The sequence below is a fragment of the Methanosarcina sp. UBA289 genome (genome assembly GCA_002496565.1).
Lineage (GTDB): Archaea > Halobacteriota > Methanosarcinia > Methanosarcinales > Methanosarcinaceae > Methanosarcina.
The window spans coordinates 115,343-168,327 of record DAKJ01000016.1; the positions used below are offsets into that span (position 1 = coordinate 115,343).

46 protein-coding genes (1 of these 46 cut by a window edge) are annotated in these 52,985 nt (G+C 39.8%); 30 read left to right on the forward strand and 16 right to left on the reverse strand.

Annotated elements, in window-relative coordinates:
* A protein-coding gene (locus tag BP549_RS06050) for a hypothetical protein (protein WP_292379040.1) crosses the window boundary here: on the forward strand, positions 1-1,361 show its 3' portion. Its footprint begins 859 nt before the window's first position; the window shows 1,361 of its 2,220 coding nt (coding positions 860-2,220); its start codon lies off the left edge, out of view; its stop codon occupies positions 1,359-1,361.
* 357 nt (positions 1,362-1,718) lie between these two features.
* Here the strand turns inward: BP549_RS06050 and BP549_RS06055 are convergent, their stop codons facing one another.
* The 3 genes from BP549_RS06055 to BP549_RS06065 form a co-directional block, all read right to left on the reverse strand.
* The gene (locus BP549_RS06055; protein WP_292372658.1) at positions 1,719-2,264 is read right to left on the reverse strand and encodes a pyruvoyl-dependent arginine decarboxylase; all 546 of its coding nucleotides are present in this window, start codon (positions 2,262-2,264) and stop codon (positions 1,719-1,721) included.
* A gap of 242 nt (positions 2,265-2,506) precedes the next feature.
* Entirely contained in the window at positions 2,507-4,486 is a 1,980-nt protein-coding gene (locus tag BP549_RS06060; RefSeq protein WP_292379124.1) for a hydantoinase/oxoprolinase family protein, read from the reverse strand.
* Positions 4,487-4,870: 384 nt separating this feature from the next.
* Complete coding sequence (locus BP549_RS06065) at positions 4,871-6,793, reverse strand: hydantoinase/oxoprolinase family protein (RefSeq protein ID WP_292379042.1); 1,923 nt, start codon at positions 6,791-6,793, stop codon at positions 4,871-4,873.
* A gap of 406 nt (positions 6,794-7,199) precedes the next feature.
* On the opposite strand from BP549_RS06065, the gene BP549_RS06070 reads away from it, so the two are divergent.
* The 7 genes from BP549_RS06070 (at position 7,200) to BP549_RS06100 (ending at position 11,648) form a co-directional block, all read left to right on the forward strand.
* Complete coding sequence (locus tag BP549_RS06070; protein ID WP_292379045.1) at positions 7,200-7,388, forward strand: hypothetical protein; 189 nt, start codon at positions 7,200-7,202, stop codon at positions 7,386-7,388.
* Positions 7,385-7,666, forward strand: a complete 282-nt coding sequence (locus BP549_RS06075) for a type II toxin-antitoxin system RelE family toxin (RefSeq protein WP_292372648.1) — start codon at positions 7,385-7,387, stop codon at positions 7,664-7,666. The genes BP549_RS06070 and BP549_RS06075 overlap by 4 nt, the downstream gene beginning before the upstream one ends.
* Positions 7,667-7,765: 99 nt before the next feature.
* On the forward strand, positions 7,766-8,722 hold the full coding sequence (locus BP549_RS06080; RefSeq protein ID WP_292372647.1) for an ATP-binding cassette domain-containing protein: 957 nt from the start codon (positions 7,766-7,768) through the stop codon (positions 8,720-8,722).
* A gap of 67 nt (positions 8,723-8,789) precedes the next feature.
* Positions 8,790-9,476, forward strand: coding sequence for an ABC transporter permease (locus tag BP549_RS06085; RefSeq protein WP_292379047.1), 687 nt, complete (start codon positions 8,790-8,792; stop codon positions 9,474-9,476).
* 90 nt (positions 9,477-9,566) lie between these two features.
* Entirely contained in the window at positions 9,567-10,304 is a 738-nt protein-coding gene (locus BP549_RS06090) for a M48 family metallopeptidase (protein ID WP_292379049.1), read from the forward strand.
* Between the two features lie 400 nt (positions 10,305-10,704).
* Positions 10,705-10,998, forward strand: a complete 294-nt coding sequence (locus BP549_RS06095; protein WP_292379052.1) for a hypothetical protein — start codon at positions 10,705-10,707, stop codon at positions 10,996-10,998.
* 308 nt (positions 10,999-11,306) lie between these two features.
* On the forward strand, positions 11,307-11,648 hold the full coding sequence (locus tag BP549_RS06100) for a DUF86 domain-containing protein (RefSeq protein ID WP_292379055.1): 342 nt from the start codon (positions 11,307-11,309) through the stop codon (positions 11,646-11,648).
* Between the two features lie 1,532 nt (positions 11,649-13,180).
* Here the strand turns inward: BP549_RS06100 and BP549_RS06105 are convergent.
* Positions 13,181-13,549 carry a hypothetical protein gene (locus BP549_RS06105; RefSeq protein WP_292379057.1) on the reverse strand — a complete coding sequence of 123 codons (369 nt, stop codon included), beginning with the start codon at positions 13,547-13,549 and terminating at the stop codon, positions 13,181-13,183.
* Between the two features lie 77 nt (positions 13,550-13,626).
* Here BP549_RS06105 and BP549_RS06110 point away from each other — a divergent pair, with 77 nt between their 5' ends.
* Complete coding sequence (locus BP549_RS06110) at positions 13,627-14,004, forward strand: hypothetical protein (RefSeq protein ID WP_292379059.1); 378 nt, start codon at positions 13,627-13,629, stop codon at positions 14,002-14,004.
* Positions 14,005-14,251: 247 nt separating this feature from the next.
* Here BP549_RS06110 and BP549_RS06115 read toward each other — a convergent pair whose 3' ends face one another.
* From BP549_RS06115 to BP549_RS06130, 4 genes are all read right to left on the reverse strand, one after another.
* Complete coding sequence (locus BP549_RS06115) at positions 14,252-15,223, reverse strand: helix-turn-helix transcriptional regulator (RefSeq protein WP_292372633.1); 972 nt, start codon at positions 15,221-15,223, stop codon at positions 14,252-14,254.
* Between the two features lie 679 nt (positions 15,224-15,902).
* Positions 15,903-16,238, reverse strand: coding sequence for a hypothetical protein (locus BP549_RS06120; protein ID WP_292372631.1), 336 nt, complete (start codon positions 16,236-16,238; stop codon positions 15,903-15,905).
* 562 nt (positions 16,239-16,800) lie between these two features.
* Entirely contained in the window at positions 16,801-17,817 is a 1,017-nt protein-coding gene (locus BP549_RS06125) for a DUF5996 family protein (protein ID WP_292372629.1), read from the reverse strand.
* A gap of 213 nt (positions 17,818-18,030) precedes the next feature.
* Entirely contained in the window at positions 18,031-18,246 is a 216-nt protein-coding gene (locus tag BP549_RS06130) for a hypothetical protein (RefSeq protein WP_292379060.1), read from the reverse strand.
* Between the two features lie 120 nt (positions 18,247-18,366).
* Between BP549_RS06130 and BP549_RS06135 the strand changes: the two genes are divergently transcribed.
* Both BP549_RS06135 and BP549_RS06140 read left to right on the forward strand, forming a co-directional pair.
* Positions 18,367-19,965: a tetratricopeptide repeat protein gene (locus tag BP549_RS06135; RefSeq protein WP_292379063.1), complete on the forward strand. Its 1,599-nt coding sequence runs from the start codon at positions 18,367-18,369 to the stop codon at positions 19,963-19,965.
* A 74-nt stretch (positions 19,966-20,039) separates the two neighbouring features.
* A complete protein-coding gene (locus tag BP549_RS06140; protein ID WP_292379065.1) occupies positions 20,040-20,177 on the forward strand; it encodes a hypothetical protein in 138 nt (45 codons plus the stop codon).
* Between the two features lie 108 nt (positions 20,178-20,285).
* Here the strand turns inward: BP549_RS06140 and BP549_RS06145 are convergent, their stop codons facing one another.
* Positions 20,286-21,521, reverse strand: coding sequence for a DUF4062 domain-containing protein (locus tag BP549_RS06145; protein WP_292379067.1), 1,236 nt, complete (start codon positions 21,519-21,521; stop codon positions 20,286-20,288).
* 296 nt (positions 21,522-21,817) lie between these two features.
* On the opposite strand from BP549_RS06145, the gene BP549_RS06150 reads away from it, so the two are divergent.
* From BP549_RS06150 to BP549_RS06200, 11 genes are all read left to right on the forward strand, one after another.
* Positions 21,818-23,038, forward strand: coding sequence for an ATP-grasp domain-containing protein (locus tag BP549_RS06150; RefSeq protein WP_292379070.1), 1,221 nt, complete (start codon positions 21,818-21,820; stop codon positions 23,036-23,038).
* A gap of 201 nt (positions 23,039-23,239) precedes the next feature.
* Positions 23,240-24,169, forward strand: coding sequence for an ATP-binding cassette domain-containing protein (locus BP549_RS06155; RefSeq protein ID WP_394339067.1), 930 nt, complete (start codon positions 23,240-23,242; stop codon positions 24,167-24,169).
* A gap of 3 nt (positions 24,170-24,172) precedes the next feature.
* Positions 24,173-25,009 (forward strand): ABC transporter permease, encoded by an 837-nt coding sequence (locus BP549_RS06160; RefSeq protein WP_292379072.1) that lies wholly within the window; start codon positions 24,173-24,175, stop codon positions 25,007-25,009.
* Positions 25,010-25,067: 58 nt separating this feature from the next.
* The gene (locus tag BP549_RS06165; protein ID WP_292376286.1) at positions 25,068-25,328 is read left to right on the forward strand and encodes a UBP-type zinc finger domain-containing protein; all 261 of its coding nucleotides are present in this window, start codon (positions 25,068-25,070) and stop codon (positions 25,326-25,328) included.
* A 274-nt stretch (positions 25,329-25,602) separates the two neighbouring features.
* Positions 25,603-26,313: an SDR family NAD(P)-dependent oxidoreductase gene (locus BP549_RS06170; protein WP_292379075.1), complete on the forward strand. Its 711-nt coding sequence runs from the start codon at positions 25,603-25,605 to the stop codon at positions 26,311-26,313.
* Between the two features lie 210 nt (positions 26,314-26,523).
* On the forward strand, positions 26,524-27,234 hold the full coding sequence (locus BP549_RS06175) for an SDR family NAD(P)-dependent oxidoreductase (protein WP_292379077.1): 711 nt from the start codon (positions 26,524-26,526) through the stop codon (positions 27,232-27,234).
* Positions 27,235-27,282: 48 nt separating this feature from the next.
* Positions 27,283-27,951 carry a phosphoribosyltransferase gene (locus tag BP549_RS06180; protein ID WP_292379078.1) on the forward strand — a complete coding sequence of 223 codons (669 nt, stop codon included), beginning with the start codon at positions 27,283-27,285 and terminating at the stop codon, positions 27,949-27,951.
* A 753-nt stretch (positions 27,952-28,704) separates the two neighbouring features.
* Entirely contained in the window at positions 28,705-29,733 is a 1,029-nt protein-coding gene (locus BP549_RS06185; protein ID WP_292376280.1) for an inorganic phosphate transporter, read from the forward strand.
* Complete coding sequence (locus BP549_RS06190; RefSeq protein ID WP_292376278.1) at positions 29,730-30,419, forward strand: TIGR00153 family protein; 690 nt, start codon at positions 29,730-29,732, stop codon at positions 30,417-30,419. Before BP549_RS06185 ends, BP549_RS06190 begins: the two co-directional genes overlap by 4 nt.
* 409 nt (positions 30,420-30,828) lie before the next feature.
* The gene (locus BP549_RS06195) at positions 30,829-32,328 is read left to right on the forward strand and encodes an alpha/beta hydrolase family protein (protein ID WP_292379080.1); all 1,500 of its coding nucleotides are present in this window, start codon (positions 30,829-30,831) and stop codon (positions 32,326-32,328) included.
* A gap of 804 nt (positions 32,329-33,132) precedes the next feature.
* The gene (locus tag BP549_RS06200) at positions 33,133-33,855 is read left to right on the forward strand and encodes a hypothetical protein (RefSeq protein WP_292379082.1); all 723 of its coding nucleotides are present in this window, start codon (positions 33,133-33,135) and stop codon (positions 33,853-33,855) included.
* Between the two features lie 143 nt (positions 33,856-33,998).
* Here BP549_RS06200 and BP549_RS06205 read toward each other — a convergent pair whose 3' ends face one another.
* Positions 33,999-35,300: a hemolysin family protein gene (locus BP549_RS06205; RefSeq protein WP_292379084.1), complete on the reverse strand. Its 1,302-nt coding sequence runs from the start codon at positions 35,298-35,300 to the stop codon at positions 33,999-34,001.
* A 174-nt stretch (positions 35,301-35,474) separates the two neighbouring features.
* Positions 35,475-36,278 carry a M48 family metallopeptidase gene (locus tag BP549_RS06210; protein WP_292379086.1) on the reverse strand — a complete coding sequence of 268 codons (804 nt, stop codon included), beginning with the start codon at positions 36,276-36,278 and terminating at the stop codon, positions 35,475-35,477.
* A gap of 690 nt (positions 36,279-36,968) precedes the next feature.
* On the opposite strand from BP549_RS06210, the gene BP549_RS06215 reads away from it, so the two are divergent.
* Positions 36,969-38,081 carry a hypothetical protein gene (locus BP549_RS06215; RefSeq protein ID WP_292379089.1) on the forward strand — a complete coding sequence of 371 codons (1,113 nt, stop codon included), beginning with the start codon at positions 36,969-36,971 and terminating at the stop codon, positions 38,079-38,081.
* A 314-nt stretch (positions 38,082-38,395) separates the two neighbouring features.
* Here BP549_RS06215 and BP549_RS06220 read toward each other — a convergent pair whose 3' ends face one another.
* A complete protein-coding gene (locus BP549_RS06220; RefSeq protein ID WP_292379091.1) occupies positions 38,396-39,397 on the reverse strand; it encodes an NOG1 family protein in 1,002 nt (333 codons plus the stop codon).
* Between the two features lie 359 nt (positions 39,398-39,756).
* On the opposite strand from BP549_RS06220, the gene BP549_RS06225 reads away from it, so the two are divergent.
* On the forward strand, positions 39,757-40,632 hold the full coding sequence (locus BP549_RS06225; protein WP_292379095.1) for a CBS domain-containing protein: 876 nt from the start codon (positions 39,757-39,759) through the stop codon (positions 40,630-40,632).
* 141 nt (positions 40,633-40,773) lie between these two features.
* Here BP549_RS06225 and hisE read toward each other — a convergent pair whose 3' ends face one another.
* The 3 genes from hisE to BP549_RS06240 all read right to left on the reverse strand — a co-directional run bounded on the left by hisE (position 40,774) and on the right by BP549_RS06240 (position 43,503).
* A complete protein-coding gene (gene hisE, locus BP549_RS06230; protein WP_292379097.1) occupies positions 40,774-41,088 on the reverse strand; it encodes a phosphoribosyl-ATP diphosphatase in 315 nt (104 codons plus the stop codon).
* Between the two features lie 85 nt (positions 41,089-41,173).
* Positions 41,174-42,460 carry a 3-isopropylmalate dehydratase large subunit gene (locus BP549_RS06235; RefSeq protein ID WP_292376303.1) on the reverse strand — a complete coding sequence of 429 codons (1,287 nt, stop codon included), beginning with the start codon at positions 42,458-42,460 and terminating at the stop codon, positions 41,174-41,176.
* A 179-nt stretch (positions 42,461-42,639) separates the two neighbouring features.
* A complete protein-coding gene (locus tag BP549_RS06240) occupies positions 42,640-43,503 on the reverse strand; it encodes a YkgJ family cysteine cluster protein (RefSeq protein ID WP_292379099.1) in 864 nt (287 codons plus the stop codon).
* 100 nt (positions 43,504-43,603) lie between these two features.
* On the opposite strand from BP549_RS06240, the gene BP549_RS06245 reads away from it, so the two are divergent.
* Entirely contained in the window at positions 43,604-44,107 is a 504-nt protein-coding gene (locus tag BP549_RS06245; protein WP_292379101.1) for an amino acid-binding protein, read from the forward strand.
* Between the two features lie 176 nt (positions 44,108-44,283).
* Here BP549_RS06245 and BP549_RS06250 read toward each other — a convergent pair whose 3' ends face one another.
* A complete protein-coding gene (locus tag BP549_RS06250; protein ID WP_292379103.1) occupies positions 44,284-45,792 on the reverse strand; it encodes a PKD domain-containing protein in 1,509 nt (502 codons plus the stop codon).
* A 610-nt stretch (positions 45,793-46,402) separates the two neighbouring features.
* Between BP549_RS06250 and BP549_RS06255 the strand changes: the two genes are divergently transcribed.
* The 5 genes from BP549_RS06255 (at position 46,403) to BP549_RS06275 (ending at position 52,234) form a co-directional block, all read left to right on the forward strand.
* Positions 46,403-46,957 carry a helix-turn-helix domain-containing protein gene (locus BP549_RS06255; RefSeq protein ID WP_292379105.1) on the forward strand — a complete coding sequence of 185 codons (555 nt, stop codon included), beginning with the start codon at positions 46,403-46,405 and terminating at the stop codon, positions 46,955-46,957.
* A gap of 397 nt (positions 46,958-47,354) precedes the next feature.
* Positions 47,355-49,025 (forward strand): AMP-binding protein, encoded by a 1,671-nt coding sequence (locus tag BP549_RS06260; RefSeq protein ID WP_292379107.1) that lies wholly within the window; start codon positions 47,355-47,357, stop codon positions 49,023-49,025.
* Between the two features lie 437 nt (positions 49,026-49,462).
* Entirely contained in the window at positions 49,463-49,711 is a 249-nt protein-coding gene (locus BP549_RS06265; RefSeq protein ID WP_292376251.1) for a 4Fe-4S dicluster domain-containing protein, read from the forward strand.
* A gap of 19 nt (positions 49,712-49,730) precedes the next feature.
* Positions 49,731-50,786, forward strand: coding sequence for a 3-methyl-2-oxobutanoate dehydrogenase subunit VorB (locus BP549_RS06270; RefSeq protein WP_292379110.1), 1,056 nt, complete (start codon positions 49,731-49,733; stop codon positions 50,784-50,786).
* Positions 50,787-50,788: 2 nt separating this feature from the next.
* Complete coding sequence (locus BP549_RS06275) at positions 50,789-52,234, forward strand: 2-oxoacid:acceptor oxidoreductase family protein (RefSeq protein ID WP_292379112.1); 1,446 nt, start codon at positions 50,789-50,791, stop codon at positions 52,232-52,234.
* Positions 52,235-52,985: the final 751 nt, after the last annotated feature.

Sequence of the window (52,985 nt, forward strand, 5' to 3'; positions counted from 1 at the left end):
TTCCCAAATTATCAAACGATTTGATGAGCTTTTTCCTGCCGTCTCATTTACATCCGTTATTTGGTCAGTTTACATCAGACTTATATTCGAATATACCGAGCTGGCCTGCTGAAAGAGTGAACTTTATAGGATATACTGTTCTGGGGCTTTCAGCCCTTGCATTCCTTAAATCAAAGAGAAAGCCTGACATAAAGTTCTGGTTAATATCTGCATTTTTCTTTACAATAATTAGCTTAGGACCCATATTACACTTTAATGGCGCATTTTCTTTCACGAACTTCAATCTAGAAATCCCACTTCCATATGAGATACTATACAATACGGTTCCCTTCCTGAAAAACTGCAGGACAGTTGGCAGGTTTTTTGTTATTGCAACCCTTGGATACTCTGTTCTCGCAGGATACGGTTTTTCGGAATTACTTAAGTATAAGCCCGATAGAAAAAAGCTTATCTTTGCAATAGTTGGTTTCCTGCTAATTTTTGAATACTTAGCTATTCCATATCCGACCGCACAGGTAAATGTTCCTGATTTTTACTATGAAATTAGTAATGATACTGATAACTATGCAATGCTCGAAATTCCGCAAGATTCTAACGCAGGATATATGGATTTTCAGTATTTGTACTATCAGACCGTCCATAACAAATCCCTTGTCGGCGGATATGCAGCAAGGTATCCGCCCAATATAAATAAGTTTCAGAGCGAAACCCCTCTTATTAAAGAACTGAAATATTATTCCCTACAAACTGAAGATATTTTACAGCAAGACGTTACTGATATAGGCACGTCAGTCTTGAACACCTATAATATAAGGTATGTTATCATCCATAAAAATCAGTTATCCAGTGAGCAGCTAGAGTTTGTAAACGATTTACTGGAAGAGACCCTTAAAACTGAACCAAAATTGTATGCTGAAGATGGGCTTATTGTTTACCGTGTACCAGATGAAACCATTCATCCCTTTATGCTTTTAGGTGACGGATGGAATCATAAGGAGAACTGGGACGGCACATCAACCCGCTTGATCTCAAACAATGCTACATTATCGGTCTATTCAGGCGATACTGAAGATGCGATATTAAAATTCCAGGCATGCAGCTTACATTCCCCAAAAACACTTGAGGTTTATAACGGCAAAACTCTCCAGAGTAAACAAAATATCAGCACTAATTTAAGCACAGTAAATATCCCAGTCACCTTAAAAAAGGGAAAGAATGTCATTCTTTTAAATATACCTGAAGGCACTGAAAGCCCATGTGACTTTCCGGAACTAAAGAATAAAAATACGAGGGAGTTAAGTATAGCAATTCAAGAGATTGAGTTAATTGATTCGCCTGCAAAGTTATTATTAAAAGGGTAATTATCGGACAGGCTCCCAAGTGGTAGAAAAAATCAAAAATTGTAGGGAGATTGGGGACAATATATTCCAGCACTAGATTTCATGAGATTGGGGAAGTCGGGATTTCTTCCCCTCAACTCAATTAAAAATAGTTATCTAAAAATTCAGTCTTTAAAAATCTGGCTTATAATAGTCTGGTTATAATAGTCTAGTTTATAACAGTCTGTTCATAATAATCTGTTTATAATAGCTGGTTTGTAAAAGTTAGGTTTCTAAAAATTTAGTTTCTAAAAACTTAATTTCCGAAAACCCAGTTTCTAAAAACCTAACTTCTTAAAGTTTTTAATTTACCTTCCTCAATTCATTTTATTTTGCGACTTATTTTGTGACGAAAACCATTGCAGCTACAACTGTAGTCCATTTTCCGTCTTTGTCGCCATTTGCGGTCTGGCACATATGGAAAGTGTCAAAAATATGTCCACTTGCCTTGTAGACCTGCTCTCTCTCATGCCAGGCCATTTCTGCGTCAAATTCTATGCCAAGGGTAGTTGCAAGCATTGTTGCTGCCAGGTCTTCAGCATATTCTCCTGCAGTAATTTCTTCTTCTCCAAAAGAGTGATGTTCTGAAATATACCCATAATTTTCTTCATTTACAGGAACTGCAGTTCCTATAGCCGAGGCCATTAAACGATGAGGCTCGTTAGTATCATTCCTTGCAAGTACACAATGGACAATAGCACCAGGTTTTAACTCTAAAAGTCCTTCTTCTCTGGGTACGAGTTTGCAATTGGGAGGCAGAATACTTGAAACACTTACAAGATTGTATTTCTCTATTTTTGCAGCCCTTAGTGCAAGTTCAAAGGATGCTAAGCGGTCTTTGTGTACCCCGGTACCCTTTGTCAAAAATGCTTTTCTTGGGATCATGTTAACTCCTTAAGGGATTTATGCGTCTTCTGTGCGGTTTCCATTGTATGAACAATCAATACACACATAGATAATTTAAAATTTTTCTATAGTAGTAAGCTGAACTATTGGGCTGATAGTCCTATCTTTCATCTCTGAAACGTACACCAGAGTTATGAACTTTATCCTTTTCATTCCCAATTTTCAGAGACAGAGGTTTCTCTGTAAGAATTACGATCAAGGGAATGAACCTGCTCGGATAGTTAGGAAAAGCCTTCAGCTTTTTTGCTCTGCCCAGAAAGAGCTTTTTCATACACATCGGAATTTGCAATCCCCTCAAAGAGAAATCTGGTTTCTATAGGAATTTCACCTGCATGGACTTTTAGATCCTTTTTTTGTACACTAACTGTCACCTGGTCAGGGAGAAGCCCTGATTCGGCCATGTAATCAAGAATCAGCTTTCTCCCGAAAGCTTCAGCATATTCCAGGGCTTCGCTTCGGATTACAAAGTGCCTCCTTCCTACAGGGGTGTATACAAAAATACCCTTTGTCTTAAGGTCATACTTGGACTCGCTGTAAAGTGTGCGCACCGTAATCTCAATGCGTTTTGTCCCTTTTCCTGCAAGAGCTCCAACGGCATTCCCAACATCTGAATATTCCGGAGCAAGAATATCTGCATCTATCAGCTTCTTCAGTTCATCCACATACGCCCGTACAGGACCTCCAAGCAGGATAACAGGGATATCCACTTTAAATCGAGCGAAGAAATTGCCATCAAGCATTTTTGTAATTTCGGTTCTATCTACTCCTTCCATCAGAAAAGCAATGAGGTCTCTTGCCATGTTCTTGGCAAAGAGCCGCTTCACATTTAAACAGAACTCATGCCTGTCGATTCCTATGAAGTTTGCAAGAAGAGTTGCTCCGATTTCCGAGGCTTCGGCATTCCACTCAGTATATTCACCAAGCACATGCAGGGCATCCGTTGGAGTAAAACCGATTACCTGGACAAGCCGCTTCTGGATTAGAGAATCCATTACTCTTTTTGAAGGGAGAATATTTTTGTCCCAGTAAACGTCTTTGAGAGAGCGCGGTTCATCTCGTATAAGGGCAAGGAGCTCTTTTTCTTCCCGGCTCAAATTAACAGGTTTCTGCTCTGTCCGGATAAAGAATTTTGTTGCCTGGATATGTTCGTCCAGTTTGAGCCGGTCTGGAATCCAGCGTTTTTTCAGAGTGCTCATGAAATCAGGATACAGGACTGCTGCCCTGCAGAGCGGAATAACCCTTCTGGGGCCTATGTTTATATTTCCACTCTGGACCCAGACATGGCTGTCTCCCCCCATAGCCGAAGTCTCCATACGTAGCGCCCTGACTTTTGTTTGCCAGCCGCCCACAACTGCTCCTGTCTCGCTGAGGTGAGGAAGCCCTTTGTGGATTAGAGAAACATCCGTGCTTGTCCCTCCAACGTCAATTACTGCGCAGGTCTCATGCCTGGATAGGTAAGAAGCTCCAAGAAGACTTGCTGCTGGACCTGAAAAGACTGATTCTATGGGTTTTTTCATGGCTTCATGCATGTTTACTACTGATCCGTCGCAACGGAGCATGGCAATCTTAGGGTTGAGACCTCTGCTTTCAATCTCGCTTACTACCGTCTTTAAGAAGCCCTCTGCTACAGGTAGGAGTTGGGCATTGAGGTAGGCGGTAACTCCCCTTTCATAGGCTCCTAGAGACTGGGCCAGTTCGTGCCCGCAGACAACAGGCAACCCTGCAAGCTCCTGAATCAGGGTTTTTACGCGCAGTTCATGTTCAGGATTTCGCACACTGAAATAAGAAGAAACTGCGAAAGCCGAGACCCTGTCTTTTATTTCAAGTACGAATTTTTCTACGGCTAAGAGGTCAAGGGCTGCGGCTTCCTCGCCATTACTGTCGTGCCCTCCCTGTACCATTATCCAGTTTTTAATTTCCGAATCGTCAGGGATATCATAATTTCCGATAAGGATCAGCCCAACAGGATATCCTGTGTTTTCAAGGATAGTATTGGTGGCAAGAGTAGTAGAAACTGAAACAACCGATACGAGTTTTAGCTTTTCCGGATCAAGTCCGTCAATTGATTTCTTTATTCCCCCAAGAGGATCAGGATAGGTTGTAAGGGCCTTGTTTGAGCATATAACTTTTCCATCTGATTTCCGAATTAAAACCGAATCAGTATAAGTTCCACCTGCATCAACGCCCAGATCATATGCCATTTTTGAATTACAGTCCATTTTTAGATCTCCACTTTTATTTTTTCCAATGTTTTTTGCATTACCCTTTCTTGCCATTTGTAATGCTGCCACTTTTATGCAATTTTAATTACGTGCTGATGTTCTAACCAAAGAATCTGGATAATAAATTATATTCAGGTTGGGTAGTTCGATTCAGCTTGATCAGTTCAATTCAGTCTGGTAAGTCTCGTTCAGCTCATCTGGAATCCTTTTTTCAGAATCAGAAGTTTATTTCAGATATTATTCTGGAAACAAACAGCTGTTTGGGAATAGGTAAGAGATTCAAGAACAAATGTTGAATTCAGCAATGAAATTATTTGCACTATTGAGGATAAATATATAAATATTCTGGGGGCTCTCCGGTACTCAGATTTTTGGCATCCCGACTCCAACAAAAACAAGCTTTGTCTCCACGGGAATTGCTCCTGCTTCACTCAGAGATACATCTTTTTTACTTACCTCGATTTGAACCTGTCCCTTATCAAGGCCGGCTTCGGTCATGTATTCCATGACGAGTTTTCTTCCCAGGGTTTCTGCATGTTCGAAAGCTTCAGGATAGCTTCCAAAGGTTTCCCTGCCCTGAGGCGAAAATAAAAGAACAAGCCTTTTCTTATCTTTTGAGTAGGTACTTTTGATCAGGATTTCAATCCTTTTTATGCCCTTGCCCACAACAGCTCCGACGGCATTTCCTACCTCGGCGTACTCTGGAATTCTGATGTCGGCGTCGAGAATTTGCTTCAACTCTCTGGCATATGCGACTACAGGGCCTCCTATCAGCACTACAGGGATTTTCATCCTGAACTGCGTAAACCTGTCGGACAGGAGGATTTTTTCGATCTCCGAAGAAAGCACATCTTTCTGGATGAAAGATACCAGATTTAAGGCCATATTCCTTGCAACATCCTGTTTTATTTGTTTGCAGAGCTCGATATGGTCGGTCTGAGTATATCGCTCAAGAAGTTTTGCTCCCACAATTGAAGCTTCCCCATCCCAGGCTGTATATTCCCCGAGCACGTGAAGCGCATCGGTTGGAGTAAAACCGATTGCCTGGATCAGGCGTTTTCTGATAAGCGAATCAAGCAAGCCCGGAGAAAGCGTTTTCTTGGTCTCCCAGAAGATATCGTTAAGAGAGGCAGGAAAATTTCCGATTTTCTCAAAGAGTTCCGTTTCAAACTTTCCTAGGTCTGAGGGTTCAACACCCGTCTTTACAAAAAACTTGGTAGGCTGCACATTTTCGTCAAGACGCATAGCTCCGGGAATTCTCCCTTTTCTCAGGACTTCGAGGAAACCCGGATATTTGACCGCTGCAACGCAGAGTGGGATAACCCGCCTTGGGCCGATATTTATTTTCATGTTCCTGACCCAGACATGGCTGTCTCCTCCCATTGCCGAGGTTTCCATGCGGATAGCCTTTACCTTTGTCTGCCAGCCTCCGACTACAGCCCCGTCGGCACAGAGTTCTGGAAGCCCGTTTTCGAGCATGGAAACGTCCGTACTTGTCCCGCCTACATCAATAACTGCACAGGTCTCAAGCCCTGAAAGGTGAGATGCTCCTACAAGGCTTGCTGCTGGGCCCGAAAAAATAGATTCAATCGGTTTTTCCAAGGCTTCGTTAATGCCCACGACCGAACCGTCGCATTTGAGCATCAACAGCCTTGAATTCATTCCCCGCCTTGAGATTTCCTCCTGGATTGAGCGGATGAACTGGCTTGCAATAGGAATTAGCTGGGCATTTAAATAGGCTGTAGTCCCTCGTTCGTAGGCTCCAAGGTCAAGGGATAGTTCGTGCCCGCAAACCACAGGCATTCCAGTAAGCTCTTGGATACGAGTTTTGACCGCCAGTTCATGAGCAGGGTTTCGGATACTGAAATAAGAAGAGACTGCAAAAGCCGAAACCCTATCCTTAACCTTACTGACAAAAGCTTCCACAGCTTCCATATCAAGGGAAACAAGTTCGGCTCCGTGGTGGTCATGCCCTCCTTTGACGACGGTATGGAACTCAACATGCATTTTTTCAGGAATTTCATAGTCTCCTACAAGAATCAAACCTACAGGATAGCCATTTTTTTCAAGGATTGTGTTTGTGGCAAGCGTTGTTGAGACTGAAACCATTTTTATGTCTTTTAAATATTTTTGATTTAGACCGTTTATTGAATTCCTTATTCCTTCAAGCAAGTCGGGATAAGTAGTAAGTGCTTTGTTCGAATCCATCACTTTGCCATCGGAGTCACGAATGATAATCGAATCTGTATAGGTGCCTCCGGCATCAATGCCCATGCTGTACTGCATCTAAATGTCTCCTGTTCATTTTTGAAATAGGGGTTCATGAAATTAGCTTATGAGACTTAAATTGCCAGAAATATATTCTATTTAAAAATATATAACAGTTGGTGAGTGATTGGTGTACTGTCAAAGAAAAGAGAAAAAATGTCAGAATGGAAAAAGATAGTTGAGTTTCTGTCCGAAAAACGAGGTCCAGAATGGCTTCCGAATCTTTCATTCCTGATTTTTGAATTTTAACTCTTTATTAATGCCCGAAATTTATATAAGCAATTAAATAAAATTCCCTTTAAATACGAATTTCAAAGTACCATATTAAATTCTGGCATTTAAGACAGCTTGGCATTTAAAACTTGAGATGAGCCTTTTAAATTTGAAATCAGCAGGTTGATTTGTAAATTGAGTGAGTTGGTGTATGACATTTACAGAAATATTCAACCAGCTAAGAGAGCTTGAGAAAAAGTTTAATGAGATTAAGTATCCGCCTGAAGCGACCTTTCAGTCGTCCTTCGCTTCTAAAATCCGGAAAGCGGAACAGGATAGTTTAGTCCACTGCCTGCCTGCGTTTGAGATTGATGAACTCTTCGAGAAGGTAGAGGGATGACATATAAAGTAGCCCTTCACCCCTCAATCCGCAAAAACCTTCAAAATTTATATCGGCTTGACAGGCCAGGTTACGATTACTTGAAACATCGTCTCCGCCTTCTGGCTTACAGGCCGGAAATTGGCGTTCCCCTTGAAGCCGAGTTTGAAGATAAATGGAGAATTCATATCGGGCCTTTTGTGCTGGTCTATACTTTTGACCGTGACTCAAATATCCTTACCCTGCTAGTTTTTGAACACTACACGCGGGCATATGATATGAATACGGCTTATGTGTGAATTCATGTATATGCCAGTTATATTGTTTTTTTGGTCAAGCTTTTTTTTCGAAAAAAAGGTTGTGAGAATGATTTAAGGATTAATGTAGTATCAGAATATATGCAAGCAATTGAGGTATCTCATCTAATCAAGAAATTTGGTTCTCTTACTGCACTAAATGATATTAGTTTCTCAGTTAGCGAGGGAGAAACATTTGGTTTTTTGGGTCCCAATGGGGCTGGCAAGACCACTACTATTCGTATTTTGACAGGCGTTTCGAGACCTACATCTGGAACGGCAAGCATTTTTGGCCATGATATTGAGCACGACACTATTGCCGCACGGCAGTCAATGGGCATTGTGTCCGAGAATTCCAATGTTTATGACGACCTAACTGCATGGCAGAATATGATGTTTTCCGCCGAACTCTACCATGTGGGACGAAAAGAAAGAGAAAAAAAGGCAAACGAACTGCTCAAGAAGTTTGAATTATACGAACGGCGCAATGATAAAGCGCATGATTTTTCAAAAGGGATGAAGCGGCGTCTAACGCTCGCAATGGGACTTGTCAATAGCCCACGTTTGCTGTTTCTTGACGAACCAACCTCGGGGCTCGATGTGCAAAGCAATCTCATAATTAGGGAAGTAGTTTCCGATCTTGTCCTAGAGGGTGTCACGGTTTTTTTAACGACACATAATATTGAGGAGGCAAATATCATGTGTGACAGGGTAGCGATTATCAATAAAGGGCGTATCGTTGCAATTGATGCACCCGAATCCTTGAAAAAAACTATTCAGAGCGTGCAGTCGATAGAAGTCTCTTTTGATCATAATTCGGCAGATCAGCTTGACAAACTCAGCCGTTTATCCATGGTAAATGAGGCACAAAAAGCAGGTGATAAGTTTAAGCTCTATACTGAAGATCCCTCTGAAGTTATCAATGCAGTAATGGGCTATGCCCACACGCATAACCTTAAAGTTGTCAGTATCACGACTCTTGGTCCAAGTCTTGAGGATGTGTTCATACGGTTGACAGGTCTGCAGCGGACAGGTGAAAAAATCCATGCCATCGACTGAAAATAGAGGATTAGCAGAGCGCCTTTCCTGTGAACTCTCAGCAGCATGGGCGATTGCCAAAAAGGACATGCGGATTTACTACTTCAAGCCCAATATCATAGTTTCCGGCTTATTCTTCCCAGTTTTCATGTTCCTTGCCTTTGCCATTGGAAAAAACACCCAGCCTGGCACGCTCATTCCCGGGCTGATTTCAATTACTCTCCTATTTTCGGCTTCATCAATAGAACCGGTCTCAATACCTATCGAAAGAAGAGTAAAAACCTTTGAACGTCTTCTTTCGGCACCGATGTCCTTATACTCACTGGTAACTGGCGAGAGCCTGAGCGGTTTTTTGTATAGTCTCGGCATTGCATGTTTACCGCTTGCTATTGGTGTTATTGTATTCGGTACGCCTATCCTGAACATACCAATCCTTATTACTTCCATGGCACTTACAGCGTTCTGTTTTGCGACCCTCGGGACATTATTTGCCGCATATCCCACCGAGAATGTGGGAGAGGTTATGTCGATACTCAACACGGTAAGACTACCGCTTATTTTCATTTCCGGAGTTTTTATTCCTATATCGACTATGCCCAGAATCGGCCAGCAGATCGCACTGGTGTCCCCCCTTACTTACGGAAATGATATGATTGAGTATGCATATACCGGTAAATCGTTATTTCCACCGCTTCTGGATATTCTGGCGCTGATAGTATTCATCCTGGTATTTCAGGTAACGGCAAACTACCTTTACAAGAAGTTCAATGAATGAGAAAGATAAACAAAGTCTAGATTAAAGAAAGTAAAAAAGAGCAATAAAAACGATTAAATTAGAAACTCGTTAGAAACTGAGGAAACCAGGATGCGGAAAAACGACAGGATCATTGCTTGTGGCAGGACTATAAATTACGAGATCGTATATAGTAAAAAGAGAAAGAGAGCGGCTATCTTAGTCCGTCCTGATATGCGAGTTGAGTTTCGGGCGCCTCAGGGACTGAGCAATGATACCATTCGGGAAATGGTTAAAGGAAAAGCTCTGTGGATGTTTAAAAAGCTTGAATGGTTCGAGACTAACAGGCTGCCGGATCAAAAAAAGCAGTATTGTGAAGGGGAAGTTTATCTTTATCTGGGCAGAGAATATCCTCTGAGAATCACATTCATAGACAGCGTTAAAAAACCCCTGGCTTTTTTCAAGGATTCCAAACTCACAGTTGAGGTTCCTGAGAATACTTCTGAAGATCAGATTCCTTTTCTGGTGAAAGAAGCTGTCTGGAACTTTTATAGCGAACGTGCCGAGGAGGAAGTTGAGAAAATTCTAGAAAATTATTCTAAAAAATTTGGGGCAGCTCCTCCGGTTTTTAAGGTAAAGCACCAGAAAAGGCGCTGGGGAAGCTGCTCTGAGGAAAATGTCCTGAGGATAAATTTCCAGCTTATAATGGCTCCGCCAAGACAGCTTGAGTATGTGGTGGTGCACGAACTCTGCCACGTAAAAGAGAAAAATCATTCTGCACGGTTCTGGAAGCTGGTCCGAGAACTCATGCCTGATTATGAAGGGCACAGGAGTAGCCTGAAAAAAGACGGCTGGAAATATGTGCTTTAAAGCCAGTAAAAAAATACATTTGCCTATGAATTCTATTCGTTCTCTAACCCTTTTTATTTCTAATCTTTTCATTCTCTATAAGAATTATAACATAAGAATTATAACATAAGAATTATAACATCCAGTTTCGAAAAAAATAAATACTGTTACATTTATCATGTATTAGGAATTTATGAAGAATCAGAGCAAGGACACAAAAAAGTATGCAATGTTCTTTTTTATTGGGATTTTTACTTTTTACTTGAGTGGATATATACTCAGAGGAATACATCCCCCTCGATCAATTTATCTGATGCTTTTGATTTATTTGACCCTTTTTGCGACCGAAATACTAGTTTTAAGGAATTATTCTCCAGCTTTTGTTCTTAAGGGGTTTGCTATATCTTTTGGAGCTCTATTTTTGATCTCTGCGGGCTTTTTTGTTCTTGGGGCCTATAACCATATAAACTCAGCTGAGTACTGGATCGAAGCCGAAAGACTGGAAACAGTACCCGAGAAATATGCTGTTGTTACTGAAAGTGAAATCGGAGAGTATCCGGCTTTAAGGAGAGCACTCAAGACTGCAGGAGAGGGATTTACAGTTGATTCTGCTGAATGGAAACAGGTAGAAGATTTTCTTCTTTTAAAAGGATCGAACGTAATTAAAGTGGGTAACGATTACTATCAGGTACACATATCGATGTCTGTTGCTTGAGTAACTGAATTGCATTCCCGGCTTTGTTGACTTTTTAGGCTACTGCTTTTCTTTAGAGTCAGCTAACATATATCAAATCTTAAAAGAGTTCATTCTCCAGCTCCTTCTATGAGACGATATTAATCCGAATAAAGTATCGTCGAGAACTTTTTCTCTCAAGACTTTTTGAAAAGGCTTGTGAAAAATCAATCATAAGAATAGTTTTGTCGTACTCTGGTTTTCTCATAAAGATCGATATCAGAAAATAACAAATAGATAAGAAACATATTCCGTAATTGAGATACGATTTCTTAAAGAGGTATGGCTTTATGCAAGCCGAAGAAAGAGAACCAGAGGATTTCTTGATTGATATTCTTGATTCAGTCGAGAAAATAGAGAGTTTTATTGAAGGATTTGAATTTGAGGACTTTTCCACAGACGATAAAACCATATATGCTGTAATCCTGGCTCTTGAGATTATTGGGGAAGCCACAAAAAATTTACCGGATTCTTTAAAAATGAAGCATCCAGAGATTCCATGGAGAGAAATGTCTGGATTGCGCGACAAAATGGTTCATGGCGAGTTAGGTCTTGATCTTGAAGCCATCTGGAATATAGCAGTAGAGGATGTTTCATCCTTAAAACCATTGATTGTTAAAATTTTAAGCTAAAAACGATATATTTCTGGCTTTTAAATTCATATTTATATCAACTTCTGGAAATAATAGTTTCTGGAAGTACCAATTTATTTTTTACATAGTTTGACTATGCTTAGCCAATGTAAGATTAAATCTTTAAGTTTATATATAATGAAGTAATGTAGGATATTGGGCATCTGGGAAGGTCAAAAGAGACCTTTTAACTCTTTTTAATAACCCCCCATACCCCCCAACTCCCCAATATCCGGATGCCCAATCCCCATTAATGCTAGCTGATAGTACTATTTTCAGTATCTTTTCTTCTAACAGTACACTATTAGTACACTATTTTCAGTATCTTTTTTGTCCAGCATTTAATTTGCTTTTAATGGATGAGAATTTCTTCGTTTTCTTTGTCTATGATTCCACATAGATATTGGGACTTACTTTGAACGGCCTGTACAGGAACATTGAGATATTGGCCTTGAGTCACCGGGGTCAGGAGAATTTATAGCTGGAGCAGAGAAAAGGCACTGCAATGAATACAGCAACCTTGTTCCTAAGGAGCTGAAGAACAAAAGCGCTGGCCATATTAAGAAGTTTAACCTAGCTGAGGTTTTGGAGCCCTGCCGCCCCCAGCGAATCACCAGAGATGAAAGAGAGTTCTAACCCTCATTCTACTGCTTTATCAGTTAAGCTTCATACTGGGTAAGTCCTGTGCCTTCAATAATCTTAAGGTAATTTTATCCTTATTTTTGAGAAACCTAAAAACAAGCAAATATATCACTTTTTACTAAAAAATATTATTTTTGAAAGGTTATCATGATGTTTAAAGCTATATTTCTAACTATAAACTAAATTTAAAGTTTAGAAATACTTATTTTCTGTAATTATACTACTTAAACTCTGTTTGACCAATAAAGATCATATTTCAGGTAAGAAAATTCCTTACCTAATGGCCAGTAGAGATACTTAAATGATACAATCATTATGGCAAATTATCGATTAATTTGGGAAATAAACACAGCTCTATGTTTCAGGAAATGTAAATAGATTTATACACCTGAGACTCGAGTGACTTGCCTTGAAAGCCCGAAGTTTAAGATGGTTTATAAGTAATAAATAAGGCTATATATAAATAAAAATAACTTTAAAATTTTAAAAACCCTTATTTTACTAGATAAACCATTTAAAATGATTTTTTCTTTAATTAAACCTTTTTAATCTCTTATTTATCACAAGTATATTTATATTTAATCTAGCGAATTTTAGAATTGTCAAGCCGCAGATAGTCGGCAAGACAACAAGAATAGTTAAGTGGCTTTTAAGTAGCCGGCAGATAAGTGGAAAAACACTCAAAATTGACAATGTAAAGAACAAAACCGATGGTTTTCAAAAACAAATCTGGAGATTTATCGGCGTTATTATAGTGTCAAATCGTATTGAATAGTAAAAAGATGGTAAGATGGTTTGAATAAATATTTGGAGTGGATGGTATGTTGAAAATGAAAAAGATACTGGGAATTTTCCTGGCAGTCTGTTTTGTGCTGTCACTGACAGTTGCATCAGTAAGTGCAGCACCTTGGGACAATGACAGGCACAAATGGGATGACAACAGGAACAAATTTGATGACCACGACCGGATTAAGTGGGACAAAGACCGGATTAAGTGGGATAACGACAAGAGAAAGTGGGATAACGACAAGAGAAAATGGGACAACGACAGGAGAAAGTGGGACAATAAGAAACATGGCAAAGAGTACACCAAATGGTATAGAATGTATATAATTTGGTTTGTCAGCTATGAAAAGTTCTGCGGTTATTACAGCAAATTCTACAGCTACTACTACGAGTACTACGAATCCTACAGCCACTATGGAAGCAGATGGTAAGAACTGGCTGTAAAATGAGACTACAATTATTTCGTCATACACCCCTTGGATTAAACAAGCAGCAATCTTAATTAAAAGAATAATTTCGATTAAACTTGGGAGTGGGTTATGTGTTGAAAATGAGAAAGATATTGGGAATTTTCCTGGCAGTCTGTTTTGTACTGTCAGTGACAGTTGCATCAGTAAGTGCAGCACCCTGGGACAACGATAGGAACAAACGGGATGACAATAGGAACAAATTTGATAACCACGACAGGAATAAGTGGGACAACGACAAGAAAAAGTGGGATAATGATAAGAGAAAGTGGGACAACGACAAGAAAAAGTGGGATAATGATAAGAGAAAGTGGGACAACGACAGGAAAAAGTGGAACAATAAGAGACATGGGAACGACTACAATAGATGGCACACATCTTATATGAACTGGTACAAAATGTATATGAAATGGTTAATGAGTTATAACAAATTTTACGGCAATTATCACAGATACTACTGAAACAGTTCGTGATAACTGGCGAAAAACAAGCCTGTAGTTCTATAGTACACCCCTTGGACAAAATAAATTTAGAGCAGTAAGGTTCTTACTACTCCGAAAATGAGGAGGATCACGAATATCCAAAGCCCATGAGGAGATTAAGTGACCCTTCTCCAGATTCTCTTTTACTATTCCATTATTGTTAAGTCATGTTAATTTTAACGTTTCTCGTATGCGTTCTTCGTCATTATATCCGTTCTTCATTATATTACATCCGTTCTTCGTCTATTAAAATTACGATATTCTCACGCCCATGCTTGAACTTCTTAATCAGTCCTCTCTTTTCCAGTTCTGAAAGCAGAAGGCTGACTTTTACTTCTGAATAATCCAGCCTGCTACGCAGCTCTTTTTGCGTGATCCTGCCCCTGTGGCCCCGAATTACGTCCAGGATTTCGCGCAGCTCAGTAGAAAGGGGAGACTTTTTAAGATCAGCAGACTCAATTTTGGAATTATCTGTAGTTTCTATTATTGGGTCTATTACCGGCTCTGTTATGGAAACTGTCTCCCCTAAATTTCCTGACCCCGGCCTCACTCCAGAACCACTGCTTTTACTGAGGACTTTTGCCAGTAATCCAGATGTACCGAACTTCCCTTCCTGACGCATATTCATTTTCATTTTTTTGTGCCTTCTGGAAAGTTTATAACCTCCACCGAGCAGAAGAAGAAACATAAGGATTACTGATACGTAACTGTAACTTATAGTAGAAGAATTAGTCTTAGTCGAAAAGTCGGTCTCAGTAAAAGAGTCAGTCCTGGTTTTTTCGGCTGGGCTGACATTATTGACATTACTTGTTTTATCCTCGATTGTTTCCGTTACTGGATTTACAGAAGCTGGGTAAAGCAGGAGATCGAAGACATAGTTTCCTTCAGTTTCAATCCTCAAAGTTGTTTGTTTTGAATAAATTATGGTGTTGTTCAGGTAATAATTGGCTGTAATAACATAGTCTCCAGGTCCAAGTTCAAAAGAATAGGTGCCATTTTTTGCTACTATTGATTGAGAAGGATTGGAATTGATATTAATCACAGTATCGTTGAGGGGTTCAAGGGTATCCCATGCATATGTTGCCCCATGGATTGTTGCAGTGATCTTGCTGTCTGCTATGAAAGGTAGCCCTGAAGTGAGAGATACCCCTAAAGTGAGTAAAGCAGTAATGAGCAGGACGTAGAACCTCAAATTCATCTCTACCAGTAAATCCAGTATTGTAAGTTGAGGCTATGGGGTCAGTTACTAAAATTTGTAAACATAAATCTTATCAAAATTTTTCCAAACGTAGAATGTACATTTATTTTTCCGGATTTTTCCAATGAATCGCCCCCATGACCCATCATCGACTTTGCCATAATGAGCATGTTTCAAGATTATTCTGATAAGATCAAATATATAATTTTGAAGCAGGCCCATTGAGAACTTTCTTTATCCTTATAGACTTTTATAGTTACGAACTACAATTAGGTAAGTATAAATTATAAATAAATATATCGTTTATTATTTAATTCTATCGATATAAAATGACAACAATATGTGCAAAATTACATAAGAACAGTTTACAATTCGAATAATTCAAATAATACCATATTCCTGCTATGCGAAACCTCTCAATTTTATTAAAGTTAATAGCTACTAAAGCTAATAGACAAATGTCAAAATTTGTGACTTAGACTATGTTTTTTCTGAATATCAAACTAAAAAGTAAGTAAGATGATTAGACATGGTGAGTAAACGGGATCACTAAAAAGATCACTAAAGCGAGAACTTTTACATAAGATCCTCTCCTCTGATTTTGGTGTCTATTAGGGATTAAAAAATGTAACTTTAGAGATTAAAGGCATGTCATTTTTATTATTAATATACTTTGTTTTTATTTTAAGCATGTGTATCTGTTTCCATTGTAGCCATCGATATATCCTTTTTCGTAGCCTTTGTTGTAACTAGCTTTGTAGTACTTGGTCCACCTGTAATCATTGTAAGGAGAAGGAATTTTGGAAAGCGTATCCTTGCTTCCATATTGATTGCAATCTTTTTGGCCTTGTTTTCTGCCGTCTTTGTAGCCTTTTCCGTAGCCATCGCTGTAGCCATCTTTGTTCTTGCTATTACTAGCCGCGCTTGCTGAGGCAGCTGTTACTGACAGCACAAAACAAAGTACCAGCAAAACAGCAAAAGTCTTTTTAATTCTATCAAATTTTTTAGATGCCATAAATTAACTCCTAACTTATTTAATTGAATGAAAAATGATTTAACGCGTGTGAAAAGGTTCTTTTCCAAAATCCGTGGTCTTTAGATCTTTTGCCTTAAAACCTGTTATGGCTTTAAAGCCTGTGAGGTTTGGATTTATAGTAAGGAATTCAACCTTGACCTTACGAACCTGAATCCAACTTTTGAACTCACGAATTTGAATTCAGCCCCCTAAACTCGCTAATCTGAACTCAACCCTTAAGTTAATTAACTTGAATTCGACCCCTGAACTAAATAACTTGAGATCTTCATTTTCCTGTAAATTTCTACTTGCCCCTTTGACTATAAATATAATTAATTAGATTGTTTTGCCATTAAGTTTTTTATTTGCTACCCATGAGTTATACATAAATATTGACTGGATTAAATATAAATATACTTATAAGAAAAATTGATTAAAAATAGCTGAATTAGCAAAATAACAAATTATAAAACTTTATTTGGAAATTAAACTGTAAATAACAGGTTTAGTATATAAAGCTCTTAAAAAAGCTCATATGCTTAATATTTACAACAATATCAATTTATTCAGAGTCAGGCCTCTCCAGCTTTTCCAGTATATCCGCCTGCTCTTTATGCTGCTTTTGAGATTGCCCCTTAACTTTCTTTTCGGATGATGTAAGCCTGAAAGCCTCAATATCCCAGTTTGCCCTTTTTGCTCCTGCCTGATACACGCTCTCAAGAAAATCCAGGATCGCTTTTTCCGGTGAATCTGCTGAATTTCGGACATCTTCATACATTAAAAGCGCAAGCCCTGCCTGATGGCTCCAGAAAGCTTCTTTTGGGTTAAGTGGCTCATTCATGAAACCTGCAGGCTGCGGGTACATGTACGCATAAAAAGCAGGTTCCTTTATGTTCTGATCTCCTGCCCAGAACCCGAAACTGATTATTTCATGCGAGGAAGCTTCAAGTTCTACAGGGTTTGCTCCTTCCTTTACAGGTGCAGGCCTTCCTGAAAACAGAGTCAGGGCCAGGTCAGCGCGGTGCCAGAAGAAATGGACAGGAGAACTTTTCCCTATAAACCAGCCCCTGAAAACCTGAAAGGCGGAAGAGACTTGCACAAGGATTCTCCAGAACCGATTCACATATCCTTCGTCATAGGTCGCGTGCTGATAATCGGATGGGAAAGGCTCGGTACTTACTCCAGATATATCATACGGCACTGGCCTGATACCCACCGTAATCCCGAGCTCACCAAGACTCGAAAACACCCTGTCATGAAAAACAGCAACCGAAAACCCTTTTAAAGGCACGAATTTCAAGTCTCCTTCACTCGTCTCGATTCTTAAAACATGTTCCTTGTCCCGGAAATTGAACTCCATTTCGAAAGTCATGTCCTCGTAAGGAATAGGCCCAGTAGTAAGCCCGCGCACTGAAACGTAAAACGGTACATGCCACCAATGGTTCATTTTCGGAAAAAGCGCAAGCTTGACCTTTCCCACGATTTGCAGAAACAGGTGCAGCGTATTTTTCGTATCTTCCCATTCTTCAAGCGGCAAAGGCGGAAATTGAACATCCCGCGTAAAGCTAGTACTTACCATAATTACCCCCTCTGGAAAACCCCTAGATTACTAAATCAATGACAGTATCAACGATAGTAAAGTTTAGTGACAATTCTGTTAAATTTATAAAAGTATGATTATAAGTTGTAGATTCCGTTAATTTATAAGTTTAAAACCTTTCCTGCCCGAGTGAAAAAATTAAAATATTGGCTCTGGAACCGGACTTTTGAATTAATAACTTATTTTTATTTTTCAGGACTGGTTTGAATGTTCCACATATTCTATTACCGAGCCGTTGGAATGCTTTACTGTCATATTCCTGCCGGTTGGGACCTTATCCAGGACCCGGAGAATTTTTGCGTCTTTTTCTTCCAGATAAGCCTTGAATTCACAGAGAGAATCTACAAGAAAAGTAGTCTGCGTGCTTCCGAAAGGTTTTAAGGCTTCATCTGAGCCGGCTATTAGCAAAAATCTCCTATCTTAGCCAATTCTAGGTCGATTGTACAATGTAAAAAATTATTTATATGTTTCAAAACAATGATTTAAAAATTATTTTCCGGGTTGAAGCTCCATTGAGGTAGCCAATAAATGGATAACGATGTGGTAGAAGAACTGCTGAAAATTGTAGTTGAGTCTCTACAATCTGAAGAAGGAAATTTAAACAAAGCAGTTGACCTTGCAATAAATTTTTCAACAAAATATTCAATCTCTTCCGACCAGTTATTAGTTTTAAGCACTTTTTGTGGGTCTGAAGGGTCCTATGAATTAGTATATATATTTGCAAAGACCGCTGCAAGCTTATCAACAGGACATGCAAAAGTAGCTGCTCATTATAATGCAGGAACTGCTTCTTACTTTTTGAACCTACCTATGGAAGCAGAGGAGCAGTATAAACTTGCTCTGGAATCAGACCCCAAACATGTAAATACACACTATAATTACGGAATTCTCCTTTCTGATATGGGGCGCCTCGATGAGGCAGAGGAGCAGTATAAACTTGCTCTGGAATCAGACCCCAATGATGCGAGCACACACTCAAATTACGGAATTCTCCTCCAAAAAATAGGGCGTCTTGAACAAGCAGAGGAACAGTACAGAATCGCAATAAATTTAGACCCCAAAATGCCAAATAGCCACGGTGCTTATAGTTTACTTCTATTTTCCCAGAATTTAGAAGAGGAAGCTATTAAGGAAACAGGAATAGCATCTCGCTTGTTCAGAGAAAATGGAGATGCCGTTAAGGAACATCTTTCTTTCGCTTGGCTTTATGAAAAATTTACAAATAAATATTATAATTTAAAAGATTATAATAAGAGTGGAGAATATGCTGAAATCTCGGGGGATGAATACATTGAAGCAGGCAAACAGGCAGGAGAGAGCTTCAAGAACACTTCTTTAACTAAAGGCTATACGCTTAAAGGAAGAGCTAAAATTCGGAAGCTTGAACTTCAGCCACCATATGAAATTGAAAAGTTTAAGGAAATTATGAGTGGCATATACGAAGCATCTAAATTTTATAAAAATGCAGCTGAAATATCTCCAAAAGATAATCAAACCTGTAATGCTTGTTCAATCTCGATGTTGTGTCTTTCTGAAATGCTTGACTACATGCTTGCGGTAATGAAGCAGAAAAATGTTCCAAGGCTGGAAGATGAAATTGAAAAATGGAAAAAACAGCTGGCCGTTTCCGAGCAAATATATAAAGGAAGTATAAAAGGGGAAGCCTTCGTACAGTCTCTTTATAAGTTAATGGCCTGTATAGAGAACCTTGATAAGTACAAAAAATTCGCCATGTGGAAAGAAGAAAAGGCTTTTGAAGAATGTGTTGAAGAATTAAAGGAAATTGCCGGAAATATAGAAGGTCCGCTCCAGAAAATTATTGAAGATTCAGCTGCACAGATGGATGTTTGTCGGCGCAGCATAATGCCCTATGCAGGTACTGAAACTGGACAATTTGAACTAGAGACACCTAAAATAAATAATATTGATATGCCAGTTGACTCTAAACAAGAAGACTTAAAGAAATCCAAGGAACGCAAAAAGGGAAATAAAATTGTAAAGTGGGTTATGAGTCATCCAATCAAATCTGCTGGAAGTGTTATTTTTGCAGTTATTTTGAACCATTATAGTGAAGCCCTCTTTTCCCTTATCCAAAAATTTGTAGTCACACTTCTCAGTTATGTTTGATCACAATTTCCTGAATTCCACAACAAATATTACTAACCTCTTATCATCTGACTTCAGGTTTCAAACTGAAATACATGAGAAAGGTTAAAGAAATGTTAATCCTCGACCACCCCTACATATCTGAATTTTTAAAAAGTACTGCTGCGGAATTACAGATTCCTGTTTTGAAAAATGAAATGGCAGCTGGATTGAAAACAGATAAAACAGAATAGAAACCTAGGTTTCGGAAAAATATAAATAAATTGTGATAGTTGGACAGTTTTTAGATTAATAAATGAAGGATTTCATTCCCGCAGCTTGCTGCGGGTATTTAATTGACCTCAATTAAAATAGAAGGGATGTTTGGGAATTTTTTCTCCGACACATACTATGTCATAAAAATCATCCTCTTCGATATTGAGTCCCTTTCCAACTTCATTTCTGTAGTTGAATGGCAAGAAATCGCGGAGGACCTTTCTATTTTTTTTGTCCAGAATTGTTTCATTGTCATCGATATTTTCTTTACTTATACAGAATAAAGGGCACAACACAATATCAGTATGTGACCCAAGTTCGCCAGTTACGAATTTAATTGCCTGACTCGCCGTTCTTCCAGTTTCAATTTTGTAGTCAATTAAAAGTAACGTAATTTTTTTTCTTCCGGCTTCAGATTTTAATGCCTGCAGCATTTGTCTGTTAACATCATTATTAAACATGTTTTCTTGACCGTCCCTGACTCCCCACAAAGACAGTACTTTAGTTCTAGGAAAAAGCCCATGGGCCACGAGAGAGCCTGTAAAAAGCCCATTCAGGCTTCCATGTGAGATGCACAGGACTGCATTCGGGTTGAAATGCAGGTCAGTAACAGGACCCTTTAAAACATTTCTTATTTTTATTGCATTTTCCTGCCAGGTTCTCCAGACACCATATGAATTACTGTCATTACAATCATTTAGTTCCATGCAGGGCGGTTTGTTCAAATGGGGTCTATAAGCCATCATTTTTTGTTCATGCTGCTCTTGAAGATGTTCCGCAAATAAGCCTGCCCATTGCTCTTTTAGCCATTTAGAGATATCTTCAAACTTATTGAATTCCTTTATTGGATTATTTCGTGTTTGAGAATTAATTTCATCAAGCAATTTAAAAACATTTATACTATCAACATATACATAATTAATTTTTGCCGGGTTATCCAGGTTCTTCTTGTAATAAGTCCTGTATTCGGAATATACATTTTTCTCAACGAAAATAAAGATAGGAATGTCTTTGTCCCTGGCTGTTTGATATTCCTTCATCGTAACTGACTTATACATCTGGCAAATTTCGTCAGTATTTTCCTTTCGAGATTCAGAAGACGGACTTCCATAACGCCCACCTATTATTAAAATAAGCATATGACAGCTGGTAATTTCTGAATAACAGGATTCGTCAAGTGGTCTATTATGGTTGTAAGGAATCTTCCCTTTATCAGAAAGAACTGCTTCATACCCTATATTTTCAATAAAACTTTCAAGGTTATCCCTGATCTGTTTTAAATCGTAATAGGTGGAACTTACAAAAATCCTTGGTTTTACCATTTATATCCCTTTCGATATTTTGATGGGAGTTTATATTTTTTGAAGGAGAGCACATGCTATAAATATATACTTTCCTAAAAATATACGATTTTTAAAAATAATTGAACAATAAGGTGCAAAGTTTTTATTATATACATAAAAAGCTGACAATCGATAGGAAATGCATATTGGCTTATGATACTAGAAACGCTTTGAGACTACATGATGATTTTTTAAAATTCCATAAAAATTATTACTAACCTATTTTATTATCTGGCTTCAGGTTCCAAGTTGAAAGAATAAGAAAGGTTAGAAAAATGATGATCCTTGACCATCCCTACGTCTCCGAATTTTTAAAAAACACTGCTGCGGAATTGCAGATTCCTGTTTTAAAAAACGAAATAGCAGCCGGACTGAAGACTGAAAAAAGGCTAAACCTTCTTGAAGAAGCTGAATTTATCGAATTCATAAAAGAAAAGGGCGAATGTACTCTTTATTTAAACTCCGAGAATTCTATTGGCTGGATTTCTGAAAATCTCAGCTTTACAGAGCTACCTGAGAAAATCGAGCTTTTCAAGAACAAAGTGAAGTTTAGGGAGCTACTGGAAAGGCTTTATCCGGAATTATATTTCAAAGGTGTTGAATTTGAAAAACTGGATGAAATCCGGGTTGAGGAAATCGAAAAACCGTTTATCATAAAGCCTGCCGTGGGATTTTTCAGTCTAGGGGTGCATAAAGTTTCCACTGGCGCGGAATGGGATTCAGCTCTGAAGTCCATAAAGGCTGAGGTTAAGGAGATCCGGGAGCTTTATCCGGCGCAGGTTCTGGATGTGGAGAATTTCATTATCGAAGGAAATATTGAAGGGAATGAGTTTGCGGTTGATGCTTATTTCAATCGCGAAGGAAAACCGGTAGTCCTCAATATCTTCAAACATATCTTTTCCTCGGAAAACGATGTCAGTGACAGAGTATATTTTACTTCAAAAACTGTTATAGAAACCTACAGGGAAGCCGTTGAGGACCTTTTAAAGGAGATTGGAAAACTTGCCGAACTCAGGAATTTTCCCCTTCATCTGGAACTGAGGATAGGAGAGGACAGGCGAATCCAGCCGATCGAACTGAACCCCATGCGGTTTGCTGGTTGGTGCACGACCGATATTGCTTATTTTGCATATGGGATTAACACTTACAAGTATTTTCTCGAACAACTTGAGCCGGATTGGGATAAAATTCTTGCAGGCAAAGAGGGAAAGAGCTTCTGTCTTGTTATGCTTAACAAACCCGCAGATCTCGATTTGAAGGAAGTAAAGGCTTTTAATTATGAGAAACTGCTTTCAGACTTCGAAAAGCCTTTGGAACTCAGGAAAGTCAATCATGAAAAATACGGCTTTTTCGGGTACATGTTTACCGAAACTACAGAGAGCAACTGGCAAGAAATTGAACGAATTCTAAAATCGGACTTGAAAGAATATATCACTTTCAAAGAAATAGTTTCTATATCCGATAATCAAAGGCTCTGTCCCGGCACTCAAAAATAATCCACATTGGTTCATAAGGATTGAAATTTCAAATTGACTTTACTTTTTAAATTTATTTTTTGAGGAATATGAAATTGCCATCAGCAAAAAATCTATTTATGACTGAAGGTTCAATCTTCCCTATGGGAAAAGTCAAATGGGGTACTGGCTCTGGAAGACAATATCATAGAGGTAAATGGCCTTGAATATTTTTTCGGTGAGATAAAAGCAGTTGATAACATCAGTTTTACGGTAAGAAGAGGGGAGATCTTCTCTTTTTTGGGACCGAACGGAGCTGGGAAGAGTACTGTAATTAATATTCTTACTACCCTCCTGCCTATGCAGAAGGGAAGAGTAATTATTGCAGGTCATGATTTAAGAACAGAACCTGAAAAAGTGAGGGAATCGATAGGGATTGTTTTTCAGGAATTGACTCTTGATAGAGACATGACTGTAAGGGAAATTCTGGAATACCACGGAAGACTCTATTCAATGCCAAAAGCTCAAAGACAGGCGCGTATTGATGAATTACTCAACCTGGTCGAGCTTGAAGCAAAAAGGGATGTCCTGACAAGATATCTGAGCGGCGGAATGAAGCGCAGGCTTGAGATTGCAAGAGGACTTATGACCCGCCCTAAAGTACTTTTCATGGACGAGCCTACAATCGGACTTGATCCGCAAACAAGAATAAGAATCTGGGATTACTTGCGGGACATCAACCGGCAAGGAACAACCATTTTCCTGACAACCCATTATATGGATGAAGCCGACCAGCTAAGCGACTATATAAGTATTGTAGATCACGGACAGATAATTGCCACAGGCAAGCCCTGGGAGCTAAAAAATGCGCTTGGCCAGGACCTTATATATCTGGAAACAAGCGATAATCAGGGAGCTTCCAATTTGTTAACTAAATTGGATACTGTAAAAGGAGTTCGGGAAAAACCAAAAGGAATAGTTGTCATGGTCAATGTAGACGGTACCTACCTGCTGCCTGAGATAATGGAGAAACTTCGGAACGGAGGAATTAAGATCAGGGCCGTAAACCTCAAAAAACCATCAATGGATGACGTTTTTGTCCACTATACAGGAAGAGAGCTCAGGGATACAGGAACCGAAAAAACTGTAGTGGTGAAACCAGGAGGGCGTTAAGAGATGCATAAAGGCTTTCTTACTATATACTGGCGAGATATGTTGAGGTTCTTACGGTTCCGAACTCTCCTGTTTACCTCCCTTGTCCAACCTGCACTCTGGCTGGCTTTCTTTGGAGTAGCAATGTCAAATAATTTTGATAGGCTGACTGCAACAATGCCGACTATTCCCGGGGTAAGAGCTGTGGGCTACTTGACTTTTATAGGTGCAGGAGTTATTGCCATGACCACGCTTTTCACAAGTCTCTTTGGAGGTACAGTACTGCTCTTTGATAAAAACTGGGGACTTATGCGGGAGACCCTTTCAAGCCCTCTGCCAAGAATTCATATAATTGTAGGAATAGGGCTTTCAGCTATGACAAAGTCCTTTATCCAGGCCACTGTTATAATGGTTTTTGGGCTTTTACTGGGAGTCCAGTTCTTTGAAGGCTACACAGCTACACAGGTTCTGGTCTCACTCTTTTGTATCATGCTTTTTATAGGAGCATTTTCTCTAGGTTTTCTTTTTCTTTCAGCTGCAATAGCAATAACAATGGAAAGCCCGGAAGGAATGCAAGCCGTAATAACCCTGCTTACCATGCCTTTCTTTTTCACAAGCAATGCACTTTATCCTGCGAACTCTTTTCCCCCTGTGCTTCGGGCTCTGTCCACAGTCAATCCGCTAACGCATCTTGTCAGCGGAATCAGGTACTTTGCAATAGGGAGCGATTTTTCGTCAATCGGGCTTCGTTATACTTACACGCAGGGAGAGGTTATTGTTTCCTTTCTGGCTCTTCTAGCTTTTGCGACAATAATGTTTCTTATTGCAAGGTGGAGGTTTACCAAGGTTACAGTCACATGATTTCAATCGGGCTCACGTTTAAGGGGTATAAAGAATAAGGTAGAAATGGGGAAATATTATGGTCTGTACACACAAGGATATGATAAAAGTAAAAGACGTGGAGCCGGGTTCAAAAGGATGCGAGGAATGCCTGAAAAGCGGAGACAGATGGGTACACCTGAGAATCTGTCTAACCTGTGGGCATGTAGGCTGCTGCGATCAGTCAAAAAACAGGCACGCAACAAAGCACTATGGAGAGACCGGACACCCGATAATTCAATCTTTCCAGCCAGGGGAAGACTGGAAATACTGTTATATTGACCGTCAGTATCTTGAATAAACGGTTGGCAGCCAGCAGCGTTGAGAACGCTAAAGGCTCGCCTCATTTAAAGAACCTCTTTTCAGAAACTTAATTTCAAAAAATATATCCCTTTTTTTATCCTTTTATTTTTGATTAAATAAAAGTCCTTAAATAAAAATAGACCAATAAAAAGAACGAAGCAAATAAATGAAAGATAAATCAGTCAAAGGGAAAACACAAAATAAAGGGAAAAATAGGCGGATAAAAGAAAACTAAATGAGAATACGGAAATAAGAAGATAAAAGGGGTGGCAATGAGTTTAGCAGGTCAAACAGCTCTTGTAACTGGGGGGAGCAAAGGAATAGGAAGAGCTATCTGTCTTTCTCTGGCAAAAGAGGGAGCAAACGTCGTCGTTGCAGCAAGGAATGATAGTGAAATCAAAGATACAATAGATAAATTAAAAGCAATGGGGAGTAAAGCCCTAGCTATCAAGACTGACGTGCGGAGTGAAGAGGACGTCAGACGCCTGATCTCAACTATAATTGATAAATGCGGCAAGCTTGATATTCTTATCAACAATGCGGGGGTTGCCTACAAAAAGAAGCTGGAAGAGACCACCCTTGAAGAATACGATAAAATCATGGATACCAACTTAAGAGGAGTCTTTCTCTGTATGAAGTATGCAATTCCATACCTCAGAGAAAGTAAAAATGGAAAAATAATCAACATATCCTCAGTAGGAGGATTACACGGGCTTTCGGATATTTCCGTCTACTGCGCCTCAAAGTTCGGGGTAAACGGCATAACGGAATCCGTTGCTGCCGAGCTAGAAGGAGAAATAAAAGTCTACGCAGTCTGTCCGGGAGCTGTGGATACAGATATGTACAGGTCGATCTATTCAAGCAGACCACCACTCAAACCCGAGCATATCGCGGAAAAGGTTCTGGAACTTGCCTCACCGGATTCAAGAGTTACATCTGGTAAGATAATCGAGATACAGGCTCCTCCAATACCTCAGCTTTAATGGTTGAAAACAAAGGGCAGAAATCCGGTAATTCTGATAGACTCAAGTATTTTATATATTTTGCAAGATTTTATTAGCATCTTTTTGTCGGAATTGCCCTCTTCCTTTTTAAGAGAAAAACTGCTCCTGATCGCAGTTAAGAACTATTGCTTCCAAAGATATATTCTTGTCTTGCCCGATAATTAATAAATTGACTGTAAAGTGACAGCTATGAAACTGAAGGGTCAGACAGCCATTGTAACCGGCGGGGGAAGAGGAATTGGCAGGGCTATCTGCCTGTCACTGGCAGAAGAGGGAGCCAATGTTGTAATTGTCGCAAGGACCGAAAGGGAAATGCGAGAAACTGCCAGACTAGTAGAAAAGCAAGGTGGAAGGGCTCTTGCAGTAAAGACTGACATCAGAAAAGAAGAGGAGGTCATTGATATGGTTTCAAAGACAATGAACGCCTTTGGAAGAATTGACATCCTTGTAAATAATGCAGGAGCAGCATACAGAAAATATCTTGTGGAAACTTCAACCAAAGAATATAACGAAATTATGGACACAAACGTAAAAGGAATGTTCTTCTGCACAAAGTATGCCCTTCCCCATTTACTTAAAAGGGGGGAAGGCAGGATAGTGAATATATCCTCGGGAGCAGGAAAGCACGGGATACCAAAATTATCAATATACTGCGCCTCAAAATTTGCGGTAATCGGTTTTACAGAGTCTCTTGCTTACGAAGTAGGAGGTGGGATTCAGGTTTATGCAGTCTGCCCTGCAGGCGTGGATACCGGTATGTACCACTCGCTTTTTTCAGATGAGCCTGTTCTCAAGCCCGAAGACGTTGCAAGAAAAGTTTTGGAGCTTTGTCTGCCTGAAACGTCTCTTCCTTCAGGCTCTTCAGTTGAGATTTACAGGCGGCCTATGAGGATAGTTTGACTTTGACACTTGTACAGAAAGGAGTATACTTAAGTTGAAGGTGAATCTATGTTCAGAAACCGTAAAGATGCAGGGGAAAAACTTGCAAAAGCTCTTGAGAAATACAGAGCAGAAAATCCTGTTATTCTTGCAATTCCACGCGGTGGAGTGGAAGTTGGCCTACAGGTTGCAGGGAAACTTAATACTGATTTTTCTCTTATTATCGCAAGGAAGTTGCCTTTCCCTAACAACCCAGAGGCCGGATTTGGAGCAATAGCCGAGGACGGGAGCGCGTTTATTTTAGAAAATGCACATTACTGGCTTCCAGAGGAAACCATTGAGAGGATCAAACAACAGCAGATCGCCGAAATAGAAAGACGCATAAAAGCTCTAAGAGGAGGAAATCCCCTTCCAGAGCTTGCAGGAAGAACCGTAATTCTTATCGATGACGGCATTGCGATGGGCTCTACAATTCGGGCAGCCATTGAGCTTTGCAAAAACAGGAAAGCCGGAAAAATTGTGGTTGCAGTGCCTGTAGCAGGAAGAGAGGTTGCAGAAGAGCTTCAGAAAAAGGTAGATGAGCTCGTGGTGCTTGAGACTCCTGCCTATTTCAGGGCTGTCGCTCAGGCTTACGAAAGATGGTACGATGTTTCGGATGAAGAAGTGCTCGACCTGCTCAAAGAGAATATAAGAAATAAAGAACCTAAAGATCATGAATTTCATGAGCTCGGAGTCTGAAAAAATTCTCTGTTATTCCTATTAAATACCTTTTAATAATTATTAAATAACCAGCTAAATAAACCGAAAACCAAATGAAGAGAACTAATCCTAAAACTGAACCCTTCGGCAGTTAGCATTTTTTAGAATATCTTGCCACTTTCCCAAAAAGAAAATCTACAGTAGATTTTAAACCCTTTGTTAAAATATATTTGAAAGATCTATTTTTAAATTTTTTTCCAAAAATTCCATTTTCGGAATTTCTATTAAAGGACTTCCTTGAAAGGCCTCTTTATGAAAACCAGATCGCAGGAATAAACCTAGAAGAGTAAAAACAGATGATAGAGAAGTTTTTCAAAGATGTTCTCCAGGTTTCACATCCTTCTTGCCTTTAAAACTCCCTTTTAAAATTTAAATAGATTTTCGAAAAGGCATATCTGAATAAAAACTTTACGTTATTTAGAATAAGGGAAAAGCTTTGTTCTCTTAGAATTTGTCTTTTTTGTCTTCATATTGAAGATTTGAATTCCTAACCTTGAAGTAAAGAACACAAATATACTAAAAATAGACGTATATAGATCTATAGATTATATAGAGCGCTCTAAAATATATGGAAAATATAAAATATAATGAAATGGTCTGAAATACCATACAGGCTCGAGATTCTGAAAAATATTCAGTAACTGCATAAAGATTAATTATTAAAATTTAAAAAAAGTAAATGTTATAACAATTATATCAAGTTTGAAGTTTAAGATTTTTGGAGCGGAAAAAATGGATTTACTTGTCATAGCACTTATTTTAGCGGGCCTTTACATGGCCTGGAATATAGGAGCAAACGATCTCGCAAATGCTATGGGCACTTCGGTTGGAACAGGTGCCTTAACACTTAAGCAGGTAATTATTATTGCTGCAGTTTTTGAGTTTTTGGGTGCAGTGCTTTTTGGAGAAAGGGTCACTACGACAATAGCAAAAGGAATTGTTCCCATTGATATGATCAGTATTGTCCAACCAGACATTGTGGTTTTGGGTATGCTGGCTGCAATTCTTGCAGCTGGCTTCTGGGTAACCCTTGCGACCTTTTATAACCTCCCCGTTTCAACCAGCCATTCTATCGTTGGTTCAGTACTTGGCTTTGGGCTGATTGCAGCCCATAACGGAATTATCTCTTTTTCAGATATTCACTGGGGGGAACTTACGAGAATTATTGCCAGTTGGTTTATATCTCCGGCTCTTGGGGCTGTTCTTGCTTATCTTACTTTTTCTGTGATAAGGAAACTGTTTCTTCATAGAGCTAAGGATCTTCCACTTGTTGAGAAAAAATTCATATCCTTACAGCTCATAACTGCCTGTTACATGGCATTTGCACATGGGTCAAACGATGTGGCAAATGCTGTAGGTCCTCTCACTGCTGCTCTCAAGGTCATGGGTGTACTAGGAGTTGAAGTCCCTGTATGGATACTTGTAATGGGAGGCCTTGGTATGGTAATAGGAATGGCCACCTGGGGTTATAAAGTGGTTGAAACCATCGGCTCGAAGATCACGGAACTTACACCGACACGTGGCTTTTCCGCAGAGTTTGCAACAGCATCAGTGGTTTTGTTTCACAGCTTTAGCTCCCTTCCGATTTCGACTACACATACGCTTGTCGGTTCGGTCATAGGGGTTGGGCTTGCAGGCGGAATTGCAGCCGTTGACCTGCGCGTGATCTGGAAGATTATTTCTTCCTGGGTAGCAACAGTTCCTATAGCTGCTCTTACATCGGCATTAATCTTTGTAGGATTTGAGGTGATTTTCTTATGAAAGACTACATCCGTTCTGTCCTTGACGTGGTCGCTGAATCTCCCTTTGTGCCTCTGGAAGCACACGCAAAAAAGGGAGTGCTGGCAGTTGAAAAGCTGGCTGAAGCAATGGAAGCCTACTGCGCAGGAAACCAGGCCATCCTCGAGGAGAGGACAGGTGAGATTGACAAACTGGAACATGAGGCTGATAAACTTAAACAGAAGATAAGAGCAGGCATTCCCTCAACAGTAAGACTGCCCGTGAACAAAAAAGACCTCCTTTCCTTCCTTAAGCAGCAGGACTCTATTGCCGATTATGCCCAGGCTGCTGCCTACTGGATGACCCTGAGGCCATGTAGGACTATTCCTGAGGAAATCAAAGAAGGCTTTCTGGAACTGATGAACACCTCCCTGAAGACAGCAAGACTGTACAATGAACTCGCAGGCGAGCTTTACAAGCTTCTTGCGACTTCTTTCAGCAAGGAGCAAATCAAGGAAACAATGACCATTATCCCTGAAGTCGAAAAACTGGAACATGATGTGGATGTGCTTGAAACCGCCCTTCTAAAAAAGATCTTCGAAAACGAGGATGCTATAGGAGGCTCAGGCGTCTGTCACTTGATAGGGCTTGTGGAAAGAGTAGGAGGTATCGCTGATAAGTCCGCAAGCGCTGCTGACCGGCTCAGAACTATGATTCTCAGAAGGTAAATTTTCACATTCCTTCTTTTTAATATAAGTTCTTTTTTGACTATTTAACTAACTTTTCTCGAAGAAATTTTCCTTTTTGACCTTTACCGGCTGAGAATTATAATTCTCATATTATAGGTTTTCAGAAGATAAGTTTTCATTTCTCTTTTAAATATACCTTCTCCTTCCGACTTTAGACGAGGAAGGAATAATCCATCATCTCATTGAGAGCACAACCGGCGAAGATATCAGATTAGCTACTCTTTTCAGTGATTGAATTGGCTGGGGTTCTAATAGCTGAGATTTTGTCTGATCTGAGACTATGCCTGTGTAAAAAAGTTGATAAATTATAGGACCAAATATTTAAAAATAAATTTTGGGAGAATGAATATAAAAATTCAAATAAAAGATATAAAAGAAAGGAATTATTATGAAACGTAAATTTATAATTTGTGTTGTCTTATTGAGCATTATCATCGTAAGCCTTGGATGTGTTTCACAGTCAGATGGGTCACAGAAAGAGAGTTCACAACTAAACGATACAAATAACACGAATACTGAAGATCTCAAAGATATTGAAGGCATCTGGATGGGAAATTTAACAGTTCCAGGTGGGTTGGAGTTAAGGATTGTGTTCAACATTTCTACTAACTCTGATGGGTCTATCAATGCCAGTATGGATAGCCCTGATCAGGGAGTAAGCGGTATACCTGTTGAGAGTGTTAGTTATAAAAACGATAACTTGAACCTTGGAGTAAAGTCCATACCGGGAAGTTTTGAAGGGATATACAAGGAGAATAACAAAACCATAGAGGGAGAATGGAAGCAGTCAGGATCAGCGTTTCCACTTGTGCTTGAAAAGGTCGAGAAAGCTCCTGAAATGCACCGAGAGCAGGACCCTGTAAAGCCTTATCCGTATACCGAAGAAGAAGTTGTTTATGAAAATAAAGGAGCAGGAGTAAAGCTGGCAGGAACGTTAACTCTTCCGAGGTCAGAGGGGCCTTTCCCGGCAGTCATACTCATAACGGGTTCAGGCCAGCAAAATCGTAATGAGGAAATTGCGGGTCATCGCCCGTTCCTTGTACTTTCGGACTATCTGACACGCCAGGGAATTGCGGTGCTTCGGGTCGATGATCGAGGTATTGGAGGTTCGACAGGGAATGTTTCACAGGCTACAACTGAGGACTTTGCTGGAGATGTACTCACAGGAGTTGAATACCTCAAAAATCGCAAAGAGATCGATCCAAGTCGAATCGGACTGATCGGACACAGCGAAGGAGGGCTGATTGCCCCTATGGTAGCAGTAAAATCTCAGGATATCGCATTCATTGTACTCATGGCTGGTCAGGGAATTACCGGGGAAGAAATTTCATACCTCCAGAGTGACCTTATTTACAGGGCAGAAGGTGTAGACAATGAAACTATAGCCAGGAATGATGTGCTTCTGAAAAGTATGTACTCTGTGATAAAAGAGAAACAAAATGAAACCATAGCCGCAGAAAAACTTCACAAATTTATGGTGAATGAGGTAGAAAACATGAGCGAAGAGGAGAAAAAGAATTCAGGTTACTCTGAAGATGACCTTGACGTTCAGATTAATGCTCAGGTCCAGAATCTGCTCTCGCCCTGGATGCGCTTTTTCCTGACATACGACCCCGCCCCTACCTTGATGAAGGTAAAGTGCCCGGTCCTTGCAATAAACGGCGAAAAAGACCTTCAGGTTCCGCCTAAAGAAAACCTCAGAACCATAGATGAAGCTCTCAAAGCAGGTGGCAATAAAGACTACACAGTTAAAGAACTGCCAGGCCTCAACCATTTATTCCAGACCGCTAAAACCGGGTCTCCCTCAGAGTACGCAAAAATAGAAGAAACGATTTCTCCGGCTGCTCTGGAGATTATAGGAAACTGGATTTCGGAACATATACAGTAAAAACCGAAGTACAGGATTTAGAAAGTACGAGAGTGAGGGGAAAATAAGATTACTGTAAAATGTACAGATATGCATTTCATTGTAACTTCTTCTCCTTTTACTATGTCTTTTAATATTTATAATCCAAGATTAATAGATTATTTATGAAGTGTGTATATACCCACTTCTAGAGCATATTTACCTACTAGATAGGGATATCTTCTTACACCTTGGTAATATTTATCTAGCTAAGTAGGATATCTAATACTCGAATATATCTGCTTATATTTGCTCATTTCATGATTACATGGAAAATATATAAACAATCCATATCGAAAGTTCTACAATTACAAATATAAAATATAAACTTCTTTTAATAATGCGCAAGTCAGATATGACATTCCAATTTCTCTAGAGACAACAGGTGAATAACGTAATTGAGATACATATTTGACACTTATTATTTTACCTTTTCTTTAGAATAGGAAAACCGGAGCTTTTTAAGGGAATTAGGCAATTAAGAAGCAAAATATGAGGAAAAAAACATCACACAGCAGGTTTTTTCGAGTATAGAGGACTATATCAACATTATAAGAGATAAGACTTTCTGAGAAGACTTTCATTTAATTTTTAAATCACGAGAGACATAGTTAAGCACAATTTGTAATTTTATAAGCTTTCAGACCCTGAGATAAAGCATTATAAAGCTTTAAGTTCCTTTTTTGAATTTTATAAAAATATATAGAAGTAAGTAAGTTTATATATTAATATGCCCAGTGCATTCTGATATTCTTGTATTAATATAATTAGATAAGGAGGAAAAAAATGAGTCTTAATAGAAAATCAATCTGGGAAACTATAGCATCTATTTCTGTTGTATTAATGATATTAACATTAGGAGTTTCTGCAGCCTCAGCGGCATGTTCCACTGATGACTCTTCTGAATACACTTATGTATACATCACAGCCGACGACTGTGGCAATACTGACTGTACTGGAAACTGCTGTGAAGACTGCGAAGAAATCTGTGAGCAGGATTGCACCGGAGAATGCTGTGACAACTGTGTTGAGTGTACAGAAGACTGTTGTGACAACTGTGACGAAGTAACCTGCGAAGGCGACTGCTGCAACAACTGTGAAGATGCTTGTATCCAGGATCGCGCTGGAGAATGTTGTGACAACTGTGACGAAGTAACCTGCGAAGGCGACTGCTGCAACAACTGTGAAGATGTTTGTGTTCAGGATTGCGCTGGAGAATGCTGTGACAACTGTGACGAAGTAACCTGCGAAGGCGACTGCTGCAACAACTGTGAAGATGTTTGTGTCCAGGATTGCGCTGGAGAATGCTGTGGCAACTGTGAAGAAATCTGTGGTCAGGACTGTACCGGAGAATGCTGTGACAACATTGATTGTACAGAAGACTGCTGTGACAACTGTGACGAAGTAACCTGCGAAGGCGACTGCTGCGAAAACTGTGAAGATGTTTGTGTCCAGGATTGCATAAAAAAATGTGCCCGCAGCTGTGAAAAGACCACCTGCAACAAATAAACCATTTAAAGGTCTTGATCATTGATTCAAGCCTGATAAAAATCAGGATTGAGAATTTCGAGTACCAATATTTGATTTCCATAAATAATAAGTTTTATCGAAATTCTCTTTACTCTTTTTGAGTTTAAGGAACGTCTATTCTTTTATTTTTTAGTAACTGGCGTTACCAGTACCTTATCTATACGATTGCCATCCATATCCACAACTTCGTACCTTAGCTCTCCAAGAACAATACGGTCTCCAGTTGCTGGAATTCGCTGCAGGATGGAAATAATCAGCCCGGCAATGGTCCGATAATAACCCAGTCCTTCCCCTGGAAAAAAATCCACGGACAGTACATCTTTGACTTTTTCAATAGGCGTATCCCCGTCGATCAACCATGAGCCGTCTTCCCGAATCTGAACCTGTGACTCCACAGGCTCGCCAAGGGAACGGACTTCACCCACTATTGCTTCAAGAATATCGTGCAGAGTGATTACGCCCTGAATACTCCCGTATTCGTCAGTGATAAGAGCAATATGCACTCCGGTCTCTTTAAACGATTCAAGAAGCTTCAGGACAGAAACGCTTTCAGGTATAAAGAGTGGTTTTGTGACCAATGCTCTGATATCAACAGTACCGGTTTCCAGAAGCGTTGCCAGGATACTTTTTACTGATACCATACCTACAATATTGTCGAGTTTCCCTTCGTATGCAGGAAAATTTGATCGGCCACTTTCACTCATTTTCCGCAGATTTTCATCAGCTGGTTTCTCTAGGTCGATTGCAATAAGATCTGTACGATGCGTCATCAGGGAATCAACACGGCGGTCACCAATTTCAAGCACGCCTTCTATCATGCTCAGTTCGGCTTTCTCAAACACTCCAGCTTTGGTTCCTTCCTCAAACATAATCTTAATTTCTTCTTCTGTTACAGGAGGTTCAGTAGTCTTTCTGATTCTCAGAATTTTGAGCACAGCTTCGGTAGAACTACTGAGTATTATCACAAACGGCTTTGCGATAACAGATAGATAGAACATAGGTTTTGCAACGTTAGAAGCTATTGATTCCGCACTGTTGAGTGCAAGCCTTTTTGGGACAAGTTCTCCAAAAATTAAGGTCAAATAGGTGATCACAAAGACTACAAAAGTAATGCTGAGCGCACTACTATATGGGGCCAAAGTAGGGAATTTCGCAAGGTAAGCTGCAAGTCCTTCTGCGATTGTAGCTCCGCCGAAGGCACCTGCAAAGATTCCCACAAGAGTAATTCCTATCTGGATTGTTGAGAGAAAAGGAGTTGGTTCATTTGCGAGCATAAGCGCAGTTTCTGCCCGTTTGTCTCCTTCCTCCGCCCGTTGTTTGAGACGGGTTTTCTTGGAAGAAACAATGGCAAATTCTGACATGGCAAATATGCCATTGAATGCGATCAGCACAAAAATAATTACGATTTCAAGCAATAGTGACATTTTTGAAATATTATTAGTTGAACTATAATTTAAAGTTTAGTATAGTTTTATACAGATTTGTGCTTTTATAATATCATTTTCCTGTTGTATTTTTATTTTTTCCCTGATTCAGTAATTTTCCTGGAATCTATGCTCTTTGCCTACAAGTACTTTCAAATCTACCTCTACATCCGTTCAAAAAATTTTACCTGGTCTATTCTCATTAATTGCCCTCACCCTCCTGACAAGAGCAGGATGTGTTGACAACAAATTGGTTGACCAGATCCAGAACCCCTCAGGACTCATTGTAGTTTCAAGATATTCTTCATAATTAACAGCCTTGTAAAGATGTTCGCCTGCTGATAGTACTATAAGTCCTTTTTTGCCTGAAGGAACAAGCCGGATTGCAATTCTGTCTGAAGTATATTCCCTGGCCCGGCTCAGGGCAGTCCATAAAAAGTTCTTGAGGATAGGCACAAAGGCAATCGGAAATATTGAGAGATTGTAAAGCAGGGTCACATGCCCTGCCTTTATGTGAGCCAGTTCGTGGGCAACTATAAACTCAAGAGAATCAAAGTCTTCCTCCCGGTATGCTACCTCAACTATGTCCGCATAAAAAACTACATAGTTTCTCCTGAAGTATAGACGGGTAGCAAATGCGTTTATTAGCCCTCCTTCCTGGATTAAGAAAGCATCCGGAACTTCTCTGAGATTCAGCTCAAAAGAAAGACGTTTTATGATTTCGTAGAGTTCAGGAAACTGTTTTTCGGAGAGTTTGATTGCATTTGCCATCATTCCTCCGTAAGTCTGTCCAGAAACGAATGAAAGAAAAGCAATCGATACTGGGATTACCAGTATATATTCAATCCCGAGTTCTTCGGGATATAAAATTGGAACTGTCATTAATGTGACATAAATAAAAATACTGATCAGTAGGCAGATTAAAAAAAGAGGTATTTCGGCAGGATGCCTGAGATTCTTTATTTCATTATCCAGCAAGTTTTTTGTCCCCCTATTCTAGAAAACTTGAAGATATGTTTCAATGACCCCAATAAAAGTCACAATACATTATAAATATTTACCTGGAGCTATAATACCTTCTTAGACTTTTCTCAATATACCTTTTACTCATATTCATCCGGAAATTTTCCCGGGGAAAAAGTAAGGCCATTTATTTAGTTTCAGGATAATTGCTTACATGAAGAAAATGCTAACAGATAAGACTCCAAAAGGTGAGCTTTCATAAGAATACATCATCATAAATATATTTGTATACAGATATAAGAAGAATCTAAAACAGTACAATAAAGACTCCCATAAAAACTCTCTACATAAATGAAGCTAGTTGGCCATCCAAAATGTTCTTTCTTAAACCATAGAAAGTTACATGTTTTCGAGTTTTGGGATTTCTGCAAATTTACTCTGTGAGATAGGGTAGAAAATGGAAGAAAATTTTATTTTTAATTAGTTATTGTTGACAAGACAAAATAGAAAATAATATAAATGTTAGAATAGGTGAATTGTAGTAGAAATTTTAGATAGATAATTAAAGTTCTGGTCAATTTTCTATAAATAAATCAAAAATGTAACGTACTTAAGCAAATCATGTTACAGAGATTTATATAAAAAATTATTCCATAGAAATTTAAGCATAAATTTGTCTAAAATGTAGAGGGGAAGTCATATTTTATGGAGTATATATTCAAATTCTGCAATTTGCCTGACGACAAGTCAACAGTAAAAATAGTTAATGAAGCTGCAAACCGTTTGTACTATAAACTTGAAGGAATTGATATAGAAACTTTAGATATTTCAGATTATAACAAAAGATACTTTGGCTCCTTATTAAAGAACTTACGTTCTAATTTACAAAGATATGCATATATATTGGTATGGTCAATCACAAAGATAGACATACCCTTAAAAAAACTTGTTTTTTTGGATTATGGAGGAGGTTCTGGCATGTTATCCCTCCTCGCAAAAGAGTGCAATATTGGAACAGTTATTTACAACGATATTTACGATGTCTCCGCCAGAGATGCAGAATTAATAGGAAAAGCTATTGGAGATCAAGCTGACTATTATATTCCAGGAGATATTGACAAAGTAATCGATTTTTTAAAGACGAAATCGATTAACTGCAACGCAATAGCCAATTATGATGTCATAGAACATATCTATGATATAGAAGAATTCCTAAAGAAAATATCTTTGATTTCAGATAATAATAATTTAAGGGTGTTTTTTTCCTCTGGTGCAAATCCTTATAATCCTTTGATCAAGAGGAAGCTCGTGAAAAATCATCATAGGTGCGAACTCTTAGACCGAGAATCGATTTTTGGTAGAAAAGAAAGAGATCCCCTGGAATCATATTTAAAAATTAGAAAGAAAATGATAAAAAATTTGAATCCAGATCTGTCCGAGAATCAAGTGGTCTATTTAGCTGCCGCTACCAGAGGGCTGATTGAATATGATATTAAAAAAGCAGTAAATGAATTTTTAACTAGTGGATCTGTTACTTTTAAGCAAAAATATCCCCAGTATCCCACAAATACCTGTGACCCTTACACCGGTAACTGGGCAGAGCATTTGATGGATATATACCAGTTAAGAAATGTTTTGCAGCGTGAGAACTTCCAAGCCGATATCTGGTGTGGATATTATGGCGATTCAAATACTTTACTAAAGTGTCTAGCAGCCCGATCTTTAAATTTGTTAATTAAAAGCTCAGGAAGATATGGACTGATATTTTCTCCATTTTTTACACTTTGTGGAAATATAGCACCGCAATCATCCTATTGATTCTTAAAAATCTTAATTTAATAGCTCAAAAGATTCACTTTATAGATAAAAAAATTCAACTCACAAGTTAAAAGATTAATGTCATAATATAGACTTACTTCTTATAGACTTACTTCTGGGCGAGTGTTAACGTCGAAAGAATTCACTCTATTCTCGCCCATAATTCAGCTCCCTTGAGCCACAACCATTGCACCAGTTGATAACACCGTTTTCGCTCAAGCCTTTTTTGAAAAGGCTTGTGGTCAAACCTTTTTAAAAAGCTTTCAAAATTTCCTCCGAAAAGGTTGCAGAACTCGGGTGGTAACTCTGCTGGATCAGATTGCAGACTCGGTATCTGGTTCCTCGGAAGAAGAGGAAAGGCGTTTTTGTTCAATCATCTGTATAAGCCTGTCCGTTACGTCATCAATTCCTTCCCCGGTAAGTGTAGAAATATTAAACTCTACTTCATCCTGCTTCTGGAATTCGGACCTGTCAGCTTTGTTTGCAACCACAAGCAGGGGAAGTTTGAAGTTCTCACGAATTTCCGCAAGCAGGCGTTTTTGGGCTTCGATTTCGTATCCGCAGCTTTCGCTGGGATCAATGATGAACATTACAACTGCATCAAGGTAATGAATCGCAGTAACTGCCTGCTTTTCAATATCATTCCTCTCGGACATAGGGCGATCAAGAAGCCCAGGTGTATCCATAACCTGGTAACGCACTCCATCCCGCGTGAAATGCCCGATCGTTACTCCTTTTGTTGTAAATGGATAAGGAGCGATTTCCGGGCTTGCTCCTGTAATTTTTGAGACAAAACTTGACTTTCCTACATTAGGATAGCCAGCAATCACAATTGTGGGTTCATCCTGCACATCAGGAAGTTTCCGCAAGGTATTTCGGGCTTCGTTAAGGAAGAGAAGATCTTTGTTAATAGACTTGATAATCGAGGCAAGCCTTCCGAAGGCTTCTTTCCGGACAGGCTCCGGGAGATCCGAATTCCGGATTTTCCCAACATAACTTCTTGAAACCTCATGGATCTTCCTGCTAGCCCAGTCCACGGATGCGAGAGACATCTTGAGTTTTTCTACTCCTACAAGGACATCAGTGAGTTCATAATAAAATCTGGGCAATCGCTCAAAACTAGGGAACCGCCTAACTATATTTGCAAGATTATCCGTCAGAATATTTGCCGCTGTCAGGAGCATGGACTCATTGGCTCTGAATCGGCTTTCTCTGCTATCTATCGTTTTCCCGGACATAGCTCGCGCTGACCGCTTAAAGGCTTTATTGATTAATTCCTCGGAAGTGGGAACTGTGTGGATTTTCTCGAAGATCATTATGTTCTAACCCTCTGGGGACTCTGCCAAGTTATATATACGTTATTATAGATTAAGAATCTCATGAGAATAAATTCGCAAGCAAGAGTCTCACAGAGATTCTTGAAGGCGATTCCCTGAGAGGAATTTATTGCTCAATTTTGAATTTATAATTACAGATCCTGGTAATAAACTCTAATATAAAGTGAAAACCAGGTAGAAATTTAAAGCAGAACCGGACTGTATTTATATTTGTAATATCAATTTGTAACAAGATTTATAATCATTAATTATGGTAAATAAGTGCGTTAACTTACATTATCTATGTATAAGTTTCGTAGATCATTCTTATAAAAGTATATGAAATTAATGGTGGTAGTATGGAACTCACTCCGATTCAAAAAGATATTATTATTGCATTAATCAACCTTCAGCGGCAAAAGGACCGGGCGATCAAAGGAGAAGAAATAGCCGAGGTAATCAAACGTAATCCTGGAACTATCCGCAATCAGATGCAGTTACTAAAAGCTCTTGGGCTTGTAGAGGGAGTACCTGGACCAAAAGGAGGCTACAAACCCACAGGAGCAGCATACGATGCATTAAAAATTCAGCAACTGAAAAATGAATCTGTGGTTCCCCTTTATAGGAACAATGCGTTAGTTAATGGAGCTACAGCTGCTGATATCAGTTTTACCACGGTCAGAAGTCCTGATGCCTGCAGTGGAGTCGTCCGCGTATTAGGAAACACAAAAGACTTTGTGATGGACGATAAGCTTCAGGTAGGCCCCACACCTGTAAACCGCCTGATAATCCGTGGAGAAGTCACAGGAAGGGATGACACTAACAATTCGATTCTTTTCAATATTACGGAAATGATTTCTCTACCTAAAAAACATGTCAAACATTACATGAAGTATCCTCCTTTACTTGTGAACCTGAATGCAAGTATCCAAGAAGCAACGAGACTTTTTATCAGGAATAACGTCCACGGAGCTCCTGTAGAGGATAAAGGAAAAATCGTGGGAATCATTACTTACACTGATATTGCTCATGCAATTGCCCAGGGAAAACCGAACGTAAAAGTCAAAGACATTATGACAAAAGAACTTATCACAGTCGATGGAGATATGCAGCTCTACGATGTAGTAAAACTTTTCCATAAGTACAACGTAGGAAGGCTTATCGTAACCATTAATGGCGTGCCCAAAGGCACACTATCAAAGACTGATGTCCTGAACGAACTGGCAGTGTATTGAAAAATTAAGGTTTTTCACGGTTCTTTGAAAGAGCAGAAAGAACTATAAAAGTAATTAGTAAAAGTAGCCAGAAAAACTCGATACTTATAGAACATCGGATTGCCTGCATTTTCAAACCGGGAGGTAAAAACCTCCGGTTCTTTAATCCCTTTTCATGGTTTCATGTCGGGCACTGAGCTCGGCTGCGATTTCATCAAGGGTAACATTATTTGCCGCAAGCATTACCAGAAGATGGAAGATAAGGTCCGAACTTTCCGAAACAATCTCGTCATGGTCTTCATTCCTAACTGCAAGGATTGTTTCAATTGATTCCTCTCCTACTTTTTCAAGGATCTTGTTCATACCTTTGCGGTGGTTTAAAAGCTTGCAGACGTATGAGCGCTCGTCATAGTTTTGTTTTCGGTCCAATATGATCTCATATACCCTGTTCAAGATTGATAGGTCAGCATCCGACATTTTAACACCTGTTTAATTAACACGGATAAATATTTTAAAATTCAAATTGAGAAAAATATCCAAAAAAGTAAAAACAGGAGATTTTTCAAACTTTCCTTGGATCAGTGATTTCTCCGGTAAGGGCTGATGCTCCTGCAGTCGCAGGGGAAGACAGATATACAAAAGATTCGGAACTTCCTTCTCTGCCCTTAAAGTTACGATTCGAAGTTGCAAGGCCCACTTCTCCTGCCCCAAGCAGGCCAAAAGAGCCACCCATACAGGGCCCGCAGCAAGGGGATTCTACGATTGCACCTGCATTCATAAGTTTTTCTATATACCCGGCTCTCAAGAGTTTCAGGTACTCGGTTCTTGAAGCGGGAACTACAAGCAGGCGAACGCCCTTAGCTACTGGTTCGTCACCCATAATATCGGCCATGATTTTAATATCTTCGAACCTTCCATTCGTGCAGGAACCCACAAAGATCTGGTCAAGTTTAGTGCCCTCGACCTCGGTTACGGGTTTTACGTTATCCACATTATGAGGACAGGCTACCTGGGGTTCTAGGTCGGATATGTCGTAGTGCCGAACTCCCACATATGTTGCGCCTTCATCGGATTTCCAATATGGATCGAATTCGTAATACAGAATCCGCTCTTTGAGGTATTCTGCAGTCACTTCATCGGCTTCGATAATTCCTGCCTTTCCACCCATCTCGATTGCCATATTGGACATAGTCATACGTTCTGGGATCGAAAGAGAGCGAATTGTTGAGCCTCCAAACTCGGCTGCCATATACCTGGCTCCTTCTACTCCTACGTCACCTATCAGGTGGAGGATAAGATCTTTAGAGTAAACTCTTTCTGGCAGCTTACCTTCCACTTCAAAACGGAAAGTCTCGGGCACTCTGAACCAGAGTTTACCAGTGGCAAAAACCGCTGCCATATCAGTAGACCCTATACCTGTAGAAAACGCCCCCAGTGCACCATATGCACATGTATGCGAATCCGAGCCAACTATAAGGTCTCCTGGTAGCACATGCCCTTTTTCGGGAAGAACCTGATGGCAAACTCCTTCGTATACATCATAATTTAAAATGCCCTGTTCCTCAGCAAATTCTCGGAGCATAATATGATTTGCTGTGGCGTTAATGGAGTCTGCAGGAACCTGGTGGTCAAATACGATCACTATTTTCGTCGGGTCCCAGACTTTCTTCTCTTCTTTGTCCTTCATAATCTCATAAAAGCCTTTAACTGCCAGCGGACCTGTAATGTCGTGAGTCATTGCCAGGTCTATATTTGCCAGTACGAAATCTCCGGCTTTTACGGGACTTCCGGAGGCCTTCGAAAAGATCTTTTCCGAAACGGTCATCGGACGATTTTCATTACCAGACATCCCGGTCATGGGGAATAACTGGCTCTTTCTAATAAATAAATTTAATTGATGATGCTGGTCGACAAAGATTAAAAATCTTTCAGGCTTATAAACAGACTACCTGCCTTAAATAGAAGAAATTTAGCTTTAGGAAAGAAAAGATTGACCAGAAAAGTTTAAAGCTTTGTTACTTTTTGCTATTACTCACTAATCTCGGTACTTCCCATACTATCGTGGATTATATAGATACATGTGCCATTCTCAAGATTTTTTTTTGCAAGCTCGAGACCCTTTCCTCCTCTGCTGAAGTCCACGAAGTTTTCATACATGTCAAGCATGTCCTCAAGTTCCGAAATATACCTTAAGAGGAGATCTTCTGCCATCTTTCGGCTGTCTTCTGCAGAGATCGAAAACCCTAGGCCTTCACATTCGCAGGTCTGTAGTCTCAGCCCTTCAATATAAAAAGGATAAGTGCTGCAGAGCATAGGACGCACAGGATAAACCCGGCACTTGTGTGAATCTCTTTCAAGGAAAATGCAATCTCCATTCTTCTTCCGCCTGAGAATCCATCCAAAGGCGTGAATCTTGCCCTCACAATCGATATAATCCCGAAGAAATTCAAGAGTTTCAAGAGAAAATGACTCTTCGTTATCCTCCGATGAACTGAATGAAGTTTCTGGATGTTTTTCTTCATCCTCCCAGACCTCATCCTGTAGAGTAACCTCATTTACAAACGGTCCTGCAACCTCCAGTTTTGAGAGGCCTGTATATTCCTGAATTTTTTCGATTTCGGATGGGATCACAGCTACTCTATTGTCCCCAAAAGCCCGCCTGCAGCATTTTCCACAGTGCTGGCAGAAGAAACCGATTTTTCGGATTTCAACTGCAAGCTTTTCGGGTTCAAGTTTGCGAGCCATTTCTATTTCTTTCTTAAGACCGGCAATAAGAAGGCGCCGATAGCTTGTTTTCTCGGACTTCGACTTATTACCTGCGCTGGAAACTTCCATGTAAAGACTCGTGCTCTGCTGGTACATCAAATTAACGCAAGCAGTGGTTAACGTCAAGAACATTTGGAAATCTTATTCCTAAAAATCATTATCTAGCTGACAATGGATCATAATAAGAAACTATATATCAGGGAACCAGGTTTAAACATAAATTTATATGTGGCAGAAATTACTCAAAAAGTTTGAAAAATATCCTGCGCAGGCAAAAGTACTTAAATTGCTCTTTGAACGCGGGTTTCAGGTTAATGAGGAAGGTAAGGTCACCTCCGGAAGTATTGAGATCGCACATACCCAACTTGCAAAAGAAGCAGGCGTTGACCGGCGAGTTGTTGACGCAACTACAAAGACCATTGTTTCAGACGAACTTCTAAGCACGATTTTTAAAAATGTTCATTCCATCCCTTTCCTCAAAGACGTAGCCCCTTCCCTTGGTCTGGGAGTAATCATTATTATCCCAGAAGACGCAGCTGACGTGGGCATCCTTGCGGAGGTTGCAGGCTTGATCTCAGGAAGCAAAGTAAGCATCCGCCAGGCTGTATCGGATGACCCCTATCTGACTGATAACCCAAGACTTACGATTATTACCGATAAGAAAGTGCCTGGAGAACTTGTTGACAAAATCCTCGAACTACCCTCGGTTAAGGGAGTAAGCATTTACTGAATCTTTTTCTACGCGATATATAAAATTCCATAAATAAAGTAGAGGTGGGATAGGAACTCTGCTCAAAAGACTGCTTATTTCAGTTGAAAAAAGGTTTTTTTCATGAGTATTAGCTTATTTTCTGCCTCTTTTAAATACGGAAAGCCCCATAGGTATCCCTAAAAATCCGAAAAACTTCATATGCATAGAAATATTTTTACATCTCTTCCGGATAATGAGCCATCTGCAAAGTTTTTAACTGAGTCAATAAGCCTGAGGATTTCGTGCTCTACCGATGGTCCTACCTCTGCAAGCTGCCGGGTTCCAGTAAAGGATAGAACGAAGTTTTCAACCGACTCAAGACTTTCCTTATTCAAAAATTCCTTTGTACCGTTACTCTCGCTTTTCCGGCTTAATCCCGGATCTTTGGATTTTTCCAGATTAACTGTATCTTCTAGATTAACAGAATCTAATGTAGAGGACTGGTTTGTCGGCTTCAGAACCTGAATAACAACACAGGCTGAAGAACTGCTATTATCATTCTTTGCCGTAAGGGAGACTGTATAGTTACCAGGACAGCAGAAAGTATGTATTGGATACGGGCAGCAGGACTTTTTTCCATCTCCAAAACTCCAGGACAGAGAATCTGCATTCTTGGAAAAATCAAAAAACTGAACTGTAAGAGGAACGTACCCGACTGTCACATTGGCATCGAACTTTGCCTCCGGAAGTACTGGAACCGAAGGATCCGGAGCTTTTAAAACATTTATAGTCACGTCGGTCGAGTCGCTGCCGTTCTCGTTCGTTACATTCAGGATAACAGTATAATTACCCTCATTGGCAAAAGTATGCAAAAAGTCCGAAGAGTTTGAAGTCTCCAGGTTTCCAAGACTCCAAGACAGCGAGCTGGCGTTTTCTGAGACATCCGTAAACTCAACTGTAAGAGGGGCATACCCGACTGTTACATTGGAAGTAAAAATTGCTTCTGGCATAACAGGAAATTCCGGAGTGAAATTCATTAACGGCCTGTAATCCATACTCTTTGCCCGACGGTTAACGGCATATATACTGTCTCCGACACCGTCCCCATTCTCATCCTTGCCTGTGTAATCACTCCAGCAATTGCCTGAGGTCAGGTTCCAGGTATTGATATTATCATCCTTTGCATTGTTAGTATTATTAAAGTAATTACTATATATCTCATTGCCTGAAGAAGTAAAGAACTTGATACCACAATCGGCATTAGAAGACACTATATTGTTACTCAGGGTATTATTTTCAGACTTAGATAGACAGATTCCGATGCTATTCCCCGAGACAATGTTATTGTTTATTGTGCAGTTTTTAGCACCATTCAGGTAAATACCACATTTGCTATCAGTTACTGAGAAACCGCTAATTGTTACGTTACTGGCAATTACTTTGAATACATTGCTCTCTCTATTCGCTCCCGTAATAACCGTATTGTAAGGATTTTTTGAATATGAGATTATTGTCAGGTTATCCTGGTTTATTTGAATGCTTTCGTTATATTCTCCGGGCTTTACAAATATAGTATCACCTGGTAAGGCGTTATCTACTGCTTCCTGAATCGATTCTCCCGGAGGTACAAAGATATTATCTGCTGCTCCGGTTTCTGAAATTGCAATGAGAGCCAGAAAAATTGCAAATAAACAGATCCATCTGAAAGTTCGACTTTTTATCATTTTAATCAGCGCATCAATCCGGAAATTTACAGCATTGTTTTTTAAAAGGATAACATATAAGATTATTGATTAAAATAAATATTACATAGTAGACATTAAAATTAAATATCTTTAAGAAGGCTTTATTTAGAAAAAATAGGCATTCCAAGAGATTTATCTCCAAACAGCCATGTGCATAAAAACTCGGAGTAAAAAAGTAAAATAATGATTTTGTGTAAATTTCTCTAAATTTGAATCATAGAGTTAGGTTTAAATTTAAAAGTAAAAGCTGAAGCTTAACATCTGATTTAGTTACGTTCAAAAATGTACGTTCAAAAACCAATTTCAAAAACACAAGTTAAAAAAGAATTGACTTTGTCCCCTGTTTTTCGGATTCAATAAATAAACTTATTTCGAAACTTCAGATTCAATTCTGTTATGGCTCAGTTTTTCTATTATTCTCATATAGTGATAGGACTGTGGGAACTGAAACATAATGTATATCAATGATAATTCTTAATGGTTCTGGAAGAAAAAATCTTCTTTCAAACAGGCATAAAGTCTGCAAAGCCAAAGGTTTTTAAGCAGATATTAGTTAATTCTTGAAAAATCCAGTTGGAGAAGACGTATCATGCAGGAAAAAATAAAAGAAATCGCAGATCGAGTACGTGAACTGCGTGAACTATCGGATTTCACGGTAAAAGACATGGCAGAATATTTGCAGGTATCCGCCGAAACTTATGGGAAATATGAAGATGGAACTGAGGATATTCCGGCAAGTATACTTTTTGAAATTGCACACAAGCTGCATGTAGACATGGCTACTCTCCTTACAGGAGAAGAGCCTCGAATGAATATTTTTACCGTCACACGAGATGAAAAAGGGGTTAATGTTGAAAGGAGGAAGCAGTACAAGTACCAGAACCTGGCTGAAAAATTCATTCACAAAAAAGCTGAATTTTTTATAGTTACAGTCGAACCCAAACCATCTGGGACAAAACCTGAGACTAATTCTCACCCAGGACAGGAATTTAACTATGTACTGGAAGGAAGCCTGAAAGTCTATATCCACAATAACGAGATTGTCCTGAAGAAAGGAGATTCCATTTATTTTGACTCCACTTACGAACACGCCATGGAAGCTCTGGAAGGAGAGACAGCCAAATTCCTGGCAGTTATAATGTAATAATTTAATTCGTCAATTCATCTTGACTTGATGTAATTCGATTAAACTTGATTCAGTAGGGCTTACGCAGTCAAATTGAAAGATCAATAGCATAACGTTTAACTGTTCAAAATATGAATTTAAATCACATCCTTTACCGTACTTGATTTTGTATCTTATGCTCGTAAGTCCAATTCAGTTAGTTTGATAAAATTTAATGTAACTTGGTTTAAACTAATTTGATTTATATGGTTCGAATTAATTTGATTTGAATTAATGTGATTCGAGTTAATGTGATTTGGTCTCAAATCCGATAAGAAATTCGATATCCGGGCTAAAACCTTTAAACTCAAATGAGGACATGAGGCCTTCAAAATATAGAAACTATAGAAATAAGTAAATAAAACGGGTGTCCAGAATGACTTCTTTGCTTAGCCAATTTGTTTCCAAAACCGATTTTGAATCCTTTGAGGATTTCCAGGAAAATTTTAAAATCCTGGTTCCTGAAAATTTCAACTTTGCCTATGACGTGGTTGATGTCTATGCAAGAGATTTCCCCGAGAAAATTGCAATGATCTGGTGTGATGATTATGGGGAAGAGAAAATCTTTACTTTCAAAGACCTGAAGTACTACAGCGATAAAGCTGCAAACTTTTTTGCAAAGCATGGGATAGGTAAAGGCGACTATGTAATGCTTACTTTGAAGAGCCGATATGAGTTCTGGTACTGCATAGTAGGACTGCATAAACTTGGAGCCATTGCCGTGCCTGCAACCCATATGCTCAAAACGCGAGATGTCGTATATCGAATACAAAAAGCCGGACTAAAGATGATTGTCTGCATTTCGGAAAACGGAGTTCCTGAACAGATAGATGAAGCACATTCCGAATGCGGGAGCATCCCACTCAAAAAAGCAGTTGTTGGAGAAAACATCCGGGAAGGCTGGATTGATTTCAGGAAAGAACTCGAAGAAGCCTCCCCTGATTTTGAGCGCCCTTCAGGCGAATCTGGTACAAAAAATACTGATATTTCCCTTGCTTATTTCTCATCAGGGACAGCTAGTTTCCCTAAAATGGTGGAACATGACTTTACCTATCCTCTCGGGCATATTCTGACCGCAAAATATTGGCAGAACGTGGAAGATGACGGCCTGCATTACACGGTTGCAGACAGCGGCTGGGGAAAATGCGTATGGGGAAAGATCTATGGGCAGTGGATAGCCGGTTGTGCAGTCTTTGTCTACGACTATGATAGGTTTGAAGCCAAAAACATGCTTGAAAAAGCCTCGAAATTCGGGGTTACAACTTTCTGCGCCCCGCCAACGATCTACCGATTCCTTATTAAAGAAGAGCTCTCAAAGTACGATTTCGGTTCCGTGAAATATGCGGTCGTTGCAGGAGAACCTCTTAACCCTGAGGTATATAACCGATTCCTAGAGTTTACTGGAATAAAGCTGATGGAAGGTTTCGGGCAGACTGAAACTGTTGTAACTATCGGAACATATCCCTGGATGGAACCAAAGCCCGGATCTATCGGAAAGCCTTCTCCTGGCTTTAAAATTGAATTGATGGACAGAGATGACAGGCTTTGTGAGGTTGGGGAAGAAGGAGAAATCGTAATCAACACAAAGGAAGGAAAACCTGTAGGGCTCTTTGTCCACTATGGAAAAGATCCTAAGAAAACCGAGGAGTCCTGGCATGATGGCTACTACCATACAGGGGATATGGCCTGGAAGGACGAAGACGGTTATTTTTGGTTTGTGGGAAGAGCTGACGATATCATAAAGACCTCAGGATATAAAGTAGGACCTTTTGAAGTAGAAAGCGCTCTTATCCAGCACCCTGCAGTGCTCGAATGTGCGATTACAGGTGCTCCTGACCCTATCAGAGGCCAGGTTATCAAGGCAACCGTTGTGCTTACAAAAGGATACACTCCCGGAGAAGAGCTTAAAAAAGAGCTTCAGAAACACGTAAAAAGTGTCACCGCCCCCTACAAGTACCCCCGCATCATAGAGTTTGTGGATGAGCTTCCAAAGACCATTAGTGGAAAAATCCGCAGGGTTGAGATCCGAGATAAAGACCAAAAATAAACCCGAAGAAATAACCTGGAAAACTTGGGCCTAATCAGAAAGTAAACAAGGCATGGTTTGGTCCGAAAGTCGAGAATTTTGGGTCAAATCAAAAAAGGAAAAAAAGAAAGAAATAAGTACCTTAAACTTTCTGGAAAGTTTGCTCTGAGAAATACGACTCAGGATTCACATTATAACTCTATCTAAATGTACCTGCTAACTGCGGCATATAACAGATTATACGATTTGCAGTGTAAATTTTGCAGTGTAAAAGATAACTGAATACATGGATAAATGAAGGCTCTTCTTTCTGTCACAGAAAACCGGCTGAAAAAAGAAGGGCTGGAGAAATCTGGGAAGAAAAACCGAAAAATCTGGATACTCTAAGCCCGGGAATGAACCTGAAACCTGAGAAGAGCCCAGAGAACAACTAAAAATAGACAAAACGAGGATTTCATATGTCAAAGAATGATAAAAAAGAACCATACCCTGTAATTAATAATCTGGAGTGTAAGGCCTGCGGGCGCTGCCTTCTAGCCTGCCCCAAAGATGTGCTTTTCATGAGTGAAAACCTGAATGCTCGGGGCTACCATTATGTGGAATATAAAGGAGAAGGCTGCTCAGGCTGTGCAAGCTGCTATTATACCTGCCCTGAGCCGCTTGCAATCGAGATTCATATTCCCCTGAAAGAAGAGGAAGCCAGGTAAGGCAAAAAGGAGGAAAACTATGGCAACACAACTCATAAAAGGCAACTCCGCAGTGATCGTCGGTGCACTCTATGCTGGATGTGACTGTTTCTTCGGATACCCGATAACTCCGGCAAGTGAGATTCTACATGATGCATCCAAATATTTCCCGAAAATTGGCAGGAAATTCGTCCAGGCCGAATCCGAAGAGGCGGCAATTAACATGGTCTATGGAGGAGCATCTGCGGGACACAGAATTATGACGTCCTCTTCAGGCCCCGGAATTAGCCTGATGCAGGAAGGAATTTCCTATCTTGCCGGTGCCGAGCTTCCATGCGTTATTGTAGATGTTATGCGGGCAGGCCCGGGCCTTGGAAATATAGGGCCGGAGCAGGCGGATTACAACCAGGTAGTAAAAGGTGGAGGGCATGGGAACTACAAAAACATCGTGCTTGCACCGAACTCAGTGCAGGAAATGTGCGATTTTACCATGAAAGCTTTTGAACTTGCCTTCAAGTACAGGAACCCTGTTGTGGTGCTTGCAGACGGGGTGCTTGGACAGATGATAGAGTCGCTTGAATTCCCAAAGAAAGCTATTGTCCCTGAGATCGATACTACTTGGGCGGTCAACGGTACAGCCGAAACCAGGCCTAACCTTGTAACCTCTATCTTTCTAGACTTTGATCAACTTGGAAAGTTCAACGAAAAACTGCAGGCAAAATATGAGCTCATAAAGCAGAATGAAGTCGATTATGAGGAGTATCTGACCGATGATGCTTCAATTGTACTTGTTTCTTATGGAATAAGCAGCCGGATCTGTAGGTCAGCCGTAGATCTTGCCAGACAGGAAGGTATTAAAGTCGGGCTTTTCAGGCCAAAAACTCTCTTTCCGTTCCCTGAGGCACAGTTGAAAGCCCTGGCAGACAAAGGCTGTTCCTTTGTTTCCGTGGAGATGAGCAATGGACAGATGATAGATGATGTCAGGCTTGCAATTAACTGCTCACAGCCTGTAGAGCTTGTAAATCGTATGGGGGGAAACCTGATGACCCTTGACCAGATTATGGATAAAATCAGGAAAATTGCAGGAGAGGCATGAAAATGGCAGCTGAAATCATTAATGGAGAAAAAGTAATAGGAAGACCAAAAGCCATGTACGCGGACTACCCTCGCAAAGGAGCAGTAGCCTCAACAGCTACTCACTACTGTCCCGGCTGCGGGCATGGGGTTTTGCACAAGCTTATTGCAGAAGCAATTGACGATCTTGGGATTCAGGACAGGACCGTTATGATCAGTCCTGTGGGCTGTGCAGTCTTTGCTTACTATTATTTTGATACAGGCAACATCCAGGTTGCTCACGGCCGTGCGCCTGCGGTTGGGACAGGAGTTTCAAGGGCCGAAGAAAACGCTGTGGTAATTTCCTATCAGGGAGACGGAGACCTTGCTTCCATAGGCCTGAATGAGACTCTCCAGGCTGCAAACCGGGGTGAAAAGCTTGCAGTCTTTTTCGTAAACAATACTGTTTATGGAATGACAGGCGGACAGATGGCGCCTACAACCCTTGTGGGTGAAAAGACGACAACATGCCCAGAGGGCCGAGATCCCCGCTTTGCAGGATATCCTCTCCACATATGCGAGCTACTGAATAACCTTAAGGCTCCTGTATTCATTGAAAGAGTTTCAGTCTCGGACATTTCCCACATAAGAAAAGCCAGAAAAGCTGTTCATAAGGCACTTGAAATCCAGCGCGATGGCAAAGGATACGCTTTTGTTGAAGTCCTTGCAGCCTGCCCTACGAACCTCAAGATGGATGCGAAAAAGGCTATCAGCTTCATAAATGAGGAAATGGAAAAGGAATTTCCCGTCAAGAACTTCAGGGATAGATCAGAAGAAGTCGAACCCCTGCATCGTGGAGTCAGTGACTTTACAACTGAGACCCTTAATCAGCTTTACGGCATTGAGGCAGATGTAGAGGAAAAACCTTCCAGAAAAGATTTTGCCCCGATGCAGACAAAAATCGCTGGCTTTGGAGGGCAGGGTGTTCTCAGTATGGGTATAATTCTTGCGCAGGCCGGAGTTAAAGCAAACCTCAACGCCTCCTGGTTCCCATCCTATGGCCCTGAACAGAGAGGAGGCACATCAAACTGTTCGGTCGTGATTTCAGGTCAACCTATAGGTTCTCCTACGGTCTACACTCCAGATATCCTGATAGCTATGAATCGGCCCTCCCTTGAAAAGTTTCAAGGTGTAGTCCGAGAGGGGGGCTTTATTCTCTACGATTCGTCTATCGGAGAAGTCGAAAAGTCTGCTCATGTAAAAGCCGTTGCCGTTCCTGCAACCGAAAAAGCCAAGGAAGCCGGGTCTGAGAAAGCTGCCAATTCTTTCATGCTTGGAGTCCTTATGGGCCTTAATGCAACTGGCCTACAAGAGGAAGTCTTCAAGGAAGCCCTTGCTGAAAACTTCGCAGGGAAACCTAAAGTTATCGAGTTTAACCAGATGGTTCTCGAAGCTGGGGCCCAGTGGGCAAGAGAAAACGTTAAGATCTAAGAATTTTAGCAACAGGTGGGAAAGATTTTTCTTACCTGCTGACACTTTTTCAGTAATTTCAATTTACTTTTAATTTCAAGCTACTTTTCAGCAATTTTTAAATAATTTGTCCATTTTAGAGTGATTTTGTCTCCTTTAATTACTCAAGTATCCTGATTTAGTCTCATATCATTTTTCAGATTTTCCTGCATAGAAATTTACTCTTGGGAAGAATACATTTCTGAAAAACTTAATCGTGAAGCCCAATTGATAGTAAAAAACAGATAATCAGAAATATGCATACATTTGAAACCAATCATAAGCTTTATTAAAGCTGAGCACATTTTAAGAAAAAGACTAGCTTAGACAAATCATTTTTAAAAGTACTTATTTAAATAGGCAGTGATGGAGCTTAAAAAGCATTTTATTGAAAAATAACTTGTTGAAAAAACGCTTTATTAATCAAGAAGTAGATGGTAGGGGCGAGTCCCTATTCTCGAATCCCTACCTGCGATCCAACCCAGAGATTGAGAGGAAACCCTATAACTCTCAATCTACACATTTTATAACAACTTGGGGATATATATCATAACCGACCCAAAAACCAATTCGCAATCTTAATTTTGTTTAGGTTATTTATTTTTGTGATTAATACAATATTTAATATCATTGAAAATTATATGATCAATAAATAAATTGATTGTTCGAAATCTGGTCGTGTCCCTAAGTTATTGAACCGGAACTCTGAACGTTAATAATTCCTTCAAACTCC

What these genes read in the sequence shown, in the direction of transcription:
- BP549_RS06055 (WP_292372658.1), bottom strand. Translation starts at nt 2,264, where the DNA reads ATGATCCCAAGAAAAGCATTTTTGACAAAGGGTACCGGGGTACACAAA.
- BP549_RS06060 (WP_292379124.1), bottom strand. Translation starts at nt 4,486, where the DNA reads ATGGCATATGATCTGGGCGTTGATGCAGGTGGAACTTATACTGATTCG.
- BP549_RS06065 (WP_292379042.1), bottom strand. Translation starts at nt 6,793, where the DNA reads ATGCAGTACAGCATGGGCATTGATGCCGGAGGCACCTATACAGATTCG.
- BP549_RS06070 (WP_292379045.1), top strand. Translation starts at nt 7,200, where the DNA reads ATGACATTTACAGAAATATTCAACCAGCTAAGAGAGCTTGAGAAAAAG.
- BP549_RS06075 (WP_292372648.1), top strand. Translation starts at nt 7,385, where the DNA reads ATGACATATAAAGTAGCCCTTCACCCCTCAATCCGCAAAAACCTTCAA.
- BP549_RS06080 (WP_292372647.1), top strand. Translation starts at nt 7,766, where the DNA reads ATGCAAGCAATTGAGGTATCTCATCTAATCAAGAAATTTGGTTCTCTT.
- BP549_RS06085 (WP_292379047.1), top strand. Translation starts at nt 8,790, where the DNA reads ATGCGGATTTACTACTTCAAGCCCAATATCATAGTTTCCGGCTTATTC.
- BP549_RS06090 (WP_292379049.1), top strand. Translation starts at nt 9,567, where the DNA reads ATGCGGAAAAACGACAGGATCATTGCTTGTGGCAGGACTATAAATTAC.
- BP549_RS06100 (WP_292379055.1), top strand. Translation starts at nt 11,307, where the DNA reads ATGCAAGCCGAAGAAAGAGAACCAGAGGATTTCTTGATTGATATTCTT.
- BP549_RS06110 (WP_292379059.1), top strand. Translation starts at nt 13,627, where the DNA reads ATGAGAAAGATATTGGGAATTTTCCTGGCAGTCTGTTTTGTACTGTCA.
- BP549_RS06115 (WP_292372633.1), bottom strand. Translation starts at nt 15,223, where the DNA reads ATGAATTTGAGGTTCTACGTCCTGCTCATTACTGCTTTACTCACTTTA.
- BP549_RS06120 (WP_292372631.1), bottom strand. Translation starts at nt 16,238, where the DNA reads ATGGCATCTAAAAAATTTGATAGAATTAAAAAGACTTTTGCTGTTTTG.
- BP549_RS06125 (WP_292372629.1), bottom strand. Translation starts at nt 17,817, where the DNA reads ATGGTAAGTACTAGCTTTACGCGGGATGTTCAATTTCCGCCTTTGCCG.
- BP549_RS06135 (WP_292379063.1), top strand. Translation starts at nt 18,367, where the DNA reads ATGGATAACGATGTGGTAGAAGAACTGCTGAAAATTGTAGTTGAGTCT.
- BP549_RS06140 (WP_292379065.1), top strand. Translation starts at nt 20,040, where the DNA reads ATGAGAAAGGTTAAAGAAATGTTAATCCTCGACCACCCCTACATATCT.
- BP549_RS06145 (WP_292379067.1), bottom strand. Translation starts at nt 21,521, where the DNA reads ATGGTAAAACCAAGGATTTTTGTAAGTTCCACCTATTACGATTTAAAA.
- BP549_RS06150 (WP_292379070.1), top strand. Translation starts at nt 21,818, where the DNA reads ATGATGATCCTTGACCATCCCTACGTCTCCGAATTTTTAAAAAACACT.
- BP549_RS06160 (WP_292379072.1), top strand. Translation starts at nt 24,173, where the DNA reads ATGCATAAAGGCTTTCTTACTATATACTGGCGAGATATGTTGAGGTTC.
- BP549_RS06165 (WP_292376286.1), top strand. Translation starts at nt 25,068, where the DNA reads ATGGTCTGTACACACAAGGATATGATAAAAGTAAAAGACGTGGAGCCG.
- BP549_RS06170 (WP_292379075.1), top strand. Translation starts at nt 25,603, where the DNA reads ATGAGTTTAGCAGGTCAAACAGCTCTTGTAACTGGGGGGAGCAAAGGA.
- BP549_RS06175 (WP_292379077.1), top strand. Translation starts at nt 26,524, where the DNA reads ATGAAACTGAAGGGTCAGACAGCCATTGTAACCGGCGGGGGAAGAGGA.
- BP549_RS06180 (WP_292379078.1), top strand. Translation starts at nt 27,283, where the DNA reads ATGTTCAGAAACCGTAAAGATGCAGGGGAAAAACTTGCAAAAGCTCTT.
- BP549_RS06185 (WP_292376280.1), top strand. Translation starts at nt 28,705, where the DNA reads ATGGATTTACTTGTCATAGCACTTATTTTAGCGGGCCTTTACATGGCC.
- BP549_RS06190 (WP_292376278.1), top strand. Translation starts at nt 29,730, where the DNA reads ATGAAAGACTACATCCGTTCTGTCCTTGACGTGGTCGCTGAATCTCCC.
- BP549_RS06195 (WP_292379080.1), top strand. Translation starts at nt 30,829, where the DNA reads ATGAAACGTAAATTTATAATTTGTGTTGTCTTATTGAGCATTATCATC.
- BP549_RS06200 (WP_292379082.1), top strand. Translation starts at nt 33,133, where the DNA reads ATGAGTCTTAATAGAAAATCAATCTGGGAAACTATAGCATCTATTTCT.
- BP549_RS06205 (WP_292379084.1), bottom strand. Translation starts at nt 35,300, where the DNA reads ATGTCACTATTGCTTGAAATCGTAATTATTTTTGTGCTGATCGCATTC.
- BP549_RS06215 (WP_292379089.1), top strand. Translation starts at nt 36,969, where the DNA reads ATGGAGTATATATTCAAATTCTGCAATTTGCCTGACGACAAGTCAACA.
- BP549_RS06220 (WP_292379091.1), bottom strand. Translation starts at nt 39,397, where the DNA reads ATGATCTTCGAGAAAATCCACACAGTTCCCACTTCCGAGGAATTAATC.
- BP549_RS06225 (WP_292379095.1), top strand. Translation starts at nt 39,757, where the DNA reads ATGGAACTCACTCCGATTCAAAAAGATATTATTATTGCATTAATCAAC.
- hisE (WP_292379097.1), bottom strand. Translation starts at nt 41,088, where the DNA reads ATGTCGGATGCTGACCTATCAATCTTGAACAGGGTATATGAGATCATA.
- BP549_RS06235 (WP_292376303.1), bottom strand. Translation starts at nt 42,460, where the DNA reads ATGTCTGGTAATGAAAATCGTCCGATGACCGTTTCGGAAAAGATCTTT.
- BP549_RS06245 (WP_292379101.1), top strand. Translation starts at nt 43,604, where the DNA reads ATGTGGCAGAAATTACTCAAAAAGTTTGAAAAATATCCTGCGCAGGCA.
- BP549_RS06250 (WP_292379103.1), bottom strand. Translation starts at nt 45,792, where the DNA reads ATGATAAAAAGTCGAACTTTCAGATGGATCTGTTTATTTGCAATTTTT.
- BP549_RS06255 (WP_292379105.1), top strand. Translation starts at nt 46,403, where the DNA reads ATGCAGGAAAAAATAAAAGAAATCGCAGATCGAGTACGTGAACTGCGT.
- BP549_RS06260 (WP_292379107.1), top strand. Translation starts at nt 47,355, where the DNA reads ATGACTTCTTTGCTTAGCCAATTTGTTTCCAAAACCGATTTTGAATCC.
- BP549_RS06265 (WP_292376251.1), top strand. Translation starts at nt 49,463, where the DNA reads ATGTCAAAGAATGATAAAAAAGAACCATACCCTGTAATTAATAATCTG.
- BP549_RS06270 (WP_292379110.1), top strand. Translation starts at nt 49,731, where the DNA reads ATGGCAACACAACTCATAAAAGGCAACTCCGCAGTGATCGTCGGTGCA.
- BP549_RS06275 (WP_292379112.1), top strand. Translation starts at nt 50,789, where the DNA reads ATGGCAGCTGAAATCATTAATGGAGAAAAAGTAATAGGAAGACCAAAA.